Genomic DNA, 57,671 nt, shown 5'->3' with positions numbered 1-57,671 from the left:
AATAGAAGTGCAGGAGCAACTCCGAAGCTAACAATATCAGCTAAAGAATCTAATTCTACGCCAAATTCACTATTCACTTTTAATTTTCTCGCTATTCTTCCGTCAAGAAGATCTAAGACTGCCGATAAGAAAATAAAAATGGAGGCTAGTTCAAAAAAGCCACTCATATTAGAGGTAATTGAAAGAACACCGCACAATAAATTTCCAATCGTAAATAAATTAGGTATAGCCTTTACCATATGATTAAACAAGGTAGCCCCCCTAACGAAGACAAATCTTCCCCATTTAAGTAGCATTTTCTATATATCCTTCCGTTATTCAAAAAAACAAGCAAATAAAAACAAAGTGAAGAACAAATTTTCTTTTTCCATCTTAATGAAAAATTAATCTTTTATTAAGGGCGCGTACAAGTTAGTTTTGTAAACTTTAAATTGCCCAATTAGATTGCAATACCATTCTTGAATTCAAGACAGAAAACGATAAGGTTATTTGGGTTAATTTTATTTAAAAGATGGGGGAGGTAAAGCAATGAAAAAATTCGTAGAGGCAACCATGCAAAGAGGCATTCTTATGATTGTGTGTGTTGTCATCATTTTGGGTTGGGGCGGTATATCTGCTTACCAGATGCAAAGAGATTATTTGCCTGGGATTAACAATACTACCCTTTCAGTTAGTATGAGGGTACCAGGATATCAAGCAGCTCAGGTAAAACAGCAAGTGACAGATAATTTATCAAGTGCCGTCAAAACAGTGGATGGTTTATCCAATGTTGAAACCACTTCTTATGACGGTGGATTATTTATGAGTTTGTATTTTCCAATGAATACAGACATGAAGCAAGCAGAAGATCAAGTAAACAAAGCCTTGGCAAATGCAGATCTTCCGTCAACTATTACGAGCACTCCTTCGGTAACAAGATTAACAACTAGTTCATTCCCAATTTTGACTTACAGTTTAACAAGCTCAACATTGGATGAACAAACACTACGTTCCACTGCAACACAGGAAATTGCTAAACAATTAAAATCTGTCCCTGGTGTAGCGGATGTATCCGCAATTGGGGGAGCAAAAGATGGATATGTATTAACTGTCCGCATGAAAGACCTAGTGAAAAACGGATTAACATTGGATGATGTGAATAAATCGTTTGCTTTGGCGGTTCCATCCATGCCACAGGGGAATATTGTAAACAACCAATTATCAATCCCAGTATCTTTTGATGGGTTACCATTAACTGAGCAGCAAATGGAAAACGCAACCATTAAGAATAAGGAAGGAAAAGTAATTCCTGTTTCAGCCTTTGGTACCATAACGCATTCCTTAAATGACGTTAAAACCGTCTCCAGAACAAATGGAGCGCCAAGTGTTACTTTAAATGTAATCAAAACACCATCAGCAAATATCACAGATGTTACAGATCAAGTAAAGGACCGTGTTTCACACCTTCGCTTGGATATGGTAAATCCAAACGATGTTTCTTTCCAAGTTTTACTTGACCGGGAAAAAGAATTAAACAGCTCTCTTTTCGGATTAGTTAGAGAAGGCTTACTTGGTTGTTTATTCTCAATGATTTGTGTGTTCTTCTTTTTCCGAAATGTAAGATCCACATTATTAATTGCGATTTCACTGCCAATTTCATTGTTAGCGACAACTGCCTTCTTAAAGTCAATGGGTATCACATTAAACATTTTAACGGTTTCAGGTTTGATTGTAGCCATGGGTCGTATTGTCGATGATTCCATTGTTATTTTAGACAACATGTATCGAAAACGGGAAGAATCGAAAGATAAATCCTTACTTTTCATTCTTGCATCATCAGTGGTTGAAATGATTCCTGCGATATTGGGTTCTACGTTAACGACCATTGCTGTTTATATTCCGATCGCCTTTGTTGGGGGAGTAATCAGTGCATCGTATAGCGGATTTGCTTGGTCCGTTGTGATTGCACTCATCATATCTTTCTTTGTAGCAATGCTTGTCATCCCTGCTCTTGTTTTTATGGGATGGAAAGGTGGAAATTCTACAAAACAAACGGTCAAACTAGATTCGACAATGAAACCACTATTACAATCAGCTTTTAAACATAAAAAAGCGATGATTATTGTTTCGATCTTAGTCTTTTTAGGTGCAGGCATCTATTCTGCATTTCTTCCAGTAAGTTTATTGCCTAGTGGAAAAATTGGACAAATCGCCATCAAGGCTGAATTACCTAAAGGAAGCACGTTAATTCAAGTAGATTCTGAAGTACAAAAAATCGAAAAAGCATTAAAGGAAAATCCAAAAGTCGATGCTTATTCAGCAAATTTTGGTTCGACGATGACACCACAAAGTGATGACGTGTTTGACCAAGGTGGAGGTTTTATCACCTATCCAAATGTCGCAAATTTATCTGTTGTGTTGAAAAACGACAAGGATGCGGATTCTGTGATTAAACAATTACAAACTCAGCTTCCAACGATATCTAAAAATGTTATTTATACCGTAACAAGCCAGAACATTTCTGGTGATGATTCACAAATGCGTATCTTGTTTACAGGTTCAGACCAAGCAACATTGGATCAAGTAGCTCAAGAAGCAAGAACGAACTTATCAAAAATTGTGAACCTAAGTGTAGATGGAAAAGTGGATTTAACAAATGGTTCACCAAAATACAAAGTTACATTTGACCAAAAAGCAATTCATGATAAAGGTGTAAAAATTACTGACATTCTAACGGTCATTAATCGTTATATGTCTTCATCTAAAGATGCAACGATTACGGTTGACCATAAAGCACTTCCTGTGGATCAATATTTAGATCAGATTGCAACAGGAACAAATTCAACTATAACGTTAAATGCTTCTGCGGATGATGTTTTAGCATCTCTTGCTGCTGAAACTTTTAAAGGAACAAATGGCGAAATGGTTCGTTTTGATCAGTTAGGTAAAGTTTCAAAAGATACCACTCCTTCTACTATTAGCGAAAGAGATGGTCAACCATTCTCCCTTGTGACAGCACAGATTACATCAAATGATATTAGTAAAGTGTCAAGCCAAGCAGACAAGGCTCTAAGCAGCATGAAACTTCCTAAAGATGTAACGTACTCATTGGGAGGAATCACTGAACAAGTAAAACAAATGATTTTCGATATGTCTGTTGCCGTTGCATTTTCTATACTTTTAGTATTACTTATTACCTCTTTTATCTTCAAAGGATGGAGAGCACCATTATCAGTACTTTTAAGCATCCCACTTGCTTTAAGTGGTGTCGTAATAGCATTAATTCTATTCAACGGAGAATGGAATTTAGCAGCATTAATTGGTATTCTGATGCTTACTGGTATTGTAGTAACAAATGGTATTGTGTTAATTGATAAAATTGAAAAAAATAGAAAAGAGGGTATGCCGGTTAAAGAGGCTGTTTTAAGTGGAAGTCTTTCTAGGATCCGACCGATTTTAATGACAGCAGCTGCAACAGTTCTTACTTTGTTACCACTTGCCTTTTCTCATAATGCAGATACCGTAATTTCTCAAACACTCGGCATTGTCGTAATTGGCGGTATGGTAACATCGACAATCAACAGCTTTATTATCATACCAATCATTTACGAGTGGTTGCATAAAAAAGCAGGAATCAAAAACATTAATGCAACAAAAGAAAAAAGTATCAGCTAAAAAATCTTTTAAGGATAGTGAAGATGTCCATCAACCATCACTAAATCTTGAGTTTCCTCAATTATTAATAAAGCGCGCCATGCCAATCATTACTGGAATGGAGAGAATCAGTACCTTGAAGCCAAGGCAGGAGAAACAAATGACAAATAGCACCGCATTTTGCGGTGCTATTTTAGTTTTACAATAGGAAACGTAACCTGTAAAAAATGCTGTCTCTATTACTAACAAACTTACTCCCAATCAAGATTGACCTTATTTCTGTTCTAACCTCTCAAGAATCCTTCTTTTCCTATAAAGCATAATCCCTGTCTCAGCAAGGTCATTAATCATTGACCTGTTTGTAAATGCACCAAAAATCATCCCAGCAATAGGTACCATTTGAAACAGCTTCTTCCACCCAAACTGGTCTCTGTATGTATAGACAACCTCACGCCAGCCTTGCAGCTGCGACATCATTTCACCTGACCCGCTCCCTTGTTGATAATAGCTGGAAAGCTCATTCAAAATCGCACGTTTGCCGACAATATCCGCTGAGGAAAACTGCAGGCATTTAATTATAAAAATTCGTTCGCTTTTTTCGTTAGGATCATATCCATGAATGATAGCAATTTCCTGCAGCGTTTTTAATGAAATGCCCATTAAAGCCGGAACATCGATCGCAAGAGTAAAAATCCCGCCGATTCCGGTGCTCGCTCCTTGAATCGTCGCAAACTTCTTTCGTTGACCGGTCAACTCTTCGCTTATCTTATTCATGGCAGCTAAAGGGATCTCCTTGATATCAGCTATTTGGTTAATCGGCTTACCTGTCTCTTTTTCAATTTTTCCAAATAGATTATCTTCTTTAATTAAATAGCTGCCGCCCGTCTGAATATAGTTACCGACCTCTTCAAGTAATTTCCCCACTTTATTGTGGATGAATTGAGGAGTGATTTTATCGAGAATCTTAAATGGCAGTCGTCCCAGGCGATCCCAAATCCACAAATCGCTTTGGCCATTTTCCCACTTCTCAATAACAGTTAGCTCTTTCAATAATTCATCTCTTGTTTCCATTTATACTGAGTCACCCTCGTTTGTTTATTTTCTACAAAATTACCCTTATTCTCATTAATAAAACATACGTATGATCAATGGAAAGGTTTCAGGGTTTGTGGTTTTTTAGGTCGAGGTGTAAACACCATCATCTTTCATCCCATTAGGAAAGTCCAATATTTACGCGAAAAAAATCAATTAGCAAAGTTATTCTGCCCGTAATCATAGAAAAAACAATCCGTGGTAACGATTAGAGGTTAATTGTGCCCGTGACCTCGGGAAAAAGGAACTAACGGTAACGATTAGGGGTTAATCGTGACCTCAGGAAAATGAGACCTGACCCCAAAAGACTAGATTGTTCGGAGAATGACAAGTCACGGAATCAAAAAAAAGACAGCGAGTTATTGCTCGCTATCTCCCTTCCATGACTATTTCTTTTCTAACACATTAATAAATTCGCGTAGATAGTCAGGCAGATCCGGTGGACGACGACTGGACACCAGGTGACCGTCCGTTACAACGGGTTCGTCATACCAAATCGCGCCTGCATTTTCCATATCATCTTTGATCCCAGGAGTACTGGTTACTTTTTTTCCATCAAGGATTTTTGCAGAAACTAGTACCCAGCCTGCGTGGCAGATTTGTCCGATTGGCTTTTCATCCGCATTCATCTGCTGAAGCAGAGAAAGGACTTCCGGGAAGCGTCGGATTTTATCTGGTGCCCATCCTCCTGGAACTAAGATTGCATTATAGTCTTTAGCGCTAACCTCACCATAGGCAAAATCAGAGATCGCAGGTACTCCGTATTTACCAATATATTTTTCCTTTGCTTTTTCTCCGGCAAGATGGACGATTGCCCCCTCTTCCTGAAGTCTGAGAATCGGATACCATAACTCTAAATCTTCAAAATCATTATGAACGAGACTTATTACTTTCTTTCCTTCTAATCGCATGGGTTTATTTTCCTTTCAAATGAGGGAGTATTAATGCTTGGAATCGGATCATTCAGTAGCTTCATATTTCTTTTGATTATACAGGGATTTGTCCTTTGCACCAAATATCTCACTTTGTGGGAAAAAAAGTAACCGCCCAATCCAGATAGATGGGCGGTTACTTCTTTGCTTTTTATCCATAATGGTTGTTGGTTAGTTCCCCTATGGTAAGGTCGGATCAATTACTTTCCAGAACTGGTCGGCAACAACTTGATAGCCTGCTAGACTTAGATGAATGTCAAATGGATTTGGAAGATACAATGGATAGTTTGATGCAATCACATTGTAAGTCGGCACATACGTATCGTGATTGGCTTTGGATAGCGTTTCGATTTTACTATTAAACGCAAACAACAATGGCAGCAGCCCGGCCTGTTGCTCCGCAGGCAAATAAGGGAAGGTATTGTAATAACCCATGACATAAACCTTCGCATGGCGGTTTAAATTATCAATCGTTTGTAAAATAACTTGTAAATTCAGAGATGCACGGGCAATTGCAGCTGGCGCAGTACTACCAGTTGGGTCGGCCTTTAGAGCCCCTAGAAGGTCAATTCCCCCAATATCAATGGTAATGTACTCAGCTTCTTTAATTCCTGCCCTTACCTCTTTGTTAGAAAGGACATCTTTCAACAATTGGGCTGAAGTATAGCCAGGGACAGCATAATTATCATAATCAACTTTGTAACTTTCTTTCTCAAAATCTTGTGCAATGTAATCAGGATATCCTACATCACCTGGACCAAAGGGCGTATACCCTACTGCGAGCGAATCCCCTAGGGCCACATAATCAATGACCGGTTTTTGAGGACTTTTTGCGGCGTTTGCAGGGCCTTTTGCAAAAGCGTTAACGGGTAAGGACATAAGTAAAGCGCCAACTAATACTAAACTCTTGAATTTTTTACTAATTTTCATAACACCTCTCCATTCGTTATAAAGTACATTACTATTTTAACAAAGAGGTGTTATGTTCGTAATTAAGAATGTTTAGTCAAAAATCTACAAATCTGATCTTTTATTTTTATTTTTGAGCAAAGTCATCATCTCAGGGTCCTCAGGAATAAAGTTCACCCCATATTTCAACCTTTCCTACGAAAATGACCTCTTCACCGACAAATTCCGTTCAGAATTTGTCAATTTTTTTGTATAAAAGTATATTTATAGAATCAAATTGTTTAACCGAATGGAGATTCCTCCTCATTTGGGTAGGAACCTTTTTTATGGTGCCTGACACCAAACCTTAGTTTTTATAATACTTTCGCCTGTAAACGAATAAACATGTACAAGCGAAAGGGGATTAGCATGGACAATCATGGCTTCTTCAATTTTGTAATCTATAAGTTATTAACTATTACGCTAGAGTTCATCTCCCTTTATCTCCTGATCCTATGGTCTGAATGGTTTGCGGAGAAAAAAGGCTATAACCTTTTTGAAAGAGCGTGGTTAATCACCCTAATCTCCATGCCAATCTTAACTTTGATCCTTTGGACGATCATAATCGGAAGATTCCATTTGTTTTAATAGGTGGCAGAAGGAGTTGAAAATTTATGGAAGAAAAAAAAGTGACGTGGTTAGAACTTTTTTATGACTTGCTATTTGTAGCAGCAGTTGCAACTACTACTCATGTTTTACTTCATGTTGAAAAAGGTTATATTTATCCAGAATATCTATTAAAGTTTGCTCTAATGTTTATCCCGATATGGTGGTCTTGGACTGGACAAACAATGTTTATCAATCGGTTTGGACAAGATTTTTTGCATCAACGTATCTTTATAATTCTTCAAATGTTATTTGTCCTTGTTATGACATCCAGCTTATCGGAAGATTTTGATCAATACTATCTCCCTTTTCTTATCGGCTATATTGGAGTAAGGGCACTAACGGCAATTCAATATCTTGTTGTTCAGAATCTAGAAGAAGGGGATAGAAAAACGGCTGCTCGGTTTTTAGGAACATGTTTTGGGATTGGAGTCCTCATCTCATTTCTCTCTATCTTTTTTGATTCGTGGATTCGATACGCTGTGTTATATGCAGGAATTATTGTCGATGTTATTGTGCCTGTTTTCGGACGCAAGTATTTGGTAAAAGCCCTGACCAATACGGCTCATTTATTAGAACGATTTGCTTTATTGACATTAATCCTTTTTGGAGAATCGGTCGTCAGCACCCTATTTGTACTACAGCCCCAAAAAGGTGATTGGAATTCGATCTCATTTTCGATTATTTCATTTATCCTTATTATTTCGATGTGGTGGCAATATTTTGATAATGTAGAAAAGAAGGTAGATAAGTCGATTCATGGGGCAGGACAAACTATTATTTACGGACATCTGTTTATTCTAATGTCGTTGAGCATGATTGCAGCATCTATCAAACTGATGTTTTTATATGAGGTCCATTATTCATTTATCGTATATTTTGTATTTAGTTCTGTATTGCTCTATTTCATTTCAACTACCATTGTTTTTCATCAATACAGGTATGAACAACACCGTCTGAAAATTTATCATTTAGGGTTGTTTTTAGGGATTTTAGCAGCCTTTTTTATTATTAATTTGATCATGGTAGTTCCAAACATTGTCATAATGGGAGAATTAACTCTATTTTTTATCATCTATGCTAAATTTACAACCACTTAATAAAATACGGACTCGGCTTGAAAAAGTGCCAGTGATTTCAAAAGTTGTTCTTGACCTTTTGCATTCCGTTTCTCCTTCATAGATACCAAAAATTAAGCTGCCTAGAATTACCGGCAGCTTTTTGAAGTAGTTATACTAAATAATCAATCAGTTTTACTTTAGGCTGGCCAAAGATTTCCGCTTCAAGCCTACGTCCGGTCGGGGTAGCCGCTAGTCCGCCTTCGGCTGTTTCCCTTAAAGAAGCCGGCATTGACTGTCCAATTGCATACATGGCTCCAATGACTTCGTCACATGGAATCCTGCTGGTTATCCCGGCAAGGGCCATATCGGCTGCTGTTAAGGCATTCGATGCACCCATTGCATTCCGTTTCACGCAAGGCACTTCAACGAGGCCGGCAACCGGGTCGCAAACAAGACCCAGCATATTTTTCAAGGTGATGGCCATCGCTTCTGCTGATTGCTTTGGCGTACCGCCAGCCATTTCAACGATTGCAGCTGCAGCCATACCTGAAGCCGAACCTACCTCTGCCTGGCAACCGCCTGCAGCCCCTGAAATGGACGCATTGTTTGCAACGACAAATCCAAACGCCGCTGCCGTAAATAAAAATTCAATCATTTCCTGCCTAGTTGGATTGAGTTTATCCTTAACCGCAAATAATGTACCCGGGACAACCCCGGCCGAACCGGCAGTTGGGGTGGCACAAATGATGCCCATTGCTGCATTGACTTCATTCGTTGCAACCGCCTTGCTCACCGCATCCAACAGCAATGTGCCTGTAAGGGACTTTCCGCTCTGAATATAGTTTTGCAGCAATACTGCATCTCCGCCTGTGAGTCCTGTGCGTGATTTTACTCCATTTAAGCCCCGTTCGATAGCCCGTTCCATTACCGTCAGGTTCTGATCCATTTTGGCAATCACATCTTCACGGGAAAGGCCAGTAACTTCTATTTCCTGCCGAATCATAATTTCGGCTATTTTAACCTGTCGTTGTTCCGCCAGCGAAACAAGTTCAGCTACATTACGAAACATAGGATTTCCCCCTGCTGTCTTCTATTAATTTATGTTCGTGCCCGAAAACACCTATTTATACAACCATACGGATTACACTTATAACGTTATCCAGCTTTTGCACCCCGTTGATTACCTGGTCATCTAGCTTTTCATCGGACTCAATTACCATGATTGCCATGTCGCCTTTATCTTTCCTGGACACTTCCATATGACTGATGTTTATTTTATTTTGCGAAAGAATGGATGTTACAGAGCTGATTACTCCAAAACGGTCATTATGAATGACCAGTATTGCAGGGTCACCCGATAATTTTAGTTTGAACGAATTGATTTCAGTTATTTCAATGGTTCCTCCGCCAATGGAGATGCCGATAATCTCCAACTCTTTATCTTCATCAAAAAGATTAATCTTTACTGTGTTTGGATGTTCTGTAATGGCCTCTTCCTCTTGAAAGATGACCTCCATACCCAATTGTTCCGCTATATCCAATGTGTCGGGTATCCGCTCGTCGAACGTATCAAAATCCAATAAGCCCGCCACAAGAGCCAAGTCTGTTCCATGTCCTTTATACGTTTTTGCAAATGAGCCGTAAAGCGATAGAACAGCCTTTTTCGGCTGGCCCTCGAATAGGGTTCGGGCAACGCGGCCAATCCGGACTGCACCAGCTGTATGTGAACTGGAAGGCCCAATCATAATCGGACCAATGATTTCAAATGCTGATCGATACTTCATTGTTTTCACCTGAGTTCTATAATTAAGATTCTCTACATAGATGTTCCGTTTGTTTTCAGCATGCAGCCTGCAAGAAAAATAGGGACAATTGATGAAAACTGTCCCTATTTACTGCTTCTTATATTAACAGCTTCCTTATACCCTTCCGTTTCTCCTACAATCAAACAGTCAGGAGTTTAGATCGCTTTCCTCTCCGTCAGATCCTCTGCTTGAAGATCCGCAGGTACACGCTTGTTAATTCCGAAAGCATAAAAGCTGATGACCACAATAGCCAAGAACACAATACCCGCAATCAGCGATACACGAGTGTCTTCATTGAACCACATACCGACAAGGACCGCTACCAGATAGGCAATTGTCACATAGTTAGTGACAGGCGCAAAAGGCATTTTGAATGGATGAGCCGCCATTTTTTCAGCATGGACTTTCCTGAACTTGATTTGGCTGATCAGAATGACAAACCAAGGAACCATCCCAGGAAGAACACTTGAAGCATAGACGTACACAAACAGTTTTTCAGGTGCAATATAACTTAAAACAACTCCAAAGCCAAGGCCGATTAGTACGCCAATTGTACCGAATAAAGGCACCCCATTACTTGAAACCTTCGCAAACGCTTTTGGAGCTTGTCCATTGACTCCAAGTGTATAAAGCATGCGCCCTGCGCTATAGATACCGCTGTTACAGCCAGACAATGCAGCAGTGATAACCACAAAGTTAATGATTCCAGCTGCAGCAGTAATACCGATTTTTGCAAAAGTTGCTACGAATGGGCTTCCGATCGCATGTAATTGATCCCAAGGATAAACTGTAACAATAACAAAAATTGCGCCAATATAGAAAACGAGGATACGCCAAATAGTACTTTGGATCGCGTTTCTAATTGTTTTCTGTGGATCCTTCGCTTCACCAGCTGTAATACCGATAAGCTCTACACCTTGATAAGCACCAACAACAAGTGATAGGGCAAAGAGGAACCCTTTAAGTCCGCCAGTAAAGAAACCGCCATTTTTCCAGAGGTTTGATATGCCGATCGCATCTCCTCCGTTGCCAATGCCGAAGAAAATCAGGCCGAAACCTGCAATAATCATCAATACAATCGTAACTACTTTAATCAAAGCAAACCAAAATTCGAATTCACCAAATGATTTTACAGAAATAAAGTTAGCCGCCCCAAGGATAACCATTGCGATTAGGCCTGGAATCCAAGCAGGAAGATTTGGAAACCAATAATGCATATAAGTACCGATTGCGATAACTTCCGCCATACCGACAACTACCCACTGAAACCAGTTACTCCAGGCAGTCATATATCCCGCTATTGGATGGATATACTTATAGCCAAATGTTGCGAAGGAACCTGTACTTGGTTCCAAATAGAGCATTTCGCCCATGGCGCGCATAATCAAATATAGAAATATTCCTGTAATTGCATAAGCAAGCATTACGGATGGCCCCGTCCAGCCTATCGTGCTGGAAGACCCCATAAATAGACCTACACCAATCGTTCCGCCCAACGCAATCATCTGAATATGGCGTGAACTTAAACCCCTATTTAATTCCTTGTTTGCCATTTAAATTTCCCCCTCTTTATTGTCAAATTTCTAATATACACGAACGCGTCCATCCGGAAAATACATTTGTCTTTTTTCCGCAGATGAATTATAATAGTTTTTATAGAAGAGAGCGTTTTCCTTTACCCCAGATTTCATAAAATAGTTTTGGGAAAGAAAGGTAATAATTAATAGGCTAGTGCAAGCTCCCTAAAGGGAATGCCTAATTTCTCTGATAGGTTTTCCAACATATCTTTTGTCATACGGTCCAGGTTATATTTAGGATTGAAATCCCATTCCTCGCGTGCAGCAGATACATCAAGGCTATTTGGCCATGAGTCTGCGATGCCTTGGCGTACAGGGTCAACATTGTATGAGATTTCGAATTCAGGAATGAATTTTCTAATGGATGCAGCAATTTGTTCCGGCTCAAAGCTCATGGCTGTGATGTTAAATGCATTGCGGTGCTTCAATCTTGAAGGATCAGCCTCCATCAATTGAATGATAGCATCGATCGCATCAGGCATATACATCATATCCATATAGGTTCCTTTGCCAATGAATGATATATATTTCTTATTCTTAAGTGCTTCATAGTAAATATCTACTGCGTAGTCGGTTGTTCCCCCGCCTGGAAGAGTTTTGTATGAAATCAGTCCAGGGAACCTTACTCCGCGTACGTCTACACCGTATTTTGTAAAATAGTAGTCGCAAAGCAATTCACCGGATACCTTTGTGACGCCATACATAGTAGCTGGTCTTTGTACCGTATCCTGTGGTGTCATTTCTGCCGGTGTTCCTGGTCCGAAAGCAGCGATGGAGCTCGGTATAAAGAGTTTCAGGTTTAGCTCACGTGAAACTTCAAGGGCGTTCATCAGGCCACCCATATTCAGGTCCCATGCGAATTTTGGTTTTGCTTCTCCTACTGCCGACAAAAGGGCTGCAAGATGCATGAGGGTATCAACTTCATATTTTTTGCAAAGGCCTAGCATTGCTTCGTAATCCATAACATCAAGTATTTCAAATGTACCACCCTCGATGACTGGATTGCCTTCGATATGGCGAATATCTGTTGCAACAACGTTTTCTGTTCCGTACATTACTCTGAGACGGTGTGTCAATTCCGAACCGATTTGGCCGAGACAGCCAGTAATAAGAATTTTTTTCATATGACGGGACCTCCTGAGGTTTATTTACCCTTATTTTACTGAAGCAAGAACACTTTTATCCTTGGTGAAATTGTAAACGTTTAAATAATAGACAATTCTTTACCTATTTTTCCATAGACTGCCAAAACCTCATCAAGCATTTCCTTGGTATGCGCAGCAGTAGGCATATTTCTAACTCTGCCTGTACCTCTAGGAACTGTTGGGAAGGTGATTGATTTTGCATAAACGCCTTCTTCCATCAGCCTGCGCGAAAATAATTGGGTCAGATCTTCTTTTCCTATGATGCATGGGGTAATTGGTGTTTCGGAATGTCCAATTTCGAAACCAAGGTTCTTTAAGCCTTCTTTTAGGTATCTTCCGTTTTCCCAAAGCTTTTCAACTTTTTCTGTCGATTCGGTCATGATATTGATCGCTTCGATACAGGCGGCAGCATCTCCCGGAGTCAATGAGGTTGAAAACAGGAATGGACGTGCACGGACTTTCAGCCAGTCAATCAGCTGCTCTGTACCTGCTACATATCCGCCTACGACGCCAATCGCTTTTGAAAGGGTCCCAATCTGTAAGTCAATTCGGTCTGAGAGGCCAAAATGCTTAACCGTACCAGCACCGTTACCCATTACACCAGAACCATGGGCATCATCTACATAAGTGATTAACCCAAACTCATCAGCAATTTCGACGATTTCCGGAAGCTTTGCTACATCACCGTCCATTGAAAAAACTCCGTCTGTGATGTACATGACTTTTTCGTATAAACCGCTTTCAATTGTCTCTTTCGCTACTCGACGCAAATCGTCCATGTCCTGGTGCTTGACGCGGATAATTTTCGCTCCTGACAATCTGCACCCATCAATAATCGATGCATGGTTCAATTCATCCGAGAGAATGGCATCCTTCTTTGTCATCAGGGCTGAAATAGCACCCATATTGCAATTGAACCCGGATTGGAAGGCAATGGCAGCTTCGGTATGCTTGAACTTGGCAATTGTTTTCTCCAATTCATTATGGATTGTCAATGTACCATTGATTGTACGGACCGCACCGGCCCCTAACCCATACTCTTCGATTGCTTCATGCGCTTTTTGCTTCATTCTTTCATTATTGGCAAGGCCAAGATAGTTATTGGATGACATATTGATTAATGATTTGCCATTGATGGTAACTATAGGGCCGTTTGGTCCTTCTACAGTATCAATGACATTGTAGAGGCCGTTTTCCCGCAACTCGTTCAGTTGGGGCGTTAAGAAATCCGCTAAAACCTTTTTTGCCAAAATAATTCCTCCTTTTAAATTACCCTTCAGTTTCTTCACATAACACCTATTCGTTTTGTTTCATCGTGAATTTATTATCAAAAAAATTGGAAACGGTTTCAAACGAGTGCAAAAAAAACAATTACATCACGAAAATTACTCCCGAAATTTTTCAATCCTACTTTTGAACGCAAGATGTTATGCTATGGAATGGGAAGTGTAATAATAAGCTGGTTTAGTTGATCCCCAGATCAACCGTATTAGAAATGCATAGATTCATATATTTCAATGTAATTCTATAATTATGTCGAAAAACTGTCAATACTATTACAAAAAACTAATCATTCAGACTAATGTGCTGCTATTAAAGAGACCTAGATGCATAAAGGGTTTTATTTATTAAGTTAGAAATTACTGCTTTTATTTTCCAAAAGAATGTTTCGTTTCCATTCTTTAAAAATAGTCGAGTTATTCTAATCCATTTTTATCGATTTTTGTTCTGAAACTTAATCCAATTTATTGTCAATGTGATTTAATTGTTCATTTCGTTTCTTTGAGGATCATGCCCATTAATTTATATAGACAATTTACCCAATCCTTCTAACCCACATAAGTTACATTATTGAAGTGAAACAGGAGGAGTGGCAGATGGTGATCCATGTGGTCCGGAGCGGTGAAACACTTTGGCAAATTGCTGCACGCTACAAAGTAAATATGAATGGAATTGTTCAATCAAATGGGCTCCAAAACCCGAACCAGCTGTTAGTTGGCCAATCGCTTGTAATCCCAGTCCCCGGGACATCACACATCATTAGATCCGGTGATACATTGTGGTCAATTTCACAACAGTATGGGGTGGAAATTAACTCGATTATCCAGGCAAATCAACTCACAAATCCGTCTCTTTTATATCCGGGGACAAAACTAATTATCCCTCCACGGATACATGTGACTCAAGCTGGGGAAACCTTATGGCAAATTGCGAATCGTTACGGGGTGACAGTCCAAGCGATTATCATTGAAAATCAGATTCAAAATCCAAACCTCATTTATTCCGGTACACGGTTAAGAATACCAATCAAGAAACCAACCATCGAAGTCAATGCCTATACCTACCAACCCGATCAAGCAGCGGCTGAAACGGTTAAGGAACTTAGCCATTTGCTCACGTATATCAGTCCATTTGCTTACCTAATCAATGAAAATGGGGATCTCACTCCAGCTCATGATGAGTTAACCCTACAAGCAGCAAAAACAAGTAATGTCACACCGATGATGTCGATTACAAACTTTACTTCAACTGCAGCTGGCTCAAACGTGGCTCATACCCTTTTATCTAGTCCAGAATTACGCGAAAAAGTACTAACAAATATGCTTCGGATTATGGATGAAAAAGGGTATAAGGGCGTAAACATTGATTTTGAAAATGTGTTACCAGCCGATCGCGAAAATTACAATCTATTCCTCCAACTAACCGTGGACCGTCTTCATCCGCGAGGATATTTTGTCTCAACGGCAGTTGCACCCAAGCAAAGTGCGACACAAGCGGGTCTGCTGTATGAAGCACATGATTATGAAGCACATGGTAGGATTGTAGACTTTGTCGTGCTGATGACCTATGAATGGGGATACCGATTAGGGCCGCCACAGGCGATCTCTCCTATCAACCAAATGAGACGTGTCGTGGAATATGCGCGGACCGTTATGCCGGCAGAAAAAATATTCTTAGGGTTCCAAATTTATGCCCGTGATTGGCTCCTTCCATATGTTAAAGGACAAGAAGCAGAAACATTTAGTACACAAGAAGCGATTGCGCGTGCGGTAAAATACGGGGCATCGATTCAATATGATGACACCACCCAATCACCATTTTTCCGTTACGTCGATGAAAAAGGCCGTGGCCATGAAGTTTGGTTTGAAGATGCCCGCAGCGCCCAAGCCAAGTTCGACTTGGCTAAGGAATTTAATCTCCGCGGAATTAGTTACTGGGCATTAGGCTATCCGTATCCGTCGAACTGGACGTTGTTAGCTGATAATTTCAATATCAAAAAATAATTTTATGAACAATCAGTTCTAGCATGGACTGATTGTTCATAAGTGAATATTTCCGAGTTAGCGCTGATTACTGAAATATTCTCCAAAGAAAAACCAACTGTAACTCCTGTCCGTTCCATTCTTTTAACAACTACACTTAAAAAAACCTAAATCAACACTACACATAAAAAGGATGAAGTTTTTCGTTTAAACTATACTCGATTCTTTGCCTGAAATTATTCCAAGTGACCATTTCCAATGCTTCTTCAACTGGAAAGAAACCAACTTCCAAACTTTCTGAGGAAGTGGTCAGCTCTCCTCCGGTTGGTATCCCCAAAAATAATGCACTACATATCGATTGGCTCACATTTTGATATATACCACAAAATTTAATCACTTCAATATCTATTCCGCTTTCTTCTTTTGTTTCCCTGATTGCTGCATCCTTCAATGATTCTCCTTCTTCAACCTGACCACCAGGCATTTCCCATCCCCTTCGTGGACCTTTAATTAATAAAATTTCCCCCTGCTCATTAAGTACAATAGTTGCAGCTGAAACAATATGTTTTGGAGTTGGCATATCAGACCTCACATTACTATAGAATACCTAATCAATTCGCTGCCTTTTTCGATTCCCCTTCTTTCACATAACCGATCCATGAAAGGACACAACTCGCCTATTTTCCCAAAATTCCCCTTTCAACCAATCGTTTGATTAAAAGTGCCTTCAACCCTTGATAAATAAGTATTCATACCTTCAAATTTATAAATTAACTGTTGAAAAACGACCTAAAATTAGGAGATAAATAGCCTTTGAACAATTATTGTCTCCAAACGACAGCCAATCGACGTGATTCCATATATGCTATACTAATTAAACGTTTGGTTGAAATAGCTGTAAACACTGTTCTATAGGTATTTTCCCTGTAAATGGTGAGTGGATATTGTCGAGATTCGCAAAATCATTCCGCAGGAAATAACCCACCTTCCCACAAAATCTGATGGGTTTCTCTTAAACTTCCATCATTCTATTAATTTCCCGCCTTTTCTCTACTACACAAACGTTTACTTAAAAGTGGTGTCAACTCTCTCCAGTCCTGACCTTAACCCTCAAAATACCTGAAAGGAATGTAGAAAAATGACTTCAGCTTTAACTCACTCTCTATTTCAAGGCGTCTTTCGTTAAGACCGGGAATCTATGAAAAAAATAAAAAGCGTAATCGATCGCTTATTACGCTTTTTATTAGGATGAAGTTTATTTTTCAAGTCCGGCTTGAAGTAACGCTCGATGGGCAAGCAGAAGGGACCCCGTGATCCCGGCATTATCCCCTAGACCAGGACTCACAATATAGTTAGAAAGCTCCGGTAAGGTGATATAATCGTTCAATAATTCCGGCAGGTACTTATAGATAGACGTGAATACCTGCTTTTGGTTCATGACGCCGCCGCCAAGAATAATTTTTTTAGGAGAGAGAACCAGTATATATTGCATAAGTGCCTGTGCAATATAGTACCCTTCCATTTCCCATACTTCGGAACGCTCCACCAGATGGATTCCTTTTGCACCCCACCGTTCTTCAATCGCAGGTCCAGCCGCCAGACCTTCCAGGCAATCAGCGTGGTATGGGCATTTGCCTTTGTATTCATCATTCGGATGACGTCTTACAAGAATGTGACCCATTTCAGGATGTGACCAACCTTGCAAGAGTTCCCCCTGTACAATCGCTCCTGCTCCAATGCCAGTCCCAACAGTTATGTAAAGGCAGCTATCCAGGCCTTTTGCAGCACCCAGAACAGACTCACCCAATGCAGCAGCATTTACATCCGTATTGAATCCGACTGGAACGGAAAAAGCCTCTTTGAACGTTTCAACAAATGGGAAGTCCCTCCATGCTGTTTTCGGTGTCGTGGTAATCATTCCATAAGTTGGACTTTCCCGGTTCACATCAATCGGCCCGAACGAGCCAATTCCGATGGCTTGGATAGGAAATTTTTTAAAAAATTCAATCACCCTAGGAATGGTCTCCTCAGGTACAGTAGTAGGAACCTGAAAACGCTCCAGAATCTTACCCGATTCATCCCCTACTGCACAAACAAATTTTGTTCCTCCTGCTTCAATGGCACCTAACATGTAAACTTCCTCCAATTGGCATTATTTTAAATGTCTTTTTGATATATTTAAAAATAGCACAAAATAGAAGAATGGAGAAACCCGCTAGAACAAAATTAATTAACCGCATAAACGCATGTTATCGGCGAAAGTGCTCAAAAAACTATATTACTAAAATAAAATGAGCACCACACTGGCTGTTAGTGTTTAAGAACCTCTCTATGTGACCGGACTCTCCTTTTTTCTTCCCTCACGGTCACTTAGAACCTCTCTATGTGACCGGACTCTTCCTTTTTCCTCCTTCGCGGTCACATAGAACCTCTCTATGTGACCGGACTCTTCCTTTTTCCTCCTTCGTGGACACATAGAACCTCTCTATGTGACCGGACTCTCTTTTTTTCCCCCTTCACGGTCACATAGAACCTCTCTATGTGACCGGACTCTTCCTTTTTTCTCCTTCGCGGTCACTTAGAACCTCTCTATGTGACCGGACTCTCCTTTTTTCTTCCCTCCCGGTCACTTAGAACCTCTCTATGTGACCGGACTCTTCCTTTTTCCTCCTTCGTGGACACATAGAACCTCTCTATGTGACCGGACTCTCTTTTTTTCCCCCTTCACGGTCACATAGAACCTCTCTATGTGACCGGACTCTTCCTTTTTCCTCCTTCGCGTTCACATAGAACCTCTCTTAACGACCGGACTCCCTGTTTTTTCACCTCCACAGTCATTTAGCTCCTCTTGAATACTAGTTCTCGCTCTCCTCAAAACTCCTTTCCATTTCCGCCCGCCAGTTGATTATTTACTCCAAATCCATCCAATGAAATGACAAATCTCACCCATTTCCCCCAAATTTCCCTTTCATTCAAACGTTTGATTAAAACTGTGACATCCCTTGATAAATATGCGTTTGTCTCTCCAAATATATAAATTAATTGTTGAAAAATGAACTGAAAATAGGAAATAAATAGCTCCAGAGCCATTATTGCCACTAAACGACGGCCATTCGACTAAATACCATATATGCTATACTAATCAAACGTTTGATTGAAACAGCTGCAAGTACTAACCTATAAGGATTTCCTCTGCTAATGCAGGCGGGAAATTGTCGGTTTACGCGGGATCATTCCGCAGGAAATAACCATTATTTCCACAAAAACAGGCTGATTTCGCTTGAACTTACATCATTCTATTAATTCCCCCCCTTTTCCCTACTACATAAACGTTTGATTAAAAGAGGGCTCAGCACGTGCCATTCCTGGATTTATTCCTCTAAATGGCTGAAAAGTTTGTCGAGAACTGTCTTTAATAACACCTCTTTTCTGGAGATTACTAATGAACAGCTGAGCACTCCACATAATAAATAGCTATTCTATTAAGCTACCAGTCGGTTTATAACGTGGGACAATCCCATGAAATAAGAGTATTTGAGTCAAGACATCAGAATATGCACAAATTCGACACAAAACCAAGCAACATCCCCTTGCATTCGACGAATATCTTTGATTATATTATTGTGGGAATATTTTTTTTTTGTGGAATTTTTGAACTCTTTCTATTAGTTATATATTCTGGCATAGGTAGGTAACAACTATGGTATTTGACGGCATCATTATTTCGTTTATAGTAGGGTTTCTTCGAAAAGGGAATCTAAGAGCACTGGCACAGTTGAAGCTAAAGTGGGGATGGATCTTTCCTCTTCTATTGGTTGTTGAACTAGCCGTTTTTATTCTCCAAAACGATAGCAAATTTCTCGGACAGGTAAGCGGATACATCTACATTGTGGTATATGTACTCGGTTTACTATTTCTATTTATAAACCGCAAAAACGCAGGTTTTAATCTGATTTTACTAGGTGTATTTCTCAATTTCTTGGTTATGGTGCTCAATGGCGGTAGAATGCCGGTATCATTAGATGCTGCATCTATTTTACCAGCTGGTTATCTCGATGTTTTTAAAGAGCAATTATATGCGAAGCATACAGCGCTAACAGAATCTACAAAACTAGGCATCTTAGGCGATATTATCCCAATTACAGACCCATATCCTAGAACACAAATTATTAGCATCGGTGATATAATTATGAATATCGGTGCCTTCCTCTTTATTCAATCCTTAATGCTAAAACACCCTGCAGCAAAGAATAGGCATGAAACTTCACTCTCCATTAAAGGAGGTGAAACCAAATGAAACAACAAAAGCCAGAAGGCCTTAAATTAACAAGTGTTATCGTAAATGCTATTATTCTTGCTTCAATGATTATTGCTTTAACATCTGGAATGAAACTAATATAATAAGAAGAATGGAGGAGTAAAATTATCTTACTTCTCCATTCTAATATTTTTAGATATGAGTGATTAAAAATGGACAGAATCAAACAACCAGCTAATCTCTATTTATTGATGGTTTCATTTCTCGGAAGTATAGGATTTTTACTGATAAAACCCTTTAATTTCCTCGATACTTCAAAATTAGTAATTACCCTTACCTTAGTAGGAGCGATATTACTCCTAAATCATTACACGATCCCCATTCCACCTGACGGAAATTCCATTTCGATGGACTCTGCAATTTATCTAGCCAGCATTTTTTTATTTGGCTTAAATTTTACATTAGAAGTTTTACTAATCAATTCGGTGATCTATGCCATATATAAACGAAAGATTGTCTGGTGGAAACATCTATTCAATTTTTCAATCTATAGTATTATGATGATTCTTTCCTACTTTCTCTTTACTTCGACCAATGGAGTCGTAGGTGACATTAATACAGGCAACTTATTACCTTACATTCTTTCACTTAGTGCCTATTTTATTCTAAACACGATTTTAATCAGTTTATACTTCCTTCTGCTGCAAACAGAAAGCGCGATTAAATTAATGACCGGAATTGTAAGGGATAAAACCTTTCTTGTAAGCTACCTTTGTACATTATTACTCTCACTTGTACTTGGAATTCTTATTCAAGTAAATCCAATCTTGGGTCTCGTTATGTTTGTGTGCATTTCGATCCTTTTGTCGGTAGCATTTAATGAACATTTCCGCTTGTTTCAAGAAACCCTGGATAAAGCCAACAAAGACACCCTGACTGGTCTCAATAACCATGGTTACTTTAAAGAAATTTTGGAAAAAGAAGTAGCGATCGCAAAGGAAACGGATCAGCCATTAAGTGTGGTCATCCTTGATATAGATGATTTTAAAAAATTCAACGATCTGTACGGGCATATTCAAGGGGATCATTTGCTCCAAGAATTTGGTGCCATTTTAAAAACCGAGTCCGACGCTGCAAATTTTATCGTTGCACGTTATGGCGGCGAAGAATTTTCGATTATTATGCCAAACACCGATCGTAAAACAGCTTATTCGTTCATGAATGAATTACGGAAGAAAGTAAATGACACCTACTATAAAGGGGTGGAACGTCTCCCTTACGGCTGCTTGTCCTTTTCATCTGGGATTGCCGAATGTGAAAAAGAGACCTACAATATTTCTGAACTTCTGAACAAAGCGGATCAAGCGATGTATGCGGCGAAGAACCAAGGGAAAAATCTTGTTCAAATCTATAATGGCCGATCTGAATATTCCGTTCATCACTCGCTTTCACTTGAAAAAGAGCTGGAGGAAGCAGAATTTCAATTAAAGATTTTCCTCTCAAAGGATGTCTATACCTATCGCCATAGTAAACGGGTCTACCAATATGCTGTTGATTTTTCACGGATGCTTAACTTAAGTGTTCATGAACGCAAAACGCTGATTCTTGGAGCCCTTGTCCATGACATTGGAAAAATTGAAATCCCGCGTGAAATTTTAACTAAAAAGGGAAAACTCGAGCCTCATGAATGGGAATTGATGAAAAAGCACGTAACCTATGGTAAAGAGATCATTTCAACCAATAAGAAATTAGAAGACTTGATTCCACTAGTTGAACTCCACCATGAACGGTATGATGGGAACGGCTATCCATATGGCTTAGCAGGAAAATCGATTCCAAAGCTGGCGCGTATTCTCTGTGTGATTGATTCCTTTGATGCGATGACAACAGAGCGTCCCTATCAAAAAACAAAAAAATTCCATGAAGCCATCGATGAATTGCGCGACTGCTCTGGAAAACAATTTGATCCTCAATTCATTGAACCGTTTATAGCCATGATTAAGGAGTTTGATAACTCCGGGGATGAACGAAAAAAAGAGCTTGTTGGAGTGAATGGCTAATACTTTGCTGCCAAAGTTGGCAGAAGAAAAAAATCAATAGTAGAAAAAGAAAAACCTCATTTAGACCCGGTTCACCGGAACGTGTCTAAATGAGGTTTTCTTTTTCAAATGATAAATTTAAGCTCTTTGATCTGACCCCTGCATCAAAGTTATACAAAAAAGAGGAGAAGCAGGAAGGTTTCCTCATTTTTCTAGGGCAATATATTTTGATTGGATCTTAGGTAATTTACAAATCCTATCAAATGAAATCAATGCAAATCGGAACGAAATCATCGAAACAGGAGTAAAAATCACAAAAATAGCTAATGGAGCATAAAAAAGTACAATGCCTGCTGCAATCCACATAAGTATAATGGCAAAGGTTGTCTTTACATCAATCAATGAAAATGTAAATGCTTGTTTGATAAGTCCAATTCCTTTTGTTTCATAATGAACCAGAATAGAAAACAATAGGGCACTAGTCAAAAGATAGAGGATGAGAGCCGTTATGGTTATGACAATCAGCACTACTTTTACGTTGCTTGGAATTTGCAGGAAATAGACTACATCTAACACAAGTAAAAAACCAAGGAAGATCCAAACAGTACCGACCATAGATCCTTGTTTGAAAAATAACCGATATTCATGAATAAAACTTCGAATAACACTAGGATCCTTATATAAATGCCACTTTCTTATTACCCCATACATCGCAGCAGTTGAAGGTCCAATCGTAAATACGGGCATAGAACAGATAACCCATAAGAGATTTAGGATCATGATGTTCGTTACAGTTCTCAAGAATAATGCGGTTTTTCCATCCCAAGGATTCATGTCTATCATCCTTTCTTATTTCCAAGTAGATTCAAGGCTGTGTATAGTTACATTGGATAAAATAACTTCCCCTTCGGTTGCCATAAACTCTAGCTTATAACCTGATTCACAAGGGTAGAATAACTCTGTCATGACACGACTACCCTGATTGACAAACAATTCAATCGAGGTTTTATCTAGAATGAAGGTAAAATCACTAACTTCAGCTAATGGCATCGTATCCACACTCGCAAAATGCTCTGAAAATGAAACTTGGCCACTATTTCTTCGATCGATCCTCACTTCATGTTTTACACGGTCAAAGATAATTTGCAGTTTCTCCTGCTCTCCGCTAAGCGTGATGGAAAAAGAGGAAGCCGTATTTTTTACCACATTTGCTTCTGCAATAAATTGGAGATCATCCAATACAATTGGACCAGATTGACTAGATTGTAAGGTCATAGTTTCATTAGATAGAATCGGATTTTTATATAAAGATGATAGGTCAATTGGTGTTTGAACTAAGGTCAAATCACCTTTTTGCCTGCGCAGACTCAACTTCCTCGGAATAGACATCACGCTTCTAAAAGGATTTGTCGGGACTTGATTGGCATACTGCCAATTGCTCATCCATCCAATCCAAGTAGGTTCAGAGAGATTACTCCATGTAACGGCTGCATAAAAATCACGCCCAAAATCGGCCCATTTCACTACCTCTTTTTCATCATCACAGCAAAAAGTCGTCCCATCAAAATCACCAATGAAATACTGGACAACGGATCCTCCATTCGGACCGCCTGGGTTAATACTAACAATCAATACCCATTTCCTTTCGTTCTCACCTTTCACCGCCAATGGAATTAAGTCCGGGCACTCCCAAACGCCTCCATGTGCACCGTATTCACTGCCGAATGTGGACAAAAGATTCCAATCAATTAGATTTGGTGACCCATAAAAATGAATACAATCACCACATGCTAGAGACATCACCCATTTTTGTGACTCCTCATGCCAAAATACCTTTGGGTCTCGGAAATCTTTTATTCCCGGATTATCAATAACGGGATTCCCAGCATATTTAGTCCATGATCGCCCTCGATCATTGGAATAAGCAATGCTCTGCTTTTCATTGTCCTCACCATGATGGGTAAAGATTGCTACCATCACATCTTCATCAGAAGATTTTAATCCACTGGTGTTTTGTTTATCAATAACCGAACTGCCTGAAAAAATCTGTCCCAATTCATCCGGGTAAAGAGCAATCGGCAATTCCTCCCAGTGTAACAGGTCTTTACTTACCGCGTGGCCCCAGTGCATAGGCCCCCATACGGTATCATGTGGATGATATTGATAAAAAAGATGGTACTCTTCCTTGTAATATACCAACCCATTTGGATCATTCATCCATTTTTCTTTTGGGCTAAAGTGAAGCTGCGGTCGAAATTGTTCATCGTACATGAGGAACACCTCCAGTTATAGTAGTTTCCAAATGATCCAAGGTAGGTACGACGCTAAACCCGCCTTTTACTGTAGTAGTTTGTGCCGCCACACCATTTGCAAATTGAAGCATATCACTTAAGTCAGTTTTCGTTAATTCTTGAATCGGTTTGCTTTTTACTAAAAACTGATGAAGCACAGAGGCCATGAAGGCGTCCCCTGCTCCTGTTGTATCAACTGGCTGTACCTCAATCCCCTTTTCTTCAAGTAGGTGCCCGTTGCAAATGACCATGGCACCTTCTTTTCCTTTTGTCATAAACAACAATGGAATATGGTAATTTTCGGCAAGCAGTTGAGAGGCTTTTAGTGGATCAGCTTCATTCATAATAAACTGTACTTCCTCATCGGAAATTTTTACAATATCTGCCCATTTTAACCCGTCTATCATCATCCTTTTGGCATCTTCTTGATTTCCCCATAATAATGGACGATAATTCGGGTCGAAACTGATGATTTTATTTTCCTTTTTTGCATATTTCAAAGCTTCTAGAGTTGATTCCCTCGAAGGATGATGGGTTAAGGAAAGAGAACCAAAGTGAAAAATCTTCGCCTCCCGAATCAGATGGTATTCAATCTCATCGTTCGTTAAAAGTTGGTCAGCACCAGGATTACGAATAAAATCGAAGGTCCGATTCCGATTTTCATCGAGAGAAACAATGGCCACAGTAGTAGGTGCCGCTTCTTCCATGAGCACGTAATCAACATTGATCCCTTCACTTTGGACACTTTTCTTCAAATAGGTTCCAAATGCATCGTTTCCTACCTTTGAAATATAAGCAGTGGAGTGTCCCCACTTCGCTAATCCAGACAACACATTGATTGGTGCCCCACCTACTTTTGCCTCATAGGAAGGGGTATCGGGTGTATAGTCATTATGGGGGATTAAATCAATCAATAATTCGCCTAAAGATACAATTTCGAACATATTGCTTTCTCCTTAATCAACCTTTTACGCCGCTTGAAGTGATCCCTTGGACATAATAGCGTTGGAAAAATATGAATATCAAGATAACAGGAATCGTTGTTAACGTAAGTGCAGCCATGATTTGACCATATTGAATGTTATTATCTGTAAAGAGATATTGAATCCCAATTTGTACAGTTTGAATAGACTGATCTGTTGCAACAATAAGTGGCCACATAAAATCACTCCAATGGGTGACAAATGTTAAAATGGCAGCTGTCGCAAACACAGGTTTTGAATTAGGAACAACAATCCGGACAAAGGTTTGCCATGGGGATGCTCCATCGATTTGTGCTGCTTCTTCCAATTCCTTTGGAAAACCCATGAAGAATTGTCTGAATAAGAAGATATTAAATGCACTAGCAATAAACGGAATAATGAGTGCCGGAAATTCATTAATCCACCCAAATTTATTGACAACAATATAAAGGGGAATTAATACACTTTCAAATGGAACAACATATAAAGCAATGATGATAATTAAAATGAGATCACTGCCGGGGAATTTCAATTTTACAAGTGCATAGGCACATATGGAGTTGACGACTGTACCTAAGATGACAATCATTCCAACTGTAAATAAACTGTTCCCCATATAATGAAAGAAGTTAATATTTTCGTTGAATAAAATTTTTGCATAGTTATCAAAGGTCGTTTCTTTCGGAATAAACGCTTCAAATCCCATATCTTTAAAAATCAATGTTTCAGGTTTGACCGATGCAATGATCATCCAAAGGAGTGGGGAGATAAACAAAAACCCAAGCACGAGGATGCTAATTGTAATACCCATTTTTCCTATACGTTTTTTTGTACGGTTTGTCATCATCAATCCACCCCTTTATTGTTTTAATAGTTTTTTAAGTAACAATGACGTAATGATAACCACTAGGAAAAAGACTACGGCGATCGCAGAAGAATAACCTACATCACGAAATTGGAAGCCATTTTCATAAAGCATAAAAACAAGCGTTTTTGTTGAATCACTCGGTCCACCATTCGTCATAACATAAGGCTGGATAAATAATCGAAAGGCTTGAATCGTTGTGATAATCAGGACAAAACCAGTCACATGTTGGATAGACGGCAGGGTTACATTCCTAAATTTCTGCCATACATTTGCACCGTCTATTTCAGCCGCTTCGTATAATTCCTCAGGGACATCCTTTAATCCTGCCAGGAAGATCATCATTTGAAATCCAGCAGCTTGCCAGATAGACATAAAGATGATGGAGTTCATCGCTTGGTCCGGACTTAACAAAAACGGCTGGTTTTCAAATCCAAAAAAGTTCAATGCATTATTGATCAATCCATTATCCACGTTGTATAAAAATGTCCAAAGAATAGCGACAACCACCATGGAGGTGACTACCGGGCTAAAGAAAAATACGCGTCCTAGGGAAGCCGCCTTCACCTTTTTATTCACAAGAATAGCTAACAAAAGCGCCACGCCACATTGAAGCGGGACAACAAGAACGGTAAAATACAATGTATTTTTTAATGCGGTAAAAAAGATTTTATCTTGAAAAAGTCTTATATAATTATCGAAGCCGGTAAACACTTTTGCATCTGGGTTTAACATATTGTAATTCATAAAGCTATAGAAGAACGCCAATATAACCGGCAAGATCAAAAATGCAAACAATAATGCTAAGGCTGGAAGAGAGAACAACACCCCTAGCACTTTTTGTTGACGTTTGTAGGTCATTGGACTTTCACGTTTGTACGCCAAGTGACTATCACCGCTTTTAACAATTTCCGCCATGTTTACACCTCCACATTGTAGTATCAAAAAAGGCAATCATACGATTGCCTTTATCTAGTTTTTATTTTTTACGTGCAATATCTTCATCAGTTTCTTTCGCTACTTTATCTAATTCTTCCTGAACGTCACCGCCAAGGAAAATATTTTGAACGGCCTGCCCGTACTTAGTAGACAATACAGGGTATGAAGTTGTAGCAGGTCTAGGATGAGCTGTATTTAACACTTGATCTTTTAAGATGTTAAGAGGTGCTTCATTCCATTCTGTCATTTCTTCAAAAGAAGACATACGTGCTGCTGGCTTATTATCAGCTTTTGCTAATTTAATGATATTTTCTTTATTCATAATATAGTTCAGAAGAGTGGCTGATTCTTTTTTATGCTTTGTATCCGTAGAGATTCCCCAGTTCCAGTCACCTGATGGTGATACTTGCTCACCAGAATTGCTTCTTGGGTAATAAGTAATCCCCCACTCAGTCTTAGGATAATCTTGTAACTTTCTCCATTCCCAAGAACCCATTAACATCATTGCAGCTTTTCCATCTTCAAATTCAGTTGGTTTAGGTTGTAGATTAACTAGACCTTCCTTTGTAAACTTTTGAAGGTATTTTAACGCTTCCACTGTTTTTGGACCATTTACATAACCATTAGCTTTTGAACCATCTTCAGCAATAAAGCTTCCACCATTACTCCATACGGTAGGACCTGAGAAATAGATAATCCATTCACCGTAATCGAGGGTCCAGTTTACACCATAAATACCTTTCTTTTTATCTGTTAATTTTTTAGCAGCTTCATAGAATTGATCCCATGTCCATGCATCTTCTAGCTTGGTAGGAGGTGTGATACCCGCATCTTTTAACATTTTAACGTTATAAAACAAGGCAACTGTTGATTCTGTGGCTCCAACGGTATATAACTTACCATCAAACGTACCTTGTGTAATGATCGAATCAACAAAATCATCTTGATTTTCGACAAGACCGTCAATAGGCTGGATAATCCCAGAATCAGCGTAGTTGGCCACGTTCGGACCATCCATAGCTACTAAATCAGGAAGTGTATCGCTTGTTGCTGCAGCAGAAACTTTATCTTCATAGGCATATTTATTACCTCGAGGTATTAATGTAAGTTCTGCTTCAATTTTCCCTTTGTGTTCCTTGTTGAATTCTTTAATAATTTCTTTATACGCTTCTGATGTATCCCCTTGTGGATGCCATAATGTTAATTTAACGGCTCCACTTTCACTCTTTGATGCGCTATCACTACTACATGCGCTCAAGATTCCTAATAATAAGATAATAGACATACTAATTGCGAACAGTTTTTTCACTACTTTTCCCCCTCTGTCTTGTTTTTTCCATAAAGCGTTTTCACATATTAAGCATAAAATAATTGAAACGCTTTCAAAATGAGGTATTCCTCTTATGATTGTTTAAATTTTTACTATTTTCGAAATGGAAAAAGCCTCCCAAAAAAATATTGAGAGGCTTAAAGCTAATCTTTCTTAAATAGTTTTCGATATTCACTTGGTGTTTTCTTCATTTTCCTCTTAAAAACCTGGCTAAAGTATCGTTGATCCGTATAGCCCACTTTTTGAGCTATTTCATACGTCTTTAAATCTAGATTTTCTAAAAGCAGGCATGCGTAATTGACTCTCACATCCGTCAAATATTCAAGGAAGGTTACTCCAGTTCTTTGTTTAAAAAGATTACTAAAATAACTTACACTCAAACCAACCTGTTCTGCCACTTGCTCTATACCCAAATCTTGTTCAAAATGATTCTTTATAAAAGATATTGCATCATTCATCAAGTCTGCTGATGTTTGTTTTCGTTTATACTCCTCTTTGATCAGTTCGTCAGTAATAATAGCACTCTTTATAAAGGCATCAAACTTGATTAATTCCCTTGTATGATCTACTGATTTTCGTATGTCCAATAAACATTCTACGGATGGACCAATGGATACTATACATTTTTGTGAAGCTTCCTGGACGATTTGTTGGGCAAAACCCTTCACACATCCATCAATTGGAACAGGTAAATCGTTAGAGAATTCTAGCACGACAATGACATCCACATCCGAGATTCGATAAATAAATAGCTTCGTATTCCCTTTCATACAGGAATCATGGATCTGGTGAATGATCGATTCTATATTTTGCTCAGGGGATTTCACTGCCATCGCAATATAGGGCTGATATTTATTGATCACTTCCGGTTTTATATTTTCCATTGTAATCAATTCATAAATCAGGAATTTTTCATACTCATGTTCCTTTATTTTTTGATTTTTCAATTCCCCAATAGCACGTTCAACGCATTCTTGTAATTCATCATAATCAATCGGTTTTAGGATATAATCAAGGGCATTATTTTTTAAACCTTCTCTAGCATATTCAAAATCATCATAACCGCTTATTAATAATGTAATCGGTTGATAAGGTAATTTTTGTACCTGCTTTAATAAGTCAATACCAGAAATCCCCGGCATCGATATATCCGTTAATAGGAGGTCAATCCGTTCCTTTTCTATTATCTCTAATGCTTCCTGGCCATTTTGGGCGGTACCTATAATCAGACAATCTAATGCGTGCCAATCAATAATTTGTGTAAGATTCTTTAATATTAGTGGTTCATCATCTGCAATTAATACTCTAAAGCCCATGTTTTTCACCTTTTATTGGAAATGAAATTTTTATTATCGTTCCATTCTTTTCATCAGAACAAATGATTAACCCATAATTTTCACCATAATAAAGTCCTAATCGTTCCTGAACATTACGAATCCCATGACCTCTGCCGTTACTTTTCTCTGTTTCCCAGCCATTTAATTTCAACAAGGCTTTTTTATCAATTCCCTTGCCATTATCCTCAACCCAAAATTGACCTTGCCCATTGGTCATGGCAGCTCTAATTTTGATGATTCCGACGTGTTCCTGATCAAACGCATGGATTAAGATATTTTCAACGAGCGGCTGGAGAATGAGTTTTAAAACAGGTTCGTTTTTCAACCCTTCGTCTACTTCAACCATGAATGAAAATCGATTATCATATCTGATTTTTTGAATTTCTAAGTAGCTAATGACATGACGGATCTCATCTTGAACCTTAACTTCATAGCCTCCATTAATACTAATCCGTAATAATTTTCCGAGATTAATCGTCATTTTACTAATTTCTTTTTGGCCATTTAATGCAGCAAGCGCATTGATTGATTCAAGCGTATTATATAAAAAATGAGGGTTAATTTGTTGTTGCAGCACTTTGAATTGCGCTTCCCGCTTACGTTCCTGTTCGGTTTCCACTTCTTTCAATAATTGTTGAATCCGAGAAATCATGTTATTAAATCCTAACGAAATTTTCTCTAATTCTTTTAATTTGAAACTTTCCATTCGACTACTTAACATACCTACTTCAGCTAGTTTCATATGTTTTAGTAGCTCTTGAATGAAACGCGAAATATTTTTTAAGAATAAAACATTAAAAAGGACGGCAATGATTACAGCAAAAGCGACAATTAACAACGTTGTATTTCGAATATGTTGAATATCGTTGGAAATATCCTTCCAAGGTTTAATAGAAATCAAAATGGCAGATGAATTCGTTCCAGTAGTAAAACTTGACGGCATATACGTAATTAAGCTTTTCTCACGATTCCAATAATCAATGAGATATCCATTTTCCTGTGATTGAATCTCAGAGAATTGGTCGATATCAAACTGCTTACCAATTAAATCCCTGTCTAATGAATATAATATCGTCCCATTTTGATTGACTAACATTCCATATGCTGTATCTTCTTGGACGTCCTTAAAGATATTATCAAATAGGTCTAATTTGACGTCTAAAATCAAGTAACCTAAGTCAGTAAGAGTATCAATATCCTTTACCACTCTTCCTTGAGTTAGCACAAACCTTTTTTCATAATTAAATGGATGAATTTCAGAAGGGGTTAACCAAACGGATCTTCCTTTTTCTTGCAGTATTTGATGATGAAAAAGGCTAGCTTGGAATGTTTTAAATGATGGAATCTGTGTATTTTTTAAATGGGTAGCACTCCCGCTTTTACTATATAAAATAAAATCATCTATTTGCGAGTTTCCATGCATAATGCCCGCAATCGCCTGCTCCTTATTGTAAAATTCGATAATGGATGTCCTATCATTTGTTCTTAAAAACGAGTGAATTTCACCTGATGAAATAACATAGTCTGAAAAAGCATTTACTTCTGATACAGAAGCCACTATATTTCGATTAACAGCCCTTAATGTCTGAACCGTTTGATTGCTTATCTTTTGTTGTAAGGTTGTTGATGAAATTTTGTATGATACAAACCCTAATATGATGATAGGCAGTAAAATAAAAAGTAAAAAGGCTATGATCATTTTTTGTTGAAATCTAAGCATACAGACACCTATTTCTTCTATTTTAAATCCTTATAATAATTAAACATGTCTTCGAGATTGATAAGAAAGGTATCGATATTCTTATCATAATAAAACTGTAAGGTATATTTCCGAAAATCGGATTCTGCAGCTGTTCCTCCTGCCCAATAATGGTTTGGCCAGTTTACGGTTTTACCTTCATGTATTTTTTCATTTAGTAATTCTAATTGTGGTCTATTAATCTTAACTCCCTTGACCGTACTAATCGATCCCTCGTAATCCGAAAGTCTTTGAGCAATTTCCTTATTGGTTAAAAAGGCTAAAAACTGCTTGGCCTCCTTTGGATGTTTCGTATTAGAAGAAATAGCAAGTCCTATATCAACACCACCCAAAACCTTATTTTGTTTTGGTTGATTTGTTGCCGGAAATGGAAAAATCCCATAATGTAAATTGGGATTATGTTTTTCAATCTCTGTTAAAGCCCATGTCCCCATAACGTACATAGACCCTTGTCCATTTGCAAATTTGCGATTCACTTCAAAGAAATCATCCTGAAAGGAATTTAATTGTACATACGATAGAGCAGTTATCGTCTTTTCTGAAATTTCCCTCCACTCTTTATTTTTCGAGATAGAAAATGTTTCTTTCTCCCAATAATGAGTGTTAATGTCGTTTGCTACAAAGTTTAAATTAAAAATACTTGATCGGTTAGCATCTTTATTTGGCATTAACAAAGGTGTTTTTCCTGCAGCTTTTAATTTTTCCATAACCTCAATAAACTCATCCCAGGTTTGTGGAATGGAAAGATTCAATTCTTGAAAATGATCTATATTATATAGCACGCCTACAGCATTCTGGGTTAATGCGGCACCATACATTTTACCATTGACAAGATAGTGATTTTGTATGCTTGGTTCGATATTCTGTATAAAATCTTCATGAGTCAAATCTAGTAAATAACCTTTATCTGCCCTGATGAGGTAATCTTGCTCAATAGGATAGGTAATGAAAATATCTGGTATATCCCCTCTCGCTATTCTAGTTTTTAATACCCTCATCCCTTCTGGTATAACTTCTTGACTAATATCAATGGTAGGATGTTGTTTTTCAAATTCATGAATTAACTCCTCAAAGATTGGCTCTGTTTCAATTTTGGGTGTAAAAAACTCAAGGTGTACCTTTTCTTTATTGGTGGTTAACTCCACTACCTTATTACCATTACACGCTGTCAATAATAAAATAGATAAACAAATGCAACGAAAAAGAGACTTCATAGAACCCCCGTTATTTCCGGTTTAAATTTAGTTTTAATTAACACATCTGTTCACTCAAAAATCTTATTTTTATACTACTATAATTCAGAATACATTGATATTAAAAAAATCTGACAATAAAGGCGTATAGAGACAAAAGTTTCCTTCACAAAAAGCCAAGTTCCCTAAGAAACTTGGCATTCAACATATTCAGGCTCGAACCAAGATATTAATATACCTTCACAACTTTCACCTTACTCTGGTCCCAGCTTTATCTAATACAGAAACCTCTAATGATTTCCCCTTTTTCTGTACCTTAATCACGGCTTTAAACTTTCCGTATTTATCTGTGAGCGTTTTACCAATCAAAGTTACACCGTTATAAATATATACAGTTGATCCTGCTTCAGCTTTTCCTGTAACCGATTTTGATAGATGGGTTACTTTGTTGACAACCGGGATGGCAGGTGCAGTTTTATCAACTACCATAACAGTGGTTTGACTTTGGTTCCCCGCTTTATCACTAGAATAAAATGTTAATCGGGTTCCTGCTTTTTTGGCTGTTCGGATTTTTATTAGGAAGGATCCGGTACTATTTGCATAACTCTGACCTAAAACAGAACTCCCCGCCTTAATGACTACTTTTGCACCCGCTTCCGTTCCCCCAAATATAATCGTTTGATTATCACCTACAGAATAAATCGAGGGCTTACAGGCGCTGTTTGATCCGAAACGATAACCGCAACTTCTCCACTTTTGTTACCTCCACCATCTTGTACAAAAACAGTTAATCGTGTTCCAGCCTTTTTGGCAGCAATTTTAACAGAAAAAGAACTAGAAGAACTGACCACGGCTTGACCAATGATGGTTGAACCAGATTTCACAACTGCCTTCGTTCCAGCTTCTGCCTTCCCTGTAACAGCAGTTTGATTGTCTCCGACCGGATTGACAATCGGGTTTGCAGGAGGGATGGTATCCTTTACCGTTACCGGAATAGTTGCACTCCTATTTTCAGCTAAATCCTCAGCATATACTTGTAGGAGGGTTCCGCCCTTTTGTTTAGGAATCGTGACATTGAAATTCCCTGCAGGATCAGCCACTACACTGCCAAGTAGCGTAGTCCCTTTCATTACATAAACAACAGCATCAGCCTCGGTCATTCCCGTTACGGTTGTATCAAAATCACTACCAGGGTTTATCGGACCGATGACTGGCGGAGTGAAGTCGCCATTTAAATCTTTGGGTATAAATGTATACGTAATATTTGCACCTTTATCGGCTGGTATTGTATATTCTGTTTGGGAATCCAGTTGCTTAACAACAGCCCCGCCGCCATGTAGCTCCGTTCCTGAACCGGTGTATAATTTTGGCTTGATTCCTTCAAAGCCTGGTTCCCCTTTAAAACCATATAATCCGGTCCCCTGTTTTAACAAGAGGGCAGCTCGGAAAGAAGTCATAAAACTCCCAAAGGAAAGAGAAGGATTGATATATTTTTGTACAACAGCTTCCACCGCTCGATAATCATTGTTTGGATCATTTAATAGCTCTTTAAAAATACGATCTCCTTGGTTCGCTTGGATCTTCAAATACTGGGCGAATAAGTAGGATAGAGAATAATTGGCTAATACGTCACCGTAATTTCGTAGTAAGTCTCAATAAATATGTAGTAAGTGTCCGTAATTTCGTCGTAAGTTCCAATAAAGGTGTAATAAGTTGGTCTTTTTCAATAAAGTGGATACTTGTAAATCACTTGGTAACTAAAAAAGTGATTCCTAGGTGCAATTTTTAACACGCCATAACAATCATCTATTTGTGTTATGATGAAAATAAATTTATTTAGGGGGGATGACTGCGATGATCCAATACAAAGAGCTCCACCACGTTAGTCTAACGGTTACTGATTTAGAACGCGCCAAGCATTTTTATAGCAGCATCTTATGTTTAAAAGAAATACAACGTCCTAATTTTGATTTTCCTGGTGCTTGGTACGAAGTTGAGGGACAACAGCTCCATCTAATCGTTCTTCCTACATCACAAACGATTCGCCAAGATAAACGCCTGAGCAGCAGGGAAGGCCATTTTGCACTAAGAGTGCAGGATTACACAGAGACGCTGAATTGGCTGAAAATTAAGGATGTTGAACTGTTAGAGAAACCTAATGGCATGAGCGGTTTTGCGCAAATATTCTGTGCGGACCCTGATGGGAATCTAATTGAACTGAACGTCGATCAAAACGACCTTTAAGAAACCTCGATTTTACAAAGGAACCATGTTAACTGCTGAACTAGAATTTGTGCCCAGCCCCATTATTGTGAACAGCTGCTAATTTTCCTATAGGAAAATTAGTTTTCGCAAAATATTAAAATAAAGTAAAAAAGGAGAAGTGTGTTCTAACACTTCTCCCCTTAACCTCTATATAATCCTCTAAAAACCTATCAATTTTCGACAAACTAAAACTGAGCGTTTACATCATTTTCCTTACCCTTTGTAAAAAAAGTCACTCTTTATTCAGGCAAAGAATCTTAGGGTGTGAAAACTATCCCTCCCAACCATCATGTTTTTTCTAAAATAAGACATCCTAAAAGTAACCAAAGAAAATTTGATGTCCCGAACCTATTATCCTTTTTTGAGTTATGACCAACTTAATATACATAGGGATCGAAAGGAGTTCTATTCGTGAAACTGTATCAAGTAAGAAAAGGACAATTTGTCTACTACTCCAATGAGTTACATAAGGTATATGGGGTAAAACCAATGTATAAAAAATCAGTTCATCTTATCCGGCTGAGGGATTTAACACAGGATTTAACCAATGCAGCGAGCGTGGGAAGATACAAACCCAAGGAACTTGACAGCTTTATTTTTAATCATAAAGCCTATACGCTCAGAAATAATCGAAAAGCTGAAGAAGGAGATTATATTTTAATTCACAATCCAATGCCCGATTCCCTGGATACTTATTCGTTAAATGAAATTGAAGTGGTTGAAACCGTTGATAAACAAGGGGTCATCACAAGTAATTCTCACGGAATTAAGCATAATGAGTATTTATTAATGGTACCTGGCCGCGCTAATGACAGCCACCCAATCGATTATCAAGACATTGAAAGTGTTGAAGCAGACAACTTGAAGGAAATGGGGCCCGACACAATGATCCCCACTAGCGGAATATTACCATCTTTAGGGGACATATTCAAAAAGAGAGATAGTGATGCATTGTTTGAAGCGATGGTAGTCGCAATCAAAGACCAAACTGTTTATCTTGGAGGCGGTCTAGAGATATCCCAGGATGAGTTGATGAACACGGATAAATGGGAATTTCTTTATAATCTCCTCGATAAGTGATTTTCCCTTTTACAATGAAACACGTTCTTACAACATGAAAACCTATTTAACATGCACTCAACTATACTAGGAGGTTTCTATGGATCGCAAAATTTTTCAGGGAAACAGTGTTTTTATTATCTCATTATTACTTACCCTCATTTTTATTGTTTGGGGAGTCTTTTTTACAGATAATCTCGCCAAAGTCACCAATACCATTTATAACGGCTCGATTGATTACCTTGGATGGGTTTATCTTGGTGCCACTTTGTTCTTTGTCATCTTTTCAATCTATTTACTGTTCTCTAAATATGGTGATATACGACTGGGCAAGAAAACAGACAAGCCTGATTTTAACACGGCCTCTTGGCTCGCCATGTTGTTTGGAGCGGGGATGGGAATCGGAATTGTCTACTGGAGTGTTGCCGAACCCGTAACCCACTACACCACCCCTCCTTACGGGAAAGCATATACTATAGACGCAGCCAATACAGCAATGAAATATACATTTTTTCATTGGGGCCTCGACCCTTGGGCCATTTACACCGTTATCGGTTTAGCCCTTGCCTTTTTTCAATATAACAAAAGGCTGCCGGCGGCCATCAGTTCGGCCTTCCATCCCATACTGGGCGATAGAATTTACGGACCGATAGGAAAAACAATTGATATCCTGTCAATCTTTGCAACAGTCTTCGGTATTGCAACATCTTTAGGCCTTGGTGCCATGCAGGTTACGGCAGGAATGCATGACATATTTGGTGTCCCCAATGAATTATATGTCCAGCTAATCGTCATTGCTGTCGCAACAGTTCTTTTTATCGTTTCAATCAATACAGGCTTAGAGAAAGGAATCCAATACTTATCAAATGCTGCGATGATCCTATCTTTTGCAATTATGCTGATGATTTTGATTGTCGGTCCAACCTTGACTATTATTAAGGTTCTTTTTAATACGACGGGGCTCTATCTCAGTGACTTTATCCATATGAGTTTAAGGTTAAAACCATTTGGTGAGGGGGAATGGATTGCATCCTGGACGCTTTTTTATTGGGCATGGTGGATTGCTTGGGCACCTTTCGTCGGTATGTTTATTGCACGGGTTTCGAAAGGACGAACAGTTAAGGAGTTTGTAATTGGGGTACTGGTTGTTCCTACCCTCGGAACATGTCTTTGGATGTCGATATTCGGCGGCTCCGCGCTTGAAATTGTTCAAAATACAGGCAACCATGATCTGGCAAAATATATTACCAAAAACGTGTCATTGTCTATCTTTACATTCTTTGACTATCTTCCATTAAGTTCTTTGTTAAGTATTTTGGGGTTTGCTGTCGTAGCCATTTATTATATAACTGTTGCCGATACAGCCACCTTTGTATTGGGGATGCTTAGTGAAGGTGGCACATTAAATCCTTCGAATAAAATTAAAATGACATGGGGTGTCATTCAATCTGCTTTGGCTGCTGTATTACTTTTAGCTGGCGGTTTAAACGTATTGCAAACTGCTTCGATCGCAGCCGCTCTACCTTTTGCCATTATCATGATCGTCATGTGCTTCTCATTACTCAAAGGTTTAAAAGGTGAAGTCGACTTACAAAGAGGTAATAAAAGAAGTGTGCAACATTCTTAAAAGGCTATTAAAACAAAAATCTTCCTGATTGGGTTATGGATCAGGAAGATTTTTTGTTTATGGCTGAGCTGTCACCTAACTCCCACTTCATTTCATAAAAATAATAATCCCCAATACAACAATTACCAAAGAAAGTAAATAGACCCAATCTTTCGATACTATTTTAGTTGTTTGATAATATGTTCTGTCTCTTGTGCCCGTAAATCCACGCGCTTCCATTGCGATCGCCATTCGTTCTGATTTTCTAATTCCTTGAGTAAACAGCGGTAAAGAGTACCTCATAAAAGCTTTCCAACTATTTTTTTGCTTGTAACCTCTGACTTTATGAGCCGTCTTCATTTGGTTTAGTTCAGATTGGAATAGTGGGATAAAGCGGAACCCCGCTAATAGCCCATACGCCCATTTAGGTGAAAGTTTACATTGATGAATTAAACTCATGATGAACAAAGTGATGTCTGTGGTAGAGGTGAATAATAATCCAAACGTAACAAACGCTAACATCCGCAAACCGATTGTTAAGCCATGATTCATGCTCTCTTGCGTAATATGGAACCAGGCCCATTTCCAAATCGTTTCTTCCCCTTCTCCAAACGCGGCCATCATCCAAAATACAAGAATGAAAAAACCTAAATAAGGCAGAAGCCTTTTCAGAAGGTAAGTCATTCTCCATCCGCCTAAAAAAATACCGATCAATACAGCAAGTAACCAGATCAAAAAAGTCACCATTGGATTAGAGATCGCCATTAGAAGAAACATAACGATCATATGAGAAAGCAGTTTACAAGCAGGATTGAGAGTCGCTAGGAATGAATCGTTAGCCTTCATACCAAAACACCCTTCTTTCGTGCATGCATCAACTGGTAATGGAGGGGGGGAATTAACGCACTTTCACAGAAAATATTTGAATCAGAAAATAACCCATAGGGGGTCCCTTGATAAGTTACTTTTCCTTTGTTAAAGAGAATGACCTTATCAGAATAACCATCCACCAAATCCATATCGTGGGTGACCATGACAATCGTTGTTCCCTGGTCCTGCCGCTCCTTTAAGCGTTGAATCAGTTCGTTTGCTGTTTTTTCATCCTGACCGAATGTTGGTTCATCAAGCAATAATAAATCTTGATCAAACAATAACATCGTCGCCACACTTAACCGCCGTTTTTGTCCTAGACTTAGGGTAAATGGATGAGCATTTTGATGCGATTCCAATCCAAACTCCTCTAACAATTGGTTGGTTTTGGTATGAATCAGCTCTTCGGGCCAATTTCGTTGCCGGCCGCCAAAGGCAACTTCCTCAAAGACAGTATCCGTAATGAATTGAAGCTCTGGATTTTGAAAAACAAAGCCTGCTTTTTCATATAATTCTCGTTCGGACCATTTTTTTAGTTCCTTATCTTGAAAGTAAATTTCCCCTTTTTTAATAGGCTCCAATCGGATCAGACTTTTTAAGAAGGTACTTTTCCCGCTTCCATTTTCTCCGACGATGGAAATCCATTCCCCTTTATGAATTTTTATATCAATATCGCTCACGATGGTCTTCTTCCCATAGCCAATTTCAACATGTTCGGTGCGGAGTAAAATCTCGCCATCCTTGAGCGGTTTGGTTTTTTTCAGATTAGCAAGTTTAATAGAAAGAGGATGCGCGTCATTTCGAACCACTTCCTCCCACTTTTCTGGAAACAACTTAGGGCGCCAAATACCCGCTTCTTTCATTTCATTTTTAAAATTCAGGAGCATTTCTTTCGGCTGACCATCTCCGATAATACTCCCATACTCATTCAGGATAATGACTCGATCCATCCATTCGATGCAGCCATCTAGGACATGTTCGACAAATACCATCGTATGGTTTGTCTTTTGGGCTAATTGATTCAATAAAACAAATATCTCATTCCGGCCTGCAGGATCTAGCTGGGCTGTTGGTTCATCAAAGAAGATGACTTCTGGTTCTAATGCCAGTAAACAAGCTAACGCCAATCGTTGTTTCATCCCACCTGAAAGAGTTTCAATGGGTGTTTTCTTATCGACCATCAGCCCTACTTTATCCATCAACTCAGCTATGATGGGGTCCATTTCGTTGCGCGGAATCGATCGGTTTTCGAGACTAAACGCAATTTCTTCATCGACATGAAGCATGCAAAATTGCGAATCAGGATCTTGAAACATCACACCGGCATCTTTCCTGCAGAATACTTCGCCACTTACCTCTGCCTCCAAATGCTCAGGGATAATACCTGAAAGAGCGGAAATCAACGTCGATTTCCCGCTCCCACTAGGCCCTAATATTAATACTTTCTCGCCTTGATTGATGGATAAAGTAATATGACTGAGTATTTTTTCAGAGCGATTATAAAATCGAATCGAAAGATCCTTACATCCCAGAAACATGTCCATCGACGTTTTCCCTTTTCCTTTTTTCCTTCATCAGTTCATATTGTTCTAACACACCTGTTTTTGCAAGTGCATCAACAATGACCTTCGCTAACAGTCCACCGAGAATTATTCCGCTGATAACATGAATTCCTAATGTTGTAAAAAATACTTTCATCGAGTAATAACCTAAACCGTTGGCGATTAAGTTATAAATCATGCTGCCAATCGCAGCAAAAGCCCCTGATAGCATTAAAGTAAATAGGTTATAACGTTTATATCCGAATATTGCGAATGCGATTTCTGCACCAATCCCTTGAAAAACACCTACTAAAAGGGCAGACAAACCAAAATGACTTCCAGTTAATAACTCTACTGCGGCCGCTGCAACCTCTGCAATAAGCGCTGCTCCCGGTTTTTGAATAATATACGCCACTATTGGACTAGCAATCACCCAAATTCCAAACATAAAACCTGCACCCACCGGTCCGACAAGAGCGGAAATGGGAATCCAAAGCGTCGACCATCCTAAATAGATCACTCCACAAGCGACCGCTAGAATCACAGCAAGAACGACTTCTTTCATTTTCCAAGTCATCATTTCACTACCTCCATTTTCACAGGCCATTCTTCAAGTTTATAGGCCATATCCCAAAACATATATTCCAGCTGACAACTGATTAAGAAATGATCCTTCATCTTTTCCTTTTCTCTCTCTGTTGCTGTCTTTGCCCACTCATCAAGACGGGCACAAAATTTCGTGGTAATCGAATCGGTACGATTTCCATAAAAACTGATCCAATCATAAAAGGGATGAGAACGATCAGGATTGACCTCCGTTAATAATCTTTTCCCAATTTCCCAATACGTCCACGGACATGGCAACAACACAGCTAAAATTTCCCCTAATGTACCTTCGTGCGCAACGGTAAGCATATGACGCGTGTAATGAAGAGCCGAGGGAGATAACGGATATCCTTGTAATTCCTCGTAGGGAACACCAGCTACTTGACAAAAGTTATTATGAGGATGGATTTCACTGTTTAAGATAAAAGAAATCTGCGTATTAAACATATCCATTTCTTCACGATTCTCACACTTCGAAACCGCTATACCATAGATGCGAATAAACGAATTCAAATACTCAAAGTCCTGTTTAACATAATGAATCAATTGTTCCTTTTGTAATTCCCCATTAGCTATCCCTTGCACAAAAGGATGTTCAAAAATTGCATCGAAAATAGGATCTGCTTCTTTTCTTAACTCTGCTGAAAAACTCATAAAATTTTGCCCCCTTATTGGTTTTAATGGAAAGACACTAGTAGGGGGCGGCTGAATTTTCAAGCACGAAAAAACCGCCCCAAAAATGGAGCGGCTGAATAATTATATCTATCCATACACGAACTCCACTTTCCTACGCTAGTATGAACTAGATCAGGTTCAAAGGGTCCAAGATAACTCTCGTCTCAGCCAAAAAACGGCTCCCCTAGTGGTCTTCCTATTAATTTAACCTTCACTCTACACTCGATGGTTAATCTTGTCAATCAATTAAAATCTTAATTATAAAAATAAACCAAATGAATTATAGATGCACAGAAACTTGAAGGTATTTCCAATTATTATCCAGAAAATGTCGTAAATTTCTAGAATGATACAGAATCGCTGATAAAACGCTAGAAACGCTGATAAAAGTTCGACTTCCGCTGATAAAATGGCCCAATTCGCTGATATCTCCCAAAAATCCGCTGATAAACTACTCCCCGGAACTAAATTTCCCCACTCAAGCTCCCTCATTTGCCATAAAATAAAGAAAAAAAGGAGAAGTGCGTGAACACTTCTCCCCCTCTAACACCCTATCAATCTATGACAAATTTCGGGGCGTGACAGGCACAAAATTAAGATAACATCAAAAGCAACTTTCCTTCCTTAGCATTCGTTCTTAATCGAATCGTTGCGATAAAAGAGGGCGTTCTTTCTTTTGATGACGCCATGGTTTTACACTCCTTTTTGATTTTCTATTTACTGTTTTACAACATCAAGCGTGGTTCCGCCAACAGTGGAAATAAAATAGCTATTGGTCCATAGAGAAGGAATTCTACTTTTTAACCATGGGAATTCGCTGCATAAGTAACGAGAACTTCTTCCTTTCATCATTCTTATTAGTTTATTAATTCCAAATTGAGGATCACATTCAACAAGTAGATGAACATGATCTGGCATAATTTCCATTTCGATTACTTCAGATTTTGTCTCTTCTGCAACCTCTAATAGAATAGATTTAAGTCTTTCATCTACTCCATCCACCAATACACTTCTTCTATATTTAGGGCACCAAACCACATTGTATTTGCATGAATATACTACATTATTATTACTTTTCTTTTATATTGAATTAGACTTTTCATATCCTTATTATATCAAATATTTCCAACTAATGCCAATTTAAAAGAACACTTGTTCTTAAAAAATATAATAAATAAACAACCTAACCCCATTCATAAATGAAGGGGCTTGCGGTTGTTTGTTTTGGTCAATTCGGATCGTTTCTTCCGGGATTGGCAGTCCGCAATCAGCAATCACGATGGTATCCGTATGACCAAGCCTTGAAAGGACCTCGGAAATGTGACTATTTAATATGCCGTTTTTCTTCATAATTCTTCCTTCCTTTCCCGTAAAAACGTCTGAACCTCTTCCATCGTCGGCATGCCGCCTTGGGCTCCAAGCTTGGTAACCGAAAGGGCCGCAACCGCCGTCGCAAACTGGCAGGCCTCCGCCAAAGACGCCTCTTGACTGATTGAATACGCGAATCCACCATTAAAGGAATCCCCTGCACCCGTCGTATCCACAACATCTACTTTAAAACTAGGAATCTCCACTTTTTCCTCTTGAAAAAAAGTAATCCCCTTTGAACCTCTGGTAATAATACATTTCTTTAGCATCGCTTGCCGCTCTTGCTCCGTCCATTCGACCGAATCAAAGAGTAATTGTTGTTCATACTCATTCGGAGTAAGATAATCGACCTTTTCTAGCAATTCCTCCGAAAGCGGCTGAATCGGTGCAGGATTCAAGACAACCTTTACCTGATGCTTGTGGGCAAGCTCGACTGCTTTTTCGACACTTTCAAGTGGTATTTCGAGCTGCAGCAACAAGATATCACTTTTTGCAATCACTTCCTCAAACGATGCAACAAACGCAGGCGTCACATGATAATTCGCACCTGGAATTACAATAATCTGATTCTCTCCATTCGAGATGGTAATCGCGGCGATTCCTGTCGAGGTATCTGTAACCGGTTCCACATTGTCTACATTGACACCCTGCTCTTTCAAATGCTTCAATAAGTCCTGGCCAAATAAATCCTGGCCGACACAGCCAATCATCGTCACATCCGCGCCTAATCTTGCAGCGGCCACGGCCTGATTAGCGCCCTTTCCTCCAGGAATCGTATGAAAGGATTCCCCCATCAACGTTTCCCCAAGGATCGGTACTCGATGGGTACTCGTCACTAAATCCATATTGATACTGCCGATGACAGTTATTTTTCTATTTTTCAAATGTTATCACTCCTAAGCCCTTGTAGATTGGCCTTTCATTAATGAAACTTCAAACAGATGATCAAGCTTTGGAACGGTCTTTCCTTCAATCAGTTTTAGCAACAGCTCACCGGCTGTAGAGCCCAATTCATAAATTGGCTGAGCCATCGTCGTGATTTCAGGACTGGTTAATTGGCTCAGCTGGATCCCATCAAAACCGATTAACGAGAGATCGTCTGGTACCCGAATCCCCAGCTTTCTGGCCGCCTTTAAGACGCCAACTGCCATATAGTCGTTCCCTGCAAAGATCCCATCAATATCAGGATTCGTAATCAGTAACCTCGTGGCCGCCTCTGTTGTCTGCTCCACATGATAATTTCCATCCACCACTAAATCTGGATGAAACCACGGTTCGTTCTCCACCTCAGCTAAGTAGCCTTTATACCGTTCATCCGCATTACTAATGTCGTGCGGACCGCGAATATGGGCAATCTTTTTGCAGCCAATCTTCTTCAAATACTGAACCGCTTGCCTTGCGCCTTCCAAATTGTTAACGGAAACGGAGGGGAGATCACTACTGATTGGCCTGTCTAACGCCACGATTGGGATGTCTTTATTTTTAATATGCTTAGGCGTCAATGTACTCGTGACAATAATAATTCCATCCACATATTTCTGCTTCATGACATCCAAATACATGATTTCCTTTTCCACTTGCCCATCCGAATTACAGAGGATCAATGTATATTCCTGACTGCTCATCACATCTTCGATCGCTCTTGCCACTTCAGGAAAGAACGGGTTCTTAATATCTGGAACAATCAGGGCAATCGTCTTCGACTGTTTCTTAAAAAGACTTCTGGCCACCTCATTCGGCACGTAATTTAATTCAGAAATAGCGAGCAGAACCTTCTTTCTGGTTTCCTCGTTGATATATCCTTTATTATTTAAAACTCTAGAAACAGTGGCAACAGACACGTTTGCTATAGCTGCTACATCCTTAATCGTGCTCATGCTGTTCACTCACTTCCTTTAATGAAAAATTTCTCATTTATTTTATGTAACCCGTTACATATTCCTGTAAAAAAAGAGGTGGAAACCATTTTGTGTAACCCGTTACACACTCTAGTAAAAAAAAGGTGGTCCCATTTCATGTAACCCGTTACACATACTTGTAAAAAAAGGTTGGTAACCATACTGTAATCTAAATTTGTGTAACCCGTTACACACTGGTCAAAAAAATATCGAGCAACCTTTTTGTAATCGCTTGCATTTACAAGTTTATTTTAGGGGCTATTATATTTGAAGTCAATACTTTTCTTATTAATTATTTTACAATAATTTAATTATTAAGTTTTTCAAGTAAATAGAACGATAGATTCCCTTCCTTATTGTCTTGCCAATCTGAACACCAATTACTTTCGACAAATATCGGGCGGTGCCTGTGTCACCGAAAAAAAGCGCTTGCATTATTAAAATGTTATATTATAATGCTTGTATACAAGTATACTCCTTAAGAGAAGGTGAATTTTATGGCTGAATCAAAGGAATTTCTTTATCCTGAAAAATGGCTTTCAAAAGCTTCAGCTGGTGATCGTGTAACATCCGAGCTTAGAATGCGTATTATTTCGGGCATGATTGTAAGCGGTGCTATCCTATCTGAAAATAAATTAGCTGCCGATTTTGGTGTGAGCCGCTCACCCATTCGTGAAGCGTTAAGAATACTTGCATCTGAAAATATCATCCGATTAGAAAGAATGGGTGCGGTTGTCATAGGTTTAACAGAAAAAGAATATGCAGAAATTTATGATGTACGTTTACTCATTGAAACGTTTGTGTTTGAACGGCTAGTAAGGATGGACACGAATGAATTAGTAATGGAACTTAATAAAATACTAGAAATGATGAAAATTGCCATAAAATACCGAGATGCTGATGAGTTTTCCTATCAGGATGTCCTATTCCACGAAACAATTATTCGGTCGATCAATCATTCCTACATCCTGATGATCTGGGAAAATTTAAAGCCTGTGATGGAAAGCTTGATTGTTCTATCCATGCGCAGTCGTTTTAAAGAAAAGTATGAAGACTTTACACGGATCATCAATAATCATCAACTGTATATTGATGCGATCAAAGCAAAAGATCGAGAGCTCATGATTAAGTCGTTACATGAAAACTTTGATGATGTTCAAGAGAAAGTTGAAGACTTATATATGTCCCAACAGATGCTTTCAAAAGGATGAAAAAATCTGATAAACTCAAAAAAATCAGAAAAAAAATATAATAATTTCTTAATTAATTTAAGCTGAAATATATATAGCCAATTCAATGGCTTAGTATATTTCAGCTTTTCTTTACAACATAAAAACCTCGTTTTTAGCCTGACCCTGTCCGAATGGGACCTGGATTCAAGCTTTAACTTTTAAATGAAATGGTTCAGGGAAATTAATGTGAAAACTGCACCTATTAATGATACTTCTCCGCAACATATCTAAATGAGGTTTTTACATTTACACAAAATCCTCCTCAATTGCCATTTAAAATTAAAAAAACTTTATCCACCTACCCCCAAAATCTTTAAATGATTATCTAAGTGTTTGAAGATGGTCATTTTTTGTCGAAAAATCCGCCCGCGAGATTGTAGGATAACTTTCAGGTAACATTTTTTACAAATTCAACTGTATAAAATCAATCTATTACAATAGAATGATACATTTTTCAACACTACACCTATAGGAGGAGTCAAAGTGAATCGTGTTTTTAGGTGGATTGTTAGATCATTATTTGCACCCGTTACAGGAAATGCAGGAGCGGTTGCAAGTACACTTGGTTTTTTCATGGGGTTTTTCCCTTTAGATAGTTTTAGAATTCCATTATTGCTTGTTCTTTCACTTTTGTTGCGTCTTAATATCATTGCCTTATTTCTTGGAACGTTGATTCCCCTTTTTATACCAAAGATGAATCATTTACCCTTCCTGGATATGCGTGTATTGGAGGATTACTGGTTATTTTCTACCCTGCAGTCTAAAATACAACTTTCACAAACTTTTGTCTCAGGGGTCCTAGGAGGCTTGATTGGACTTGTCTGCTACTTTATTTTCCACTGGTTTTACAATTTAGGTCTGAAAAAGAGGGAGAGAAATCAAGAACATGTTTTTCTTGATCCAGCCAAAAGACGCTGGTCCATTATCAAACGAATGAGTGCAGGCTTCATGGTTTTAATTATTTTAGTATCGACAATTTTTATTGAAAGTCTTAATACGAACCCAGAATTTCCTGAACTACAATTGAAAAGCGCAGTAAAGAGTGGAATCGAGCCGATTAATAAAAGTTTCAGTGCAGAACAACTTGCCACTCAGTTTCAAAAATCGAGTCCTTCCCCTCTTATTCAAAAAAATATCGTGCAATCACACAAAAAACAAGAAGTGTATGGTTTTTACGTCGATTGGGACAAAAACAGCCATACTTCTTTTAAAAAGAATAGCGATTCGATTACAACATTAGTGCCGGGGTGGATGCAGCTTACACCTGGTCTTACCCTAAAAACCAGCACGGACAAGTCCATTATTGCAGAGGCCAAAGCCCATAATATAAAGATTCTCCCATTAGTGAATAATTTTAGTAATAATAAATGGGATGGCGAAGCTCTTCATCGCTTATTTATTACTCCCGGTGCTGAAGATCTTTTTATTAAAAAGATGTTGGATTATGTGAGAACAAATGACTTTGACGGAATTAATATAGACTTTGAAGATATCCATCCAAAGGACAAAGATGATTTCACTCATTTTATCGATAAAGTTTATGAGGCGTTTCATCCACATGGTCTGATGGTCACATTGGATGTTCCACCGAATAACATTAGTTTTAACTATACTTCTTTAGCAACGAATGTTGATCGCATGATTGTCATGCTCTATGACCAGCACCATTCGATGAGTAAACCTGGACCTGTGGCTTCGTCTGATTGGGTAAAAGAGAACTTGAACCGGCTCCAAATTCCTTCTGAAAAATTGATTGTGAGTTTGGGAAGCTTCGGTTACGACTGGGAAGAAAACTCCCATCAGCCCGCAGATACGGTTGCTTTCGGCGATATCATGGACTTAGGAATTGGGACCAACCTCCAAATCCAATGGAATAAACAAATAGGCAACCCTTATGTACGCTACAAAAGAAACGGAAAAAACCATGTTGTTTGGTTTTTAGATGCAGCTTCATTTTATAATCAAATGAAGCTAGCGATAGATCACGGTTCAAGAGGAATAGCGGTTTGGCGTCTCGGTTCTGAAGATCCTTCGATTTGGAATTACCTGAATAAACCAAAGGAAATAACCGATCCATCCCATGCCCTTCAAACCTTGGTCAGCCCTAAGCCTGTTCACTATACAGGTGCTGGAGAGATTTTAAAAGTTGCCTCTCCATCAGAAAAAGGAAAAAGAACGATTCAATTGGATTCACATGGGTTGATTCAAACCGAAACCTATACTAAATTACCAAAGCCTTCTGAGGTCGTTCGGTATGGCAAACCGAAACGTAAGGAAATCGTCCTTACCTTTGATGACGGTCCGGATCCAACCTATACACCACAAATATTGGACATTTTGGACAAGAATCACATAAAAGGGAGCTTCTTTATCATTGGAGAGAACGCGCTGCAGCATCCAGAACTGGTTAACAAGATGTATAAAGAGGGTCACGAAATTGGTAACCATACCTTTACCCATCCGGATGTTGCATCGATCACACCATTTCAAACGAGAATGGAGCTAAATGCAAATCAGCGATTATTTCAAGAAATTACCGGTCATTCGATGACTCTTTTCCGTCCGCCGTATGTGGCTAATGCGGAACCGAGCACAAAGAGCGAACTGGAGCCAATATTGCGAGCACAGGATATGGGTTATACCATGGTCGGTGAATTAATTGACTCAGACGATTGGCAAAGACTTTCTAGTGATGAAATTGTGAAACGGGTATTGAATCAGCTGCCTGAAGGAAATGTGATTTTGATGCACGATGCTGGCGGTGACCGCTCCAACACGGTAGAAGCTTTGCCCACGATTATTAAAGAACTCAAACAGCGCGGCTATACTTTTACCACCATCGCTGATCTAACTGGAAAAAGTGATAGTCAGATTATGCCCCCTGTTAAGGACAGCCCTTATTTGGTCTATGACAAGGCTGTATTCATGGTGCTACAAGGCTGGCACTTAGGATTAAGCTTCCTGTTCTACTCAGCGATCCTGTTAGGAATCTTACGACTGGCTATCTTCGTTTTCCTTTCAAGGAAGCAGGTAAAAAGGTATAAGGAGACCGTGATCGACCCTAGCTTTACCCCTTTTGTCAGCGTCGTGATTGCTGCCTATAACGAGGAAAAAGTAATTTGTAAAACAGTAGATTCTATTTTATCGAGCGACTACCCCGCTTTTGAGGTACTGATTATCGACGACGGATCAAAGGATGATACGGCAGTGGTCGTTCAAGAAACTTATGCAAAACATCCTCTCGTAAAATTAATTAAAAAAACCAATGGAGGAAAATCTTCCGCCGTTAATCTAGGGTTTAAAGAAGCAAACGGGGAAATCGTGGTGGCTCTTGACGCTGATACACTCATCGCGGAAAATGCCATTTCATTGCTTGTTAACCATTTTAAAAATGAAAAGGTTGCTGCGGTTTCAGGGAATGTAAAGGTCGGCAATAAGGGGAACCTCCTTACAAACTGGCAGCATATCGAATACGTGACAGGCTTTAACCTTGAGAGAAGGGCTTTTGCCGCTCTCAATTGCATTACGGTTGTACCAGGTGCGATCGGTGCATGGAGAAAGACGGCGGTAGAAGAAGCAGGATACTTTCAAGAGGATACACTGGCAGAGGATACCGATATCACGCTTACCCTATTACGCCAAGGGAAAAAGATTGAATTTGAAGAAAAGGCCTATGCCTTTACAGAAGTGCCGGAAGATATTAAAAGTCTGGCAAAACAGCGTTACCGATGGGTTTATGGTACCTTACAATGCTTATGGAAACATCGGGAGGCTTTATTCAATAAAAAACATAACTCATTAGGATTTATCGCCCTTCCAAATATGTGGCTTTTCCAATATATTTATCAAACCATATCGCCTATTGCAGATATCTTGTTTATTTTAGCTCTGTTTAACCCACACCCTGAAAGAGCTGCGATTGGATTTATTCTTTTTTACTTGCTGGATTTCTTAACTTCTCTCTATGCGTTTCGCTTGGAGAAAGAAAGTCCCAAACCCCTAGTCTCATTGTTCCTGCAACGAATCTTGTACAAACAGCTGATGACTTATGTAGTGATAAAATCGATCTTCTCGGCAATAAAGGGAGTAACCGTTGGCTGGGGTAAACTAAAACGCAAAGGTAATGTAACTCAGGAAACCTCAATGGTGAAGGTTAAGGAAAATATGTAATGGAATCTTCGCACAGGTCTTTCCCATTCGGGGAAGACTTTTTTATATAGAAAAGCGGAAGCGCTCGTTTAGCGATGTATGGACTCCTTGAAAAAGCTATCGCTTTTCCTTCGTGCGATGTTTATGCTGCCGAAGCCTTCCTTATATGTAGCGCTTCGACTGAGATAAAGGAAACACGAAGAGCGCCAGCGATTCGATGTTGACTTATTGTAGGGAGAAGAGCGAAGTACACTAGCCGCTGGGCGCTGAAGCTAGACAATTCATAAATTTTAATGCTATATCATTTTTTTTCTAAAAAAAAGATCACCAGCATTTTAACGGGTTCCGTTCCCTATCACAAACATTAAAAATGTTACCCAAAATGACTATCAAAATGTATATTAATCTGATAGTCATTTTTATTGATATATCAAGCTTTTTATAAAATTAGTGCTCAAATTTGTAATAGAAAATGTATATTAATTTGCTGGGGTACAATGACTGTTGTACCCCAACATTTAACCAACATTTTGATTGAATTTATTAGAACATTTAAGTGAACTTGAGTTGATTTACTGAAGAGTTATTGGATATTTATGTGAAAATGAAAATATAGATTGTGAAAAGTTGCACTTAAAGTAACGTAAGCAGGTTACTTGAAGAAGGAAATCAGGTTTTTTTGCATGGAATTATGTTGTATCTAAGTGGACGTTGGGGTGTGATTAAAACGGATAGTAGGCTTTTAGAAATATATGTGGGATGGGAAAATAAGTTAGAAAAAGACGAGTGGTATTTTAGTAATTCTTTCGAATCAATAACTAAAGGAATGTCTTCAGAAGAAGCGTTTAACTACATTCCAAATGTGATTGATGTGTTATTTAATTTAGATGATGACTATTTGATATGGGAAACCCTTTACTTTTTAATGGAACTGTACAGTATTGCGGATACCACTCAGGTACATCCATACCTTGAATGTAATTTGTCTGTGTTAAAACAACATATTAAGAAATATGAAGACTCTTATGATACTCCATTTCAAGAACTAATTAGACATATAAGAATAAGAGAATGAGGTTACTTCCTTGTTCAACTCCCATGAAAAGCAGCATTTTTATTATTGAGCTAACGAAGCAGTATAGTTGAATAACATCTAAAACACATAGTCTATTTATTGAATATTTTAAAAGGAAAAGCGAACTCTAAGGAAAAAAGGAGCTTGTTAAGCATGTCAATAAGAACCCAATGTTTAATTAATACCGCGATGATTTTACTCTCATGGTTATCGATACTTTTTTTGGGGTCGCAAAACATAAGAAGATTCTTTCCAGCTTCAATCCTTACGTTTCTAGTATGTTGCATCGATGCTAATATCGGGAAACAACGCAGATGGTGGTCATTTTATAATAAACCACAGTCCTTCTTTAGAGATGAACTTCCTTTTCTTGCAGGTCCATTTATGGCTGGTTCTATGTGGGGATTAAAGTTAGGGCATGGAAATTTTAAAAAGTTTATCACTTTAAATGCTATTATGGAAATAATTTTTGCATATCCTTTAAATAGGTTATGCAAAAAGTTAAAAGTGTATAAATTAGTTGGGCTAAATAAATTTCAATTTTTCCTATTGTTTTTTTACAAAGCTTTTATATTATATGGATTTCAATCCCTTTTTGAAAATAAAAAGGAAAAATAAACTTCTGTAATTCAGGAAAAACCATTCATTTTTAAAAAAGGGGAGAGCGCCTAATTCATGATCTTTGTAATCGAATTGAATAGATTAAGATGCTTCTGGTTCTTGTAAAGTAACTGTGTATCCTAAACTTTCAAGTCTTCGTAGTGAATGCCCAACAATGGATTGCTGTCTCTGTTTATCAAAGTAGTCTTCGCCTAAGTCTACATACATTTCTTTCCGAGTTAAGAGATAATAAGAGATACGTAACATGGCATAACAATATTTTCATTCTCTGTGGTGAAGAGCTGGTTTTTAGCGATTCATGGATGACTAACGGGCAGATTAGTTGAAGAAAGAACAGTATAAGAAGTAGTATGCAACTTTAGCGATTGCTGACTCATATTCTACAAGGTAGGCTATTAAGGTAACTAATACATACTATAGGTGATTTCTGGGGAAGGTATTTTTTAGTATAACTTTTGTGGAGGTACTTATGGATGAAAAAGAAAAACAGATTAGGCTAACTGCGGGTGAAATTGGTCAACTTTGGTTTCAATACTTAAACGATAGCTCTAGCATATGTGTTCTTACATTTTTTCTAGAAAAAGTTGAGGATATTGAAATTAAGCCTATAATTGAATATGCTTTAGAATTATCAAAGTCACATATTCAAAAGATTACAGCAATACTAACAGAGGAAAAAAATGTAGTTCCAAATGGTTTTAGTATTAAAGAAGATGTGGATATAAATGCTCCTAGACTTTATTCCGACAGTTTTGTACTAAATTTTATAAACCAAATGTCTAAGGTTGGACTTACAACTTATGCTGGTAGTGTTGGAACATCTGTAAGAAGTGATATTAAATCCTATTACATGGATTGCCTTACAGAAACAATGCAATTATATGATAAGTCAACTGACTTATTATTGTCTAAAGGATTGTTTATCAGGTCTCCTAGCCTGCCTAATTTAGAGAAGGTTGAATTTGTAAAAAAGCAATGGTTTATGTTAGATGTGTTCGGAGAAAAAAGACCATTAATTGCTGCCGAAGTCGATAATTTATTTGCGAATCTACAAAGAAATGCCTTGGGAGTAGCTGCACTTACTGGCTTTAGCCAGGTTGCAAAGGATAAGGATGTTAAACAATTCTTTTTAAAGGGTTTAGAAGTTGGGAATAAACATATTAGATTATTTAGAGGTAAGCTAGAGGAAAGTAAACTTCCAGCACCTATGGGTTGGGATTCAGAAATAACAAATAGTACATCCCATACTTTTTCTGATAAACTGATGATGTTCTTCACAAGTGGTTTGATTTCTTTGAGCGTTGGCTATTATGGTACAGCTGTTAGTCAAAGTCCTAGAGGAGATATTAGTGCAATGTATAACAGGCTATCCTTAGAAGTTCAGATGTATTCTGAAGATGGAGCTAATATCATGATTAAAAATGGCTGGTTGGAACAGCCTCCAATGGCATCCGATAGAGATGAATTAATAAGAAAAAAGAATCAATTGTAAATCACATTTAAAGTCCTTCTGCATTTAACAGTAAGGACTTTTTTTAATATCATTATGAATTATGTTTGATATATTGTGAAGAGTTGCACTTAAACTAACGGGTGCGTTAGTAGAAGTAGCTTTGAAATAAAATATTGAAGCAGCTCAGTTCAAATTGGACTGAGTTATTTATTTTTATAATCAAAAAGCACCGCAAAATGCGGTGCAAATTCATCTACATTTGCAGCTACAAATTCACGTTTTGCGATAAGCAACGGAACCAGTACCAGCATTTGAGATCCTTTTTGAAAGAATTACATTTTCTTTCCGTTGTTTTCTTTTTTATTGCTTTGACTCGCGGCCTTTTCTTTTGCTGCTTGAGAAACTTGTTGTCCTCGGTTGGTTTTTGTTGTGGTTGCACTAGTTGTCGTATTAGTTTTCGTTGTGGTTGTACTAGTTTTCGTCGCCGTAGGTGTTGTCGTTGTTGGTGGTGCTTTGACGCTTGTCGCAGGTATCGTTGGTGCAGCAGGCTTTGTGGTTGTCCTTACTGCAGCAGTTCTCGTAGTCGTGGGTTTTCTCGTTGTTGGTGCTTTTGTGCTTTTTACAGGTATTGATGTTGTAACAGGTGTTGTAGTCTTTGTCTTACTCGGATTAGCAGGATTGGTTGTCGTTCGATCGCTGGTTTTTTCCCTATTTTGTTGAACGGCTGCTACTGCCGTATCATTGGTATTCCTATTTTTTAAAGAGACTTGGATAACAGCAATATCATGGTCCTTCACATTCGCTGTTGGCGTTTGATCTTGGTCCTTTTTTTCTGCTGGGTTGATTACATCCGCTTTTTTTCGGTCCGCCGATATAGGTAAAGCTATTTCTTTTGTTAATCGTTTTAAAGGTTGATCGCCTAACAAGGCGTTGGCGACAGAAAACGTAACAGATCCCGCTAATACCATGGCAAGGGCTCCCTTGGTTATTTTAATCATTTTATACCCCTCGTGTTTTTTTGTGTGTTCATACTAATAGAATACGAACAAGCCAAAATATCTTATGGGGGTAGGAAACAAAAACAGAATTTGGGAGTCTATTAAACTTCCATTCAGCTTTCTGCTTGATCTTAAGCTATTATAGGTAATTTTTCATGCAAAGTAGATCTATTTTAAAAGTCGATTATAAGAAAATGGTACTGTTTTTGTCCGTTTTACCAAACATTAACATTCTATCAATTACGACTTTACAATTCTCCTATATTTTTAAATACGATATACATAAACTTATAGGAGATGATTGAAAATGAAAATGAAAAAGAGTTTGATTGCTGGATTAGCTACGCTGTCTCTTTCGGTTACTTCAGGAGCCCCTTTGGCCGTTTTAGCCCATCCAATTCAAAATTCAGCTACCGATAATGGACAATCTACATTACGTCCAATTACCTCTGATGTAGCCGTTATTGCCCATCGCGGGGCATCCGCGTACGGTCCGGAACATACATTGGCTGCCTATAAGCAGGCAATGACGATGAAAGCCGATTATGTGGAATTCGATTTACAAATGACGAAAGATGGTCAGTTGATTGCCATGCATGATGAAACGCTGGCGAGAACAACCAATGCAAAGGAACTTTATCCAGACCGGGCACCTTGGCGGGTAAAGGATTTTACTCTCGAAGAGATCAGCCGACTGGATGCAGGTTCGTGGTTTAATAAAACTTATCCAAACATGGCGAAAACTGATTACATCGGACAGCATGTGCCGACACTCAAGGAAGCCATTGAATTTGTCAAAAAACATGGGAACGGAAAAGTTGGCCTTTACATGGAAACAAAAGCGCCAAACGTTTATCCAGGAATGGAAGAGAAAGTAATTGAAATCTTGAAAGAAACCAATGTACTTGACTACGAAAAGCTTTTTCTCGAATCATTTAGTGAAGAAAGCCTTCGTAAATTAAAAACGCTTGCCCCTAATGTAAAGCTGATTCAACTGTATTCAGGAAGTATGCTGGCAGGTAAGGATGTTTATCAGGAAATGAAACGGATCTCTGACTATGCTGCCGGCGTAGGTCCTAGTAAGGAGCTTGTTGTACCGAAACTAATGGAAGCCGCTCATCAGAATCAGCTTCTAGTGCATCCATGGACAATCAATTCAGAGGACGATATGGTCTCCTTGCTTTCCCTTGGTGTGGACGGAGAGTTCACAAACAATACGGATCAGCTTGTGGATTTACTGGAAAAGCCGTATATTTCACATGGAGTGGCAAGCGGAGATGTAACAGATTCATCAGCGATTTTATGGGCCCGCACCAATGTAGAGACAAAAGTTCAGTTTGAAATTTCAACCGACAGCAGTTTCAAACACGATACAATCGTCAAAACGAGCCCTGCAGATGTAGCGCATGATTATACAGTAAATGTAGAGGTTAACGGATTAAAGCCTGATACTACTTATCATTACCGGGCCCATGCAGTTTCCAGCCAGTATACAGTATATGGTTCATTCAAAACGGCACCAGAGGAAAACAGCTTAAAGCCAATGTCAATCGTTTGGGGTGGAGATACGGGCGGCCAGGGAGAGATACCGCCATATAAATCTTTCAAAGCGATGTCAGCCATCAATCCAGACTTCTTCCTGTTCAGCGGGGATACCATCTATGCAGATAATAAGACACCGGCTGTTCCTAACCCTCCTTCTGAAACCGTTCAGGATTTCTGGGCGAAATATAAGGAGAACCGTACGGATGCGGGATTACGCAGTCTTTTACAGAAAACAGGAACGTTTGCTATCTGGGATGATCATGAAGTGACCAATGACTTTTCAGGTCCTTCCCAGCCGTTGACGCAAGCGGGGTTGGGTGCGTTTAAGGATTATTGGCCAATCTCAAGTGAACGCAGTTCAGCGAACAAGCTTTATCACAAGTACTCTTGGGGTAAATCAATGGATATGATCATTCTTAACAACCGCGGCTACCGCTCTCCAAACACCATGGCAGATGGGCCTGATAAAACAATGCTCGGCGAAGAACAAGTAAAATGGCTGGAACAGCAGCTTCTCGAATCAGATGCCAAGGTTAAATTTGTCGCGACTTCCGTGCCAATCTCCGTTCCGACTGGAAAGGCAACAGCCAGGGATGGATGGGCAAATGGAAATCAAGTAAACCCTAATGATCTAACAGGATATGAGAACGAGTTCAAAAAAATCTCGGATTTTATCATTGAAAAAGGAATCAAAAACGTTTATTTCGTCACAACCGATGTCCATTTTGCCGAAGTCATCAAATATGATGCCAATCATGATGGCAAAACAGATTATCACGAATTAATCAGCGGTCCAATTGGAGCCGTAAAAATCAACCCTGGTACATTGGATCCTACCTTCGGCCCTGAACGCTTGTATGCGGAAGGAAACTTCTTCAACTTCGGTGTATTCCATGTAGATCCGGCAAAAAATCAAGCAGGTGTGGAAATCCGCGATGAAAACGGAAAAGTCCATTTCAGCCAAACCTTCCAGCTTGAAGATTAAAAAAGGGTAACTGAAAAAAGGAGAGACTATATTAATTTACTCGAAGATGATAAAAGGGCATTACCCAAAGAAAAATTAATGATGTGTACAAAAGGTCAAGAAAGAGGGCTAACCCTTCTAGTAGATTACTACTTGTGGGTGAGCCCTCTAATTTTGCATTTAGGAAATGTTAAAGCACCAATAACCTATCCAAACTAATAAAACGCTAGATTCGCTGATAAATGTTGGATTTCCGCTGATAAAATGGTCCAATTCGCTGATATCCTTCAAAAAACCGCTGATAAACTGCACCATCGGGACTAATTTCACTCCTTCAGGATCATAAAGCTAGCTATATATCTAAATGGAGCACATTTGTTTGCGATGGTTCTGCTTCTATGAACAAAAAACCGCTATTTACTTATGATTAGGTTCAGCATAGAAGTTAATTCCAGAATAATTTTATTGTTGTTTTACAAACAATAACTTAGGGATCAACAGAGTTTTTCGTGAAATCATCATGAAAGGATAAACTAAATGAAAAAAACCTTTGTGCTCCTATTTAGCTTCATTTTATTACTACAAATCAATTTATCTCCAGCTCTTGCAGCGAATAACCCGAGAAATATATATGAGGTGAAATCCGGGGATTATTTATGGAAAATTGCTAATACCTATGGAACCTCTGTAACATGGATAGGTTACACTTAG

45 protein-coding genes, 3 pseudogenes and 1 riboswitch (1 of these 49 running past the window's edge) are annotated in these 57,671 nt (G+C 38.7%); of the genes and pseudogenes, 15 read left to right on the top strand and 33 right to left on the bottom strand.

Features of this window, described 5'->3' with window-relative positions:
- A protein-coding gene (pssA, locus tag J7E63_RS07485; protein WP_214717757.1) for a CDP-diacylglycerol--serine O-phosphatidyltransferase crosses the window boundary here: on the bottom strand, window positions 1–251 show its 5' portion. Its footprint begins 241 nt before the window's first position; 251 of the gene's 492 nt are visible here — the first part of the coding sequence; it begins with the start codon at window positions 249–251; the stop codon falls past the left edge of the window.
- Window positions 252–528: 277 nt separating this feature from the next.
- Here pssA and J7E63_RS07480 point away from each other — a divergent pair, with 277 nt between their 5' ends.
- A complete protein-coding gene (locus J7E63_RS07480) occupies window positions 529–3,654 on the top strand; it encodes an efflux RND transporter permease subunit (protein ID WP_215010882.1) in 3,126 nt (1,041 codons plus the stop codon).
- Window positions 3,626–3,841 carry a hypothetical protein gene (locus J7E63_RS07475; protein ID WP_215010931.1) on the top strand — a complete coding sequence of 72 codons (216 nt, stop codon included), beginning with the start codon at window positions 3,626–3,628 and terminating at the stop codon, window positions 3,839–3,841. Before J7E63_RS07480 ends, J7E63_RS07475 begins: the two co-directional genes overlap by 29 nt.
- A gap of 65 nt (window positions 3,842–3,906) precedes the next feature.
- On the opposite strand, the gene J7E63_RS07470 is transcribed toward J7E63_RS07475, so the two are convergent.
- From J7E63_RS07470 to J7E63_RS07460, 3 genes are all read right to left on the bottom strand, one after another.
- Window positions 3,907–4,704 (bottom strand): EcsC family protein, encoded by a 798-nt coding sequence (locus tag J7E63_RS07470; RefSeq protein ID WP_215010881.1) that lies wholly within the window; start codon window positions 4,702–4,704, stop codon window positions 3,907–3,909.
- Between the two features lie 407 nt (window positions 4,705–5,111).
- Window positions 5,112–5,636: a type 1 glutamine amidotransferase domain-containing protein gene (locus J7E63_RS07465; protein ID WP_215010880.1), complete on the bottom strand. Its 525-nt coding sequence runs from the start codon at window positions 5,634–5,636 to the stop codon at window positions 5,112–5,114.
- A gap of 201 nt (window positions 5,637–5,837) precedes the next feature.
- A complete protein-coding gene (locus J7E63_RS07460) occupies window positions 5,838–6,587 on the bottom strand; it encodes a GDSL-type esterase/lipase family protein (protein WP_215010879.1) in 750 nt (249 codons plus the stop codon).
- A 632-nt stretch (window positions 6,588–7,219) separates the two neighbouring features.
- On the opposite strand from J7E63_RS07460, the gene J7E63_RS07455 reads away from it, so the two are divergent.
- On the top strand, window positions 7,220–8,311 hold the full coding sequence (locus J7E63_RS07455; RefSeq protein WP_215010878.1) for a low temperature requirement protein A: 1,092 nt from the start codon (window positions 7,220–7,222) through the stop codon (window positions 8,309–8,311).
- 130 nt (window positions 8,312–8,441) lie between these two features.
- Here J7E63_RS07455 and sdaAA read toward each other — a convergent pair whose 3' ends face one another.
- From sdaAA to J7E63_RS07430, 5 genes are all read right to left on the bottom strand, one after another.
- The gene (sdaAA, locus tag J7E63_RS07450) at window positions 8,442–9,341 is read right to left on the bottom strand and encodes an L-serine ammonia-lyase, iron-sulfur-dependent, subunit alpha (RefSeq protein WP_168240965.1); all 900 of its coding nucleotides are present in this window, start codon (window positions 9,339–9,341) and stop codon (window positions 8,442–8,444) included.
- A gap of 55 nt (window positions 9,342–9,396) precedes the next feature.
- Entirely contained in the window at window positions 9,397–10,056 is a 660-nt protein-coding gene (sdaAB, locus tag J7E63_RS07445; protein WP_215010877.1) for an L-serine ammonia-lyase, iron-sulfur-dependent subunit beta, read from the bottom strand.
- 176 nt (window positions 10,057–10,232) lie between these two features.
- Entirely contained in the window at window positions 10,233–11,630 is a 1,398-nt protein-coding gene (locus J7E63_RS07440; protein WP_215010876.1) for an amino acid permease, read from the bottom strand.
- A gap of 167 nt (window positions 11,631–11,797) precedes the next feature.
- Window positions 11,798–12,778: an L-threonine 3-dehydrogenase gene (locus tag J7E63_RS07435; RefSeq protein ID WP_215010875.1), complete on the bottom strand. Its 981-nt coding sequence runs from the start codon at window positions 12,776–12,778 to the stop codon at window positions 11,798–11,800.
- An 80-nt stretch (window positions 12,779–12,858) separates the two neighbouring features.
- On the bottom strand, window positions 12,859–14,049 hold the full coding sequence (locus tag J7E63_RS07430; RefSeq protein WP_215010874.1) for a glycine C-acetyltransferase: 1,191 nt from the start codon (window positions 14,047–14,049) through the stop codon (window positions 12,859–12,861).
- Window positions 14,050–14,676: 627 nt separating this feature from the next.
- Here J7E63_RS07430 and J7E63_RS07425 point away from each other — a divergent pair.
- Window positions 14,677–16,083 (top strand): LysM peptidoglycan-binding domain-containing protein, encoded by a 1,407-nt coding sequence (locus J7E63_RS07425; protein ID WP_215010873.1) that lies wholly within the window; start codon window positions 14,677–14,679, stop codon window positions 16,081–16,083.
- Window positions 16,084–16,240: 157 nt separating this feature from the next.
- Here the strand turns inward: J7E63_RS07425 and J7E63_RS07420 are convergent, their stop codons facing one another.
- From J7E63_RS07420 to J7E63_RS07410, 3 genes are all read right to left on the bottom strand, one after another.
- Window positions 16,241–16,642 carry an NUDIX hydrolase gene (locus tag J7E63_RS07420; protein ID WP_215010872.1) on the bottom strand — a complete coding sequence of 134 codons (402 nt, stop codon included), beginning with the start codon at window positions 16,640–16,642 and terminating at the stop codon, window positions 16,241–16,243.
- Between the two features lie 675 nt (window positions 16,643–17,317).
- Window positions 17,318–18,193 (bottom strand): ROK family protein, encoded by an 876-nt coding sequence (locus tag J7E63_RS07415; protein ID WP_215010871.1) that lies wholly within the window; start codon window positions 18,191–18,193, stop codon window positions 17,318–17,320.
- 740 nt (window positions 18,194–18,933) lie between these two features.
- Window positions 18,934–19,152: a hypothetical protein gene (locus tag J7E63_RS07410; RefSeq protein WP_215010870.1), complete on the bottom strand. Its 219-nt coding sequence runs from the start codon at window positions 19,150–19,152 to the stop codon at window positions 18,934–18,936.
- A gap of 610 nt (window positions 19,153–19,762) precedes the next feature.
- Here J7E63_RS07410 and J7E63_RS07405 point away from each other — a divergent pair.
- Both J7E63_RS07405 and J7E63_RS07400 read left to right on the top strand, forming a co-directional pair.
- Window positions 19,763–20,359 (top strand): DUF5317 domain-containing protein, encoded by a 597-nt coding sequence (locus J7E63_RS07405; protein ID WP_215010869.1) that lies wholly within the window; start codon window positions 19,763–19,765, stop codon window positions 20,357–20,359.
- 173 nt (window positions 20,360–20,532) lie between these two features.
- Window positions 20,533–22,380: a bifunctional diguanylate cyclase/phosphohydrolase gene (locus J7E63_RS07400; protein WP_215010868.1), complete on the top strand. Its 1,848-nt coding sequence runs from the start codon at window positions 20,533–20,535 to the stop codon at window positions 22,378–22,380.
- A gap of 183 nt (window positions 22,381–22,563) precedes the next feature.
- On the opposite strand, the gene J7E63_RS07395 is transcribed toward J7E63_RS07400, so the two are convergent.
- The 12 genes and pseudogenes from J7E63_RS07395 to J7E63_RS07340 all read right to left on the bottom strand — a co-directional run bounded on the left by J7E63_RS07395 (window position 22,564) and on the right by J7E63_RS07340 (window position 34,492).
- Complete coding sequence (locus J7E63_RS07395; protein WP_215010867.1) at window positions 22,564–23,193, bottom strand: YesL family protein; 630 nt, start codon at window positions 23,191–23,193, stop codon at window positions 22,564–22,566.
- Window positions 23,194–23,208: 15 nt separating this feature from the next.
- Window positions 23,209–24,630, bottom strand: a complete 1,422-nt coding sequence (locus tag J7E63_RS07390; protein WP_215010866.1) for a glycoside hydrolase family 32 protein — start codon at window positions 24,628–24,630, stop codon at window positions 23,209–23,211.
- The gene (locus J7E63_RS07385; RefSeq protein ID WP_215010865.1) at window positions 24,620–25,594 is read right to left on the bottom strand and encodes a carbohydrate kinase family protein; all 975 of its coding nucleotides are present in this window, start codon (window positions 25,592–25,594) and stop codon (window positions 24,620–24,622) included. Before J7E63_RS07385 ends, J7E63_RS07390 begins: the two co-directional genes overlap by 11 nt.
- A 16-nt stretch (window positions 25,595–25,610) precedes the next feature.
- A complete protein-coding gene (locus J7E63_RS07380; RefSeq protein WP_251026470.1) occupies window positions 25,611–26,459 on the bottom strand; it encodes a carbohydrate ABC transporter permease in 849 nt (282 codons plus the stop codon).
- A gap of 12 nt (window positions 26,460–26,471) precedes the next feature.
- Complete coding sequence (locus J7E63_RS07375; RefSeq protein WP_251033415.1) at window positions 26,472–27,395, bottom strand: carbohydrate ABC transporter permease; 924 nt, start codon at window positions 27,393–27,395, stop codon at window positions 26,472–26,474.
- Between the two features lie 61 nt (window positions 27,396–27,456).
- The gene (locus J7E63_RS07370; RefSeq protein WP_215010864.1) at window positions 27,457–28,725 is read right to left on the bottom strand and encodes an ABC transporter substrate-binding protein; all 1,269 of its coding nucleotides are present in this window, start codon (window positions 28,723–28,725) and stop codon (window positions 27,457–27,459) included.
- Window positions 28,726–28,889: 164 nt separating this feature from the next.
- Window positions 28,890–30,062: a response regulator gene (locus tag J7E63_RS07365; RefSeq protein ID WP_215010863.1), complete on the bottom strand. Its 1,173-nt coding sequence runs from the start codon at window positions 30,060–30,062 to the stop codon at window positions 28,890–28,892.
- Entirely contained in the window at window positions 30,052–31,803 is a 1,752-nt protein-coding gene (locus J7E63_RS07360; RefSeq protein WP_215010862.1) for a cache domain-containing sensor histidine kinase, read from the bottom strand. The genes J7E63_RS07365 and J7E63_RS07360 overlap by 11 nt, the downstream gene beginning before the upstream one ends.
- Before the next feature lie 17 nt (window positions 31,804–31,820).
- The gene (locus J7E63_RS07355; protein WP_215010861.1) at window positions 31,821–33,056 is read right to left on the bottom strand and encodes an ABC transporter substrate-binding protein; all 1,236 of its coding nucleotides are present in this window, start codon (window positions 33,054–33,056) and stop codon (window positions 31,821–31,823) included.
- A 228-nt stretch (window positions 33,057–33,284) separates the two neighbouring features.
- Window positions 33,285–33,524, bottom strand: coding sequence for an Ig-like domain-containing protein (locus tag J7E63_RS07350; protein ID WP_215010860.1), 240 nt, complete (start codon window positions 33,522–33,524; stop codon window positions 33,285–33,287).
- 51 nt (window positions 33,525–33,575) lie between these two features.
- Window positions 33,576–33,707, bottom strand: a pseudogene (locus tag J7E63_RS30470) (Ig-like domain-containing protein); the annotation flags it as partial.
- Between the two features lie 17 nt (window positions 33,708–33,724).
- Window positions 33,725–34,492, bottom strand: a complete 768-nt coding sequence (locus J7E63_RS07340; RefSeq protein ID WP_215010859.1) for an Ig-like domain-containing protein — start codon at window positions 34,490–34,492, stop codon at window positions 33,725–33,727.
- A 397-nt stretch (window positions 34,493–34,889) separates the two neighbouring features.
- On the opposite strand from J7E63_RS07340, the gene J7E63_RS07335 reads away from it, so the two are divergent.
- The 3 genes from J7E63_RS07335 to J7E63_RS07325 all read left to right on the top strand — a co-directional run bounded on the left by J7E63_RS07335 (window position 34,890) and on the right by J7E63_RS07325 (window position 37,986).
- Window positions 34,890–35,279, top strand: a complete 390-nt coding sequence (locus J7E63_RS07335; RefSeq protein ID WP_215010858.1) for a VOC family protein — start codon at window positions 34,890–34,892, stop codon at window positions 35,277–35,279.
- Window positions 35,280–35,711: 432 nt separating this feature from the next.
- The gene (locus J7E63_RS07330; RefSeq protein ID WP_215010857.1) at window positions 35,712–36,380 is read left to right on the top strand and encodes a hypothetical protein; all 669 of its coding nucleotides are present in this window, start codon (window positions 35,712–35,714) and stop codon (window positions 36,378–36,380) included.
- A gap of 79 nt (window positions 36,381–36,459) precedes the next feature.
- On the top strand, window positions 36,460–37,986 hold the full coding sequence (locus J7E63_RS07325; RefSeq protein ID WP_215010856.1) for a glycine betaine uptake BCCT transporter: 1,527 nt from the start codon (window positions 36,460–36,462) through the stop codon (window positions 37,984–37,986).
- Window positions 37,987–38,073: 87 nt separating this feature from the next.
- Here the strand turns inward: J7E63_RS07325 and J7E63_RS07320 are convergent, their stop codons facing one another.
- The 8 genes and pseudogenes from J7E63_RS07320 to J7E63_RS07285 all read right to left on the bottom strand — a co-directional run bounded on the left by J7E63_RS07320 (window position 38,074) and on the right by J7E63_RS07285 (window position 44,902).
- Entirely contained in the window at window positions 38,074–38,811 is a 738-nt protein-coding gene (locus J7E63_RS07320) for an energy-coupling factor transporter transmembrane component T family protein (protein ID WP_215010855.1), read from the bottom strand.
- Entirely contained in the window at window positions 38,808–40,379 is a 1,572-nt protein-coding gene (locus J7E63_RS07315; protein WP_215010854.1) for an ABC transporter ATP-binding protein, read from the bottom strand. The genes J7E63_RS07320 and J7E63_RS07315 overlap by 4 nt, the downstream gene beginning before the upstream one ends.
- Window positions 40,357–40,953, bottom strand: a complete 597-nt coding sequence (locus J7E63_RS07310; protein ID WP_215010921.1) for an ECF transporter S component — start codon at window positions 40,951–40,953, stop codon at window positions 40,357–40,359. The genes J7E63_RS07315 and J7E63_RS07310 overlap by 23 nt, the downstream gene beginning before the upstream one ends.
- Window positions 40,953–41,636 (bottom strand): thiaminase II, encoded by a 684-nt coding sequence (gene tenA, locus J7E63_RS07305; protein ID WP_215010853.1) that lies wholly within the window; start codon window positions 41,634–41,636, stop codon window positions 40,953–40,955. Before tenA ends, J7E63_RS07310 begins: the two co-directional genes overlap by 1 nt.
- A 113-nt stretch (window positions 41,637–41,749) precedes the next feature.
- A riboswitch (TPP riboswitch) is annotated at window positions 41,750–41,853 on the bottom strand.
- Window positions 41,854–42,374: 521 nt separating this feature from the next.
- A pseudogene (gene tnpA, locus J7E63_RS07300) lies at window positions 42,375–42,734 on the bottom strand (IS200/IS605 family transposase); the annotation flags it as partial.
- A gap of 102 nt (window positions 42,735–42,836) precedes the next feature.
- Window positions 42,837–43,007: pseudogene (locus J7E63_RS07295) on the bottom strand (RbsD/FucU domain-containing protein); the annotation flags it as partial.
- Window positions 43,004–43,909, bottom strand: a complete 906-nt coding sequence (gene rbsK / locus J7E63_RS07290) for a ribokinase (RefSeq protein WP_215010852.1) — start codon at window positions 43,907–43,909, stop codon at window positions 43,004–43,006. The pseudogene J7E63_RS07295 and the gene rbsK, both read right to left, overlap by 4 nt.
- 12 nt (window positions 43,910–43,921) lie before the next feature.
- Window positions 43,922–44,902, bottom strand: coding sequence for a LacI family DNA-binding transcriptional regulator (locus J7E63_RS07285; RefSeq protein WP_215010851.1), 981 nt, complete (start codon window positions 44,900–44,902; stop codon window positions 43,922–43,924).
- A gap of 518 nt (window positions 44,903–45,420) precedes the next feature.
- On the opposite strand from J7E63_RS07285, the gene J7E63_RS07280 reads away from it, so the two are divergent.
- From J7E63_RS07280 to J7E63_RS07260, 5 genes are all read left to right on the top strand, one after another.
- Window positions 45,421–46,134, top strand: coding sequence for a GntR family transcriptional regulator (locus tag J7E63_RS07280; RefSeq protein ID WP_168240990.1), 714 nt, complete (start codon window positions 45,421–45,423; stop codon window positions 46,132–46,134).
- A 504-nt stretch (window positions 46,135–46,638) separates the two neighbouring features.
- A complete protein-coding gene (locus tag J7E63_RS07275) occupies window positions 46,639–50,325 on the top strand; it encodes a polysaccharide deacetylase family protein (RefSeq protein ID WP_308161924.1) in 3,687 nt (1,228 codons plus the stop codon).
- 697 nt (window positions 50,326–51,022) lie between these two features.
- Entirely contained in the window at window positions 51,023–51,379 is a 357-nt protein-coding gene (locus J7E63_RS07270) for an ABC transporter (RefSeq protein ID WP_215010850.1), read from the top strand.
- 153 nt (window positions 51,380–51,532) lie between these two features.
- Window positions 51,533–51,997 (top strand): hypothetical protein, encoded by a 465-nt coding sequence (locus tag J7E63_RS07265; RefSeq protein WP_215010849.1) that lies wholly within the window; start codon window positions 51,533–51,535, stop codon window positions 51,995–51,997.
- Between the two features lie 472 nt (window positions 51,998–52,469).
- Entirely contained in the window at window positions 52,470–53,492 is a 1,023-nt protein-coding gene (locus J7E63_RS07260; RefSeq protein ID WP_215010848.1) for a DUF3231 family protein, read from the top strand.
- A gap of 293 nt (window positions 53,493–53,785) precedes the next feature.
- On the opposite strand, the gene J7E63_RS07255 is transcribed toward J7E63_RS07260, so the two are convergent.
- A complete protein-coding gene (locus J7E63_RS07255; protein WP_215010847.1) occupies window positions 53,786–54,451 on the bottom strand; it encodes a hypothetical protein in 666 nt (221 codons plus the stop codon).
- 307 nt (window positions 54,452–54,758) lie between these two features.
- Here J7E63_RS07255 and J7E63_RS07250 point away from each other — a divergent pair, with 307 nt between their 5' ends.
- Window positions 54,759–56,981 carry a glycerophosphodiester phosphodiesterase family protein gene (locus J7E63_RS07250; protein ID WP_251033414.1) on the top strand — a complete coding sequence of 741 codons (2,223 nt, stop codon included), beginning with the start codon at window positions 54,759–54,761 and terminating at the stop codon, window positions 56,979–56,981.
- The last annotated feature ends 690 nt before the right edge of the window (window positions 56,982–57,671 follow it).

This window comes from Bacillus sp. ISL-75, from assembly GCF_018613095.1.
Note: the sequence above shows the minus strand (reverse complement) of the source record. Positions and strands in the feature narration are given on the sequence as shown.

Excerpts from the sequence above, each read along its gene's own strand:
- J7E63_RS07480 (WP_215010882.1), top strand. The coding sequence starts at position 529 with ATGAAAAAATTCGTAGAGGCAACCATGCAAAGAGGCATTCTTATGATT.
- J7E63_RS07475 (WP_215010931.1), top strand. The coding sequence starts at position 3,626 with ATGCAACAAAAGAAAAAAGTATCAGCTAAAAAATCTTTTAAGGATAGT.
- J7E63_RS07470 (WP_215010881.1), bottom strand. The coding sequence starts at position 4,704 with ATGGAAACAAGAGATGAATTATTGAAAGAGCTAACTGTTATTGAGAAG.
- J7E63_RS07465 (WP_215010880.1), bottom strand. The coding sequence starts at position 5,636 with ATGCGATTAGAAGGAAAGAAAGTAATAAGTCTCGTTCATAATGATTTT.
- J7E63_RS07460 (WP_215010879.1), bottom strand. The coding sequence starts at position 6,587 with ATGAAAATTAGTAAAAAATTCAAGAGTTTAGTATTAGTTGGCGCTTTA.
- J7E63_RS07455 (WP_215010878.1), top strand. The coding sequence starts at position 7,220 with ATGGAAGAAAAAAAAGTGACGTGGTTAGAACTTTTTTATGACTTGCTA.
- sdaAA (WP_168240965.1), bottom strand. The coding sequence starts at position 9,341 with ATGTTTCGTAATGTAGCTGAACTTGTTTCGCTGGCGGAACAACGACAG.
- sdaAB (WP_215010877.1), bottom strand. The coding sequence starts at position 10,056 with ATGAAGTATCGATCAGCATTTGAAATCATTGGTCCGATTATGATTGGG.
- J7E63_RS07440 (WP_215010876.1), bottom strand. The coding sequence starts at position 11,630 with ATGGCAAACAAGGAATTAAATAGGGGTTTAAGTTCACGCCATATTCAG.
- J7E63_RS07435 (WP_215010875.1), bottom strand. The coding sequence starts at position 12,778 with ATGAAAAAAATTCTTATTACTGGCTGTCTCGGCCAAATCGGTTCGGAA.
- J7E63_RS07425 (WP_215010873.1), top strand. The coding sequence starts at position 14,677 with ATGGTGATCCATGTGGTCCGGAGCGGTGAAACACTTTGGCAAATTGCT.
- J7E63_RS07420 (WP_215010872.1), bottom strand. The coding sequence starts at position 16,642 with ATGCCAACTCCAAAACATATTGTTTCAGCTGCAACTATTGTACTTAAT.
- J7E63_RS07415 (WP_215010871.1), bottom strand. The coding sequence starts at position 18,193 with ATGTTAGGTGCCATTGAAGCAGGAGGAACAAAATTTGTTTGTGCAGTA.
- J7E63_RS07410 (WP_215010870.1), bottom strand. The coding sequence starts at position 19,152 with ATGGCTCTGGAGCTATTTATTTCCTATTTTCAGTTCATTTTTCAACAA.
- J7E63_RS07405 (WP_215010869.1), top strand. The coding sequence starts at position 19,763 with ATGGTATTTGACGGCATCATTATTTCGTTTATAGTAGGGTTTCTTCGA.
- J7E63_RS07400 (WP_215010868.1), top strand. The coding sequence starts at position 20,533 with ATGGACAGAATCAAACAACCAGCTAATCTCTATTTATTGATGGTTTCA.
- J7E63_RS07395 (WP_215010867.1), bottom strand. The coding sequence starts at position 23,193 with ATGAATCCTTGGGATGGAAAAACCGCATTATTCTTGAGAACTGTAACG.
- J7E63_RS07390 (WP_215010866.1), bottom strand. The coding sequence starts at position 24,630 with ATGTACGATGAACAATTTCGACCGCAGCTTCACTTTAGCCCAAAAGAA.
- J7E63_RS07385 (WP_215010865.1), bottom strand. The coding sequence starts at position 25,594 with ATGTTCGAAATTGTATCTTTAGGCGAATTATTGATTGATTTAATCCCC.
- J7E63_RS07380 (WP_251026470.1), bottom strand. The coding sequence starts at position 26,459 with ATGATGACAAACCGTACAAAAAAACGTATAGGAAAAATGGGTATTACA.
- J7E63_RS07375 (WP_251033415.1), bottom strand. The coding sequence starts at position 27,395 with ATGGCGGAAATTGTTAAAAGCGGTGATAGTCACTTGGCGTACAAACGT.
- J7E63_RS07365 (WP_215010863.1), bottom strand. The coding sequence starts at position 30,062 with ATGGGCTTTAGAGTATTAATTGCAGATGATGAACCACTAATATTAAAG.
- J7E63_RS07360 (WP_215010862.1), bottom strand. The coding sequence starts at position 31,803 with ATGCTTAGATTTCAACAAAAAATGATCATAGCCTTTTTACTTTTTATT.
- J7E63_RS07355 (WP_215010861.1), bottom strand. The coding sequence starts at position 33,056 with ATGAAGTCTCTTTTTCGTTGCATTTGTTTATCTATTTTATTATTGACA.
- J7E63_RS07350 (WP_215010860.1), bottom strand. The coding sequence starts at position 33,524 with ATGGTAGTTGATAAAACTGCACCTGCCATCCCGGTTGTCAACAAAGTA.
- J7E63_RS07340 (WP_215010859.1), bottom strand. The coding sequence starts at position 34,492 with ATGACTTCTTTCCGAGCTGCCCTCTTGTTAAAACAGGGGACCGGATTA.
- J7E63_RS07335 (WP_215010858.1), top strand. The coding sequence starts at position 34,890 with ATGATCCAATACAAAGAGCTCCACCACGTTAGTCTAACGGTTACTGAT.
- J7E63_RS07325 (WP_215010856.1), top strand. The coding sequence starts at position 36,460 with ATGGATCGCAAAATTTTTCAGGGAAACAGTGTTTTTATTATCTCATTA.
- J7E63_RS07320 (WP_215010855.1), bottom strand. The coding sequence starts at position 38,811 with ATGAAGGCTAACGATTCATTCCTAGCGACTCTCAATCCTGCTTGTAAA.
- J7E63_RS07315 (WP_215010854.1), bottom strand. The coding sequence starts at position 40,379 with ATGGACATGTTTCTGGGATGTAAGGATCTTTCGATTCGATTTTATAAT.
- J7E63_RS07310 (WP_215010921.1), bottom strand. The coding sequence starts at position 40,953 with ATGACTTGGAAAATGAAAGAAGTCGTTCTTGCTGTGATTCTAGCGGTC.
- tenA (WP_215010853.1), bottom strand. The coding sequence starts at position 41,636 with ATGAGTTTTTCAGCAGAGTTAAGAAAAGAAGCAGATCCTATTTTCGAT.
- J7E63_RS07285 (WP_215010851.1), bottom strand. The coding sequence starts at position 44,902 with ATGAGCACGATTAAGGATGTAGCAGCTATAGCAAACGTGTCTGTTGCC.
- J7E63_RS07280 (WP_168240990.1), top strand. The coding sequence starts at position 45,421 with ATGGCTGAATCAAAGGAATTTCTTTATCCTGAAAAATGGCTTTCAAAA.
- J7E63_RS07265 (WP_215010849.1), top strand. The coding sequence starts at position 51,533 with ATGTCAATAAGAACCCAATGTTTAATTAATACCGCGATGATTTTACTC.
- J7E63_RS07260 (WP_215010848.1), top strand. The coding sequence starts at position 52,470 with ATGGATGAAAAAGAAAAACAGATTAGGCTAACTGCGGGTGAAATTGGT.
- J7E63_RS07255 (WP_215010847.1), bottom strand. The coding sequence starts at position 54,451 with ATGATTAAAATAACCAAGGGAGCCCTTGCCATGGTATTAGCGGGATCT.
- J7E63_RS07250 (WP_251033414.1), top strand. The coding sequence starts at position 54,759 with ATGAAAATGAAAAAGAGTTTGATTGCTGGATTAGCTACGCTGTCTCTT.